Below are 54,951 nucleotides of genomic sequence, written 5' to 3'. Positions count from 1 at the left end.
CGTGCTGCGCGCGTGGGTCAAACGCTTCATCGAGCAGGAAGATACGGGGCTCGTGCTGATGTTCGAGTCCTTTGGCTTTAAACGCGGCGTGCCGCTCGACGCCGATTATGTTTTCGACGTACGCACGCTGCCGAACCCGTACTACGATCATGAATTGCGGCCACTCACGGGCCTCGACCAACCGGTGCGGGATTTTCTCGATGCGCTGCCGGTCGTGCATGAAATGATCGACGACATCGAAAAATTTCTCGCCAAATGGTTGCCGCATTTCCGTGACGACAACCGCAGTTATCTGACGGTCGCGATCGGTTGCACGGGCGGCCAGCACCGCTCTGTATTCATTGCGGAGACGCTCGCCGCGCGTCTCGCAACGTCGGCGAATGTCATTGTGCGGCACCGCGATGCGCCGGTTCATGCCGGCGAATCATCGAAGTTAGTGGCTTAACCGGCCGCATTGCGCGGCCTTAACTCGAAGCGTTGCGCCATGTCTTCTTCTACTGTGCTTGCCGATGTGCCGCTGTTTCCGCTGCATACGGTGCTGTTCCCCGATGGACTGCTGCCGCTGAAAATCTTCGAAGCGCGCTACCTCGATATGGCGCGCGACTGTCTGCGTGAAAAAACGCCGTTCGGTGTGTGTTTGCTGAAAAGCGGTGCAGAGGTGGCGCGCGAAGAAGAGCCTTCGGTGCCCGAAGCAATTGGCTGTCTCGCCGAAATCGAAGAGTGCGATGTCGAAGCCTTCGGCATGCTGCTGATTCGGGCGCGCGGCACGCGGCGGTTTCGCCTGCTGTCGCATCGCGTGGAAAGCAGCGGCTTGCTGGTCGGTATGGCGGAGCCGCTCGGAGAAGACATACCGCTCGAAGGCAATGAGCAGCTGGCGAAATTCGGCGCGTGTGCAGAAGTGCTCGAACGGATCATCGCAACCATCCGCGAACGCGATCCGGACAGCTTGCCGTTCGCGGAGCCGTTCAGGCTGGAAGATCCGTCATGGGTGTCGAACCGGCTTGCGGAAGTGTTGCCCATCGCCCTTCGTGCAAGGCAAAAGTTGATGGAATTGCAGGACGCCGGCGCGCGAATCGACGTGGTTCATCACTATATGCAGCAGCATCAGCTGCTTTGATTTGACGTGCTTTCGGCTCGGGGCTGGCTAGAGCAGCGAGCCGTGCAGACTATCCAGTAGTTTGCGCACCGGCGCGGGCACACCGAACGAATCGAGATCGCTTAACGCGACCCATGCGGTGTCCGCGTCGTTAAGCACAGCCAATGCGCCCACACCGCGGTCCAGATCAGCGATCCGCGGCTCGATATCCAGCTTGAAATGCGTGAAGACGTGCGTAAGCGGCGCGAGCGGAGAGACCGCTCCGTCGCCACCGAAGGCACGCGCGCGCTCGGCGAGCGCGGCTTCGTCAGCAGCTTCGGGCAGGCTCCACAAGCCGCCCCAGATGCCTGACGGCGGACGCTTTTCCAGCATCACGGCGTTACCGTCGCGCAGCACCAGCATCCATGTGCGGCGCGTCGGCACGGCTTTCTTCGGTCGTGCCGTGGGCAGTTCACGCTGACGCCCGCTCACGTTGGCCACGCAGTCCACGGCGAACGGGCAGCGCAGGCAGTCCGGCTTGCCCCGCACACACAACGTTGCGCCGAGGTCCATCAGGCCTTGCGTGTATGCACTGACATCGTCGTCCGATGCGTTGGACGGCAGCAGCGACTCCGCCAGCGTCCACATCGCATTCTCGACTTTCTTTTCACCCGGAAAACCTTCGACGCCGAACACCCGCGCCAACACACGCTTAACGTTGCCGTCGAGAATCGTGGCGCGCGCGCCAAACGCGAAAGAGGCGATCGCCGCCGCCGTTGAGCGACCGATGCCCGGCAATTCAGCAAGCTCGTCGGCCGACGCGGGAAACGCACCGCCATGCTGCTCGACGACCACCTGCGCGCAGCGATGCAGATTGCGTGCGCGCGAGTAATAGCCGAGGCCGGCCCACAACGCCATCACATCGTCTGCCGGCGCGGAGGCGAGCGAGGCAACATCCGGACAACGCGCAAGAAACTTTGCGTAGTACGGAATCACCGTCGATACCTGAGTCTGCTGCAGCATGATTTCCGACAGCCAGATGCGATACGCATCGCGCGTGTTCTGCCAGGGCAGGTCATGACGGCCATGCTGGCGCTGCCACGCAATCAGCCGCGTGGAAAAATCAGACATGGTCGGGAAAGCAGGCGCAGCGGACGGAGCAGACGGACTTAAACGAGAAGGCATCGAAAATTTAGCGCTGGCAGTTGGGACAGAAATACGTAGAACGCTGCCCCTGCACGATCTGTTTGATCGGCGTTCCACACACGCGGCATGGCAGCCCCGCGCGATCATAGACGAAATAGTCGAGCTGGAAGTAACCACTTTCGCCATCGCTGCCGACGAAATCACGCAGCGTGCTGCCACCCTTCTCGATCGCTGCGGCGAGCGTGACGCGCACCGCGTCGGCCAGCAGATCGTAGCGCACGAGCGAGACGCGGCCCGCTGCGGTGGTGGGCCGGATACCGGCACGAAAGAGACTTTCGGATGCGTAGATATTACCCACGCCGACCACGATCTCCCCCGCCAGCAACGCCTGCTTCACCGACACCTTGCGACCACGCGTGAGCCGGTGCATCAACGCGCCGGAGAACGCCGGCGAAAACGGCTCGACACCGAGGCCCGCGAGCAGCGGATGCTCGAGCACGTCGCCGGCTTCGCGCGGGTGCCACAGCACCGCGCCGAAGCGCCGCGGATCGCGATAGCGCAAAATGAATTCGTCAAAAATCCAGTCGATGTGATCGTGTTTCGCTGCGGCCGGTGGACGCGGCACATGGCGCAGCACACGCAGCGTGCCCGTCATGCCCAGATGCACAATGAACCAGCCGGCGTCGATTTCGAACAACAGATACTTGCCCCGCCTCTCGACCTTGCGCACCACGCTGCCACGCAAGGTTTTCGCAAGGTCCGCCGGAATCGGCCAACGCAGCGCGGGCGTACGCACATCGACGCGTTCAACCTTGCGCCCCGACACATACGGTTCGATTCCCCTTCGGGTAACCTCAACTTCTGGCAACTCTGGCATGTCTAACTGGTCTGCAACTTGCGTGAGTGGTTGTGCGCTTATTGTAGCGAGCGCGTTACAATCGTCCGAAACATTGAACGGATTTCCATGAACTTGTCCTTCGTGAAGCTGTTTTCGAAGCGCCCGGCTAGCGCATCCCGCGTGCCGCACGCCGTGTCCGGTCGCCGCATGCTCGGTGCCGCCGCGCTCGCCGTCTGGGCGCTGGCTGCCGTGCCCGCGCACGCGCAGGACCCGTCGCCAGACTCGGATGACACGTCCGTCACCCTGCCAGACCCGCTCGGCCCGGCAACGGCAGAAGACCAGAAGTCTCTGCCGGGCGTGCCTCTGTCCAGCCAGATCGTATTCCAGGTGCTCGCCGCTGAAGTCGCATTGCAACGCGACCAGCCGGCGCCCGCCTACCAGACCTACCTCGCGCTCGCACGCGACACGCACGATCCGCGCATGGCGCAACGCGCCACGGAAATCGCGCTGGCCGCACAAAGCCCGTCGGACGCGTTGGCCGCCGCGCAATTGTGGCAGCAGTATGCGCCAGATTCGGAACGCGCCGCGCAACTCGACGCGTCGCTGCTCGTGCTGTCCGGCAAGCCTGACGACGCCGCGCCGATCCTCGCCCGTGAACTCGCAAGAGTACCGGCCGACAATCGCGGCAGCGCGATTCTGGCGCTGCAGTTGCTGCTCTCGCGCGGCCCGAACCGGATCGGCGGCTTGCATGTGCTGCAGGATCTGCTGAAGAACGACCTGAACCGGCCCGAGGCGCAGCTGGCCATCGCGCGCCAGCAGCTCGTTTCGGACGACGCACCGGGCGCGCGCAAGTCGCTCGAGCAGGCGCTCACGCTCAAGCCGGACTATTTGCCGGCCGCGCTGACGCTGTCGCAGATGGGCCCTGAGGAGCGCAAGGAAGGCATCGCGTCGCTCGAAAAGTACGTGCAGCAGAATCCGAAATCGCACGACGCGCGTCTCGCGCTCGCGCAGATGTATCTAGCGAGCGACCGTCTGGACGACGCGCAGAAGCAGTTCGAGATCATGCACAAGAACAACGCGACTGACCTCACGCCGCTGATGGCGCTCGCGCTGATCAAGATCCAGCAGAAGAATTTCACTGACGCGCAGACCTATCTGACCCAGTACGCACAGCAAGCCGAAAAAACGCCAGGCGCCGATCCGGGCCAGGCGTATATCTATCTTGCGCAACTGTCGCTCGAACAGAAGAACGAAGCTGCGGCAAGCGACTGGCTGAACAAGGTTTCACCAGCGAGCCAGCAATTCGTGCCGGCGCAGATCACGCGCGCACAATTGCTCGCCAAGCAGGGCAAGACTGAAGACGCGCGCAAACTGCTGGCCAATCTGCAGGCGCCCGATCCGCGCGACCAGGCGCTGCTTGCACGCACCGACGCGGCCATTCTGTTCGACGCGAAGCGCTATCCGGAAGCAGAAACACGCCTGCAACAAGCCACCGCGAATTTCCCGGACGATCCCGATCTCACCTACGACTACGCCATGGCCGCCGAAAAGACCGGCCATTACGATGTCATGGAAGCGCAACTGCGCAAGCTGATCCAGACGCAGCCGGACAATCCGCAGGCTTATAACGCGCTCGGCTATTCGCTGGCCGATCGCAATCAGCGCCTGCCGGAAGCGGACAAGCTGGTCGAGAGGGCCTCGGCGCTGGCGCCTAACGACGCGTTCATCATGGACAGCGTCGGCTGGGTCAAGTACCGGATGGGTGATACGTCGGATGCCATCAAGCTGCTGCGCAAAGCGTACGACCTCCAGCCGAACGCCGAAATCGGTGCGCATCTCGGTGAAGTGCTGTGGAAAACCGGTGCGCAGGATCAGGCTCGCGCCGCTTTCCGCGACGCGCGCAAGCTCGAACCGGACAACGACACCCTGGTCAAAACGCTGCAACGTCTTCAGGTGAACGATCTTTGATGCGTCTTTCCCGCTTGATCTCCTATCCCCGGGCGCCGCGTGGCGCGGCGCTCGGATTCGTAACGGCAGCGGTTGTCGCGTTGGCCGGTTGTGCATCGGTCAAGCCGCAGGGGCCGTCCACGTCGAATGCGGCAACCTCCGTCACTGCGCAGACCTCGCGTGCTTATCAAGGCCGTTTCGCGATTCAGTACAACGATCAGAACGGCCAGCAGCGCAATGCCTATGGGAATTTCACCTGGCAGGAAACGGGTGACACGGTCACCCTGCAATTGCGCAATCCGCTTGGGCAGACGCTCGCCATCGTGACTTCGTCGCCGGCTTCGGCCACGCTCGAACTGCCGAATCGTCAACCACTCACCGCCGACAACGTCTCCACGCTGATGCAGAATGCGCTCGGCTTTGCGCTGCCGGTCGAAGGGTTGCGCTACTGGCTACAACCGTCGCCCGCGCCGACTTCGCGCGCGAAAACCGAGAAGGATCCGGAGCAGCCTTCGCACCTGAAGCAGATCACGCAGGACGGCTGGACAATCGATTACCTGGCGTATGCGGACGCGCCGGCCACCGGCGTCAAGCGCGTGAATCTGCGCCGCTCGGAACCGCCGCTCGACATCAAGCTCGTGCTGGATCAGTAGTTCAGTAGCCGCGCCTGTTCGCGTAACCCTTGCCGCTTCTTCGGCGCCGCTATGGCGCATGTAGCCCTGACTCATGATTGAAACGACCGATTCGCTGCGCGATTGCCTCGCGCCAGCGAAACTGAACCTCTTCCTTCACATCACCGGCCGCAGGCCGGACGGCTATCACACGCTGCAAACCGTCTTCCAGTTGCTCGACTGGGGCGACATCCTGCACTTCAAGCTGCGTGACGACGGCCTCATCACGCGCAGCACCGAGATCGCCGACGTGCCGCCGGAGCACGATCTCACCGTGCGCGCAGCAACGCTCCTGAAGGCACATACCGGCTCGCCCGCGGGTGTCGATATCGAAATCGACAAGCGCCTGCCGATGGGCGCGGGCTTGGGCGGCGGCAGCTCCGATGCAGCCACCACGCTGCTCGCGCTGAACCGTCTCTGGAAGCTCGATTTGCCACGGCTGGAGTTGCAGGCGCTGGCGTTGAAACTCGGCGCGGACGTGCCGTTTTTTGTTTTTGGGAAAAATGCGTTCGCACAGGGTGTCGGAGAGACTTTAGACGTTGTACAATTGCCGCCGCGCCATTTCCTGGTGGTGACACCGAGGGTTCACGTTCCAACTGCAGCGATTTTTTCCGAAAAAACGTTGACAAGAGATTCGAAACCTCTCATAATTACGGACTTTCCTGCAGAACTTAGCTGCAACACTGAATGGCCAGAAAGTTTCGGCCGCAATGACATGCAGCAGGTTGTCGTGGGAAAATACGCGGAAGTAGCGCAAGTGCTGCGATGGTTTGAGAACATTGCACCAGCGCGGATGTCTGGATCAGGTGCAAGTGTATTTGCAGCGTTCCGTAGCAAAGCTGAAGCAGAAGCGGCGCAAGCCAAACTGCCCGGCGAATGGAACAGCGCAGTAACTGCAAGTCTCGATCAGCATCCACTCTTTACTTTCGCGTCATAAGTTTTTGCATCGTCGAACGTTCCCTCGTTCGGTGAAGCTCAAAGTTAGTGTAGGGGAGTCGCCAAGTTGGTTAAGGCACCGGATTTTGATTCCGGCATTCGAAGGTTCGACTCCTTCCTCCCCTGCCAAAATTTCTCGCATTTCCCTCGCCCCCAGCCTGAAGTAGGTGCACGATGAGCAGCCATGACGGCCTGATGGTTTTTACTGGCAACGCAAATCCCGCGCTTGCACAGGAAGTCGTCAAAATTCTCGGTATTCCCCTCGGCAAAGCAATGGTTAGCCGTTTCTCGGACGGCGAAATCCAGGTCGAGATTCAGGAAAACGTGCGTGGCAAGGATGTCTTCGTCCTGCAGTCCACCTGCGCGCCGGCGAATGACAATCTGATGGAATTGATGATCATGGTCGATGCGCTCAAGCGCGCATCCGCAGGCCGGATCACCGCAGCCATCCCCTACTTCGGTTATGCCCGTCAAGATCGACGCCCGCGTTCGGCGCGCGTCGCCATCTCGGCGAAGATCGTGGCGAACATGCTGGAAATCGCCGGCGTCGAGCGGATCATTACGATGGATCTGCACGCCGACCAGATTCAAGGCTTCTTCGACATCCCGGTCGACAATATCTACGCTACGCCCGTGCTGCTCGGCGATCTGCGCAAGCAGAACTACGAGAACCTGCTGGTCGTTTCGCCGGACGTCGGCGGCGTGGTGCGTGCCCGTGCATTGGCCAAGCAACTGAATTGCGATCTCGCGATCATCGACAAACGCCGCCCGAAGGCGAACGTTGCCGAAGTGATGAACATCATCGGTGAAGTCGAAGGGCGCACCTGCGTGATCATGGACGACATGGTCGACACCGCAGGCACGCTCTGCAAGGCAGCTCAGGTTTTGAAGGAACGCGGTGCGATGCAGGTGTTCGCTTACGCTACCCATCCGGTTCTGTCGGGCGGTGCAGGCGAGCGTATCGCAGCTTCGGCACTCGACGAACTCGTTGTTACCGATACGATCCCGCTCGGCGAAGAAGCCCGCTCGTGCGCCAAGATCCGTTCGCTGACCAGCGCCGGCCTGCTCGCCGAAACGTTCTCGCGGATTCGCCGCGGCGATTCGGTGATGTCGCTGTTCGCTGAAAGTTAAGTATTTGCGAAGGCGCAGCGCGCATAGCAGTACCGCACGCGGCACTTTTGCACAATTGGCATGAACGAACGAAGGTTCGTGCCATCGCTCTGGGGCCTCAGCCGTAATGGCTTGGAGGCCCCGTTTTTACTGCCTGGTCGCGGGCAGTGCATTGGAGATTCAACATGAAAGTAGTCGCTTTCGAGCGTTCCTTGCAAGGTACGGGTGCGAGCCGCCGCCTGCGTATCTCGGGTAAGACCCCGGGTATCGTATATGGCGCTGGTGCTGAAACGCAATTGGTCGAACTGGACCACAACGCACTCTGGCACGCGCTGAAGAAAGAAGTTTTCCACTCGTCGATCCTCGAGCTGGAAGTGGCAGGCAAGTCGCAACAGGTTCTGCTGCGCGACGTGCAATACCACCCGTTCCGTCAGCTCGTGCTGCACGTGGACTTCCAACGTGTCGACGCGAAGAAGAAGCTGCACACCAAGGTGCCGCTGCACTTCATGAACCAGGAAACCAACCCGGCAGTGAAGCTGTCGAGCGCGGTGATCTCGCACGTCCTCAACGAAATCGAAATCGAGTGCCTGCCGTCGGTACTGCCGGAATTCCTCGAAGTTGACCTGGCGACGATCGAAGCTGGACACTCGCTGCACGCCAAGGACATCGTCCTGCCGGCAGGCGTTGCACTGGTTGCTCACGTTGACGCAGAAAACCCGGTCATCGCATCGGCAACGATCCCGGCTGGCGCAATCGCTGAAGGCGACGCCGCTGCTGCTGCAGGCGAAGGCGAAACGCCGGCTGCCTAAGGGCCTTCCTGGCGCTGAGCAAGCAATCCTCTCGATCCGTTTCAATGAAACGGTCGATGTGACCCGCCGAGGTTCTCCCCGGCGGGTTTTTTTTCGGTTTTTTCGGCTCGGCCGCGCTCGACGCCGAGGCCAGATGGACCTACGCAATCATGATCAAGCTGATCGTCGGGCTCGGCAATCCGGGCGCTGAATACACCGCGACGCGCCACAATGCCGGCTTCTGGCTGGTCGATCAACTGGCGCACGAAGCAGGCACGACGCTACGCGACGAGCGGCGCTTTCACGGTTTCTACGCGAAGGCTCGGCTTCACGGCGAAGAAGTGCATCTGCTGCAACCGCAAACATATATGAACCGCTCGGGGCAGTCAGTTGTGGCTGTCGCGCAGTTCTTCAAGATTCTTCCGGACGAAATTCTGGTCGCGCACGACGAGCTCGATATGCCACCGGGCAGCGTCAAGCTGAAGCTCGGTGGCGGCAGCGGCGGCCATAATGGGCTGAAGGACATCACTGCGCATCTGTCATCGCAACAGTATTGGCGGCTGCGGATCGGCATCGGTCATCCGCGCGACCTGATTCCCGAAAGCGCGCGTGCCGGCGCCAAGCCGGACGTCGCCAATTACGTGCTGAAACCGCCGCGGCGTGAAGAGCAGGACGTAATCGATGCGTCGATCGAACGTGCGTTGGCGGTAATGCCGCAGGTCATCAAAGGCGAGCTCGAGCGGGCGATGATGCAACTGCACCGCAATCCCTAAGCGGGCCCTGCCCGTATCGCCCGTATCGCCATCGACAGGAGAAATCGCTTGAGCCGCTACTGGAGTGACATCGTCCACCGTCTGACGCCGTATGTGCCGGGCGAGCAGCCCGTGGTTGCGCATCCGGTCAAGCTGAACACCAACGAGAATCCCTATCCGCCGTCGCCGCGCGTGCGCGAAGCGATCCGGCAGGAACTGGGCGACGCGGGCGAGTCGCTGCGGCGCTATCCCGACCCGACCGCGCGCAAGTTACGCGAAACGGTAGCCGCATACCACGGCATTCGCCCGGAACAGGTGTTCGCGGGCAACGGCTCGGACGAAGTGCTCGCGCTCACCTTTCAGGCATTGCTGAAGCATGACAAACCGTTGCTGTTTCCGGATATCACATACAGCTTCTACCCGACGTACGCACGGCTGTTTGAAGTCGACTATCGAACCATCGCACTCGACGACAGCTTCGCCATTAATGTCGACGACTACACGGCGCCTAACGGCGGCGTCCTATTCCCGAACCCGAACGCACCGACTGGACGACCGCTGCCGCTCGCCGATATCGAGCGTCTCATGGCAAGAAACACCGATTCGGTCGTGGTGATCGATGAGGCCTATGTCGATTTCGGTGCTGAATCGGCCATCACGCTGATCGACCGCTATCCCAACCTGCTGGTGATACACACGGTATCGAAGTCGCGTTCGCTGGCCGGCATGCGAGTCGGCTTCGCATTGGGCAATCCGGAACTGATCGACGCACTGAACCGCGTTAAGGATAGCTTCAACTCGTATCCGCTCGACCGCCTGGCGCAAGTCGCGGCCGTCGCTGCATATGAGGACGATGCATGGTTCCGCGACACCTGCGCCAAAGTGATTGCGAGCCGTGAGCGGTTGGCAGCCGGTTTGACGGCACTGGGCTTCGAGGTGGTGCCATCGGCAGCGAATCTGCTATTCGCGCGTCACGAAGGCTACGACGCAGCGACGCTCGTGGCACGGCTAAGGGAAAAGGAGATTTTCGTGCGCCACTTCAAGGCGGCGCGAATCGACCAGCATCTGCGAATCTCGGTCGGCACCGACGCCGAATGCGACATTCTGCTGGATGCGCTGCGCGATATTTTCAGCGCTTACGTCGGGTGACGATGGGATAGCGAGCGATCGGGACAAGCTCGCGCGCCACAGACACACTGCGTTGCCGCAAAAGAAAACGGCGAGGCAGACGCCTCGCCGTTTTCCATCAGTCAATTTTCACGCACCCTTCGCAGCCTGCAGCGCGTGATACTTCGCCATCAGACCTTCCGCCGATTCAAGATGCTCGGGATCGCGTGGAATACACTCGACCGGGCACACCTGAATACACTGCGGTTCGTCGAAATGGCCGACACACTCGGTGCATTTCTTCGGGTCGATCACGTAGATTTCCGGGCCCATCGAAATCGCGTCGTTCGGGCACTCAGGCTCGCACACGTCGCAATTGATGCACTCGTCGGTAATCATCAAGGCCATACTTCTCTCACTTCGCGCCGGCCGAAGCCAGCTTTGATCCGTCAACCCGACAGTTTACGCCGGTTACGGTTGTCCCGCCGAGATACCATCATCCGGATCCAGCGCGGCAACCTTCTCCTTCAGCCATTTTTCGACCGACGGGAACACAAACTTGCTGACGTCGCCGCCCAGTTGCGCGATTTCACGCACGATGGTTCCGGAGATGAACTGGTATTGATCGGACGGCGTCATGAACATGGTTTCGACGTCCGGCAGCAGATAGCGGTTCATGCCGGCCATCTGGAACTCATATTCGAAGTCCGAGACGGCACGCAGGCCGCGCACGATCACCCGAGCGTTATTGCTGCGGACAAAGTCTTTCAATAGCCCTTTGAAGCTCATCACCTGAACGTTCGGGTAATGCCCGAGCACTTCATGGGCGATGTCGAGACGCTCTGTCAGCGTAAAGAACGGCTTCTTGTTGCGGCTGTCGGCAACGCCCACCACCAGCGTGTCGAAAATGCTCGACGCGCGTCGAACGAGGTCTTCGTGACCGCGCGTCAGCGGGTCGAACGTGCCCGGGTACACGGCGACTACCATGAGACTTCTCCTCTCTTCAGACAAAAGGGCACGTCAAAGCGTCCACGTGACGCATTTGGCACCGACCGCACGCGTGACGGTAACCGTCCGCAGCTTGTTTTGGAACGCGCATTATTCCTTATTTTCGCGCTGCAGCAAATGAAAGTGGACAGCGCCCGCTTTGCCTTGCCGCACGATTTCCCAACCGGCGAGCGTCTCGTTCCCATCCAGCTCGAGCGCATCGCCTGCTTCCACGTACAGAAAACCTTCCGGGCTCAGCAGCGGCACGGCCAGAGCGAGCGCCTTGTCGAGCAGATCGCCGTCGAACGGCGGATCGAGGAAAACCACCTCGAACGATCCGGGGGCGAGACTCGCCGCGAGGCGCAAGCCGTCAGCTTCCGCGATTTCGATCGTACGCGCCCCCAGGCGTTCCTGGTTCGCGCGCAGCTGGCTGGCGGCCCGTGCATTGCGCTCGACCATCAACACCCGCGCAGCGCCGCGCGAGGCAGCTTCGAAGCCGAGCGCGCCGCTACCGGCGAACAGATCGAGGCAGCGCTGGCCGTCCAACCGTTGGCCAAGCCAGTTGAACAGCGTTTCGCGCACGCGGTCGGGCGTGGGGCGCAGGCCGTCGAGGTCGAGCACGGGTAGCGGCGTGCGCTTCCAGTCGCCGCCGATGATACGGATGGCGTGCGGCTTGCCGCCTTTGGACGAAGCGCCGTGGGCGCGTGAGGGAGCAGTACGGGGCATGCAGTTTCGATTACGTTATAAGGGCGCCCGCGACGCCGATGCGTGCGGACCGGAGCGCCAACGTTACCACAGGGGCGCCTGGCGTCCAGCCTGGCCGTTCGGCCAATACGACGGGTGGCGGCGCGCCTGATAAAATGTGCGGCTTCCAGCGCCTTGCATCCCGCATCGCAACGCTGCCTGCCGCTCCCACGGGCCCGTCCCGGCTGCGCGCATCGGCGCGCGCTCTCACCACGCCAGATCATGTTCAGCTTTTTCAAACGATTCAAGGGTTCGAAAGAGTCCGATAACGCGCCAGAAGAATCGCCGACGGCGCCGGAAACCCCGGCGCCCGAGCCCGCCGTAGAGGTGCCGCAAGCGCCCGTCGCGCCGTCTACGCCACGGCCGGTGGCTCCGGTTCGCGTCGATACGCAGCCGGCTGCCGCGGCGTCCGCCAATGAGCCCGAAGCCGAAGCACCCGCGCTCGAAACCGTCGAAATCGTCCCGCCGCCTATGCAGGACGCGAACGCGAAGCGCTCGTGGCTCACTCGCCTGAAGACCGGTCTGTCGAAAACGAGTTCGAGCCTGACCGGTATTTTCGTCGGCGCGAAGATCGACGAGGATCTGTACGAAGAACTCGAAACGGCGCTGCTGATGTCGGATGCGGGCGTCGAAGCCACCGAATTCCTGCTCGAATCGCTGCGCGAAAAAGTGCGCACCGAACGCCTCACCGATCCTCAGCAGGTGAAAACGGCGCTGCGCACGCTGCTGATCGACCTGCTCAAGCCGCTGGAAAAATCGCTGATGCTTGGCCGCGCGCAACCGCTGGTCATGATGATCGCGGGCGTCAACGGTGCGGGCAAGACCACCAGCATCGGCAAGCTCGCCAAGCATCTGCAAAGCTTCGAACAGTCGGTGCTGCTGGCTGCGGGCGACACCTTCCGCGCCGCCGCGCGCGAGCAGCTCGCAATCTGGGGCCAGCGCAACAACGTGACGGTGGTGTCGCAGGAAAGCGGCGACCCGGCGGCCGTGATTTTCGACGCGGTTGGCGCTGCGCGTGCTCGCAAGATCGACGTCATGATGGCGGACACGGCCGGCCGTCTGCCGACCCAGCTGCATCTGATGGAAGAACTGCGCAAGGTGAAGCGCGTGATCGGCAAGGCGCAAGATGGCGCGCCGCATGAAGTGCTGCTGGTGATCGACGCAAACACCGGCCAGAACGCCCTCGCGCAAGTGAAAGCCTTCGACGACGCGCTTGGCCTCACCGGCCTGATCGTCACCAAACTCGACGGCACGGCGAAGGGCGGCATTCTCGCGGCGATCGCGCGGCAGCGTCCGATTCCGGTGTACTTCATCGGCGTCGGCGAAAAGGTGGAGGACTTGCAGCCGTTCAGCGCGGAAGAGTTTTCGGACGCGTTGTTGGGCGGTTGAACACAGCAACGTTCGTCGCAGAACAAGCAAAAAGGGCGCTCTTCCGAGCGCCCTTTTTCCATTCAAACCATCGCGTCACTCCGCGTCCGGCTGAACACCAGGCGCTGCACGAGCGAACGCGTCGATCTGCATCGCGTGCTCGTAGATGCGTTGAATCGTCGGAAACTTCGCCGTATCCACCTTGAAGCGCTGGGCGTTGAACACCTGTGGAATCAGACAGGCGTCAGCCAGTGTCGGCGTGTCGCCGAAACACAGCTTGCCGGTGCGCGAATCGCCCGCCAGATGGGTATCGAGCGTCGCAAAGCCCGCTTCGACCCAATGCTTGTACCACGCGTCTTTCGCGTCGTCGTCGACACACAGCGTGTGCTTCAGGTATTTCAACACGCGCAGATTGTTCAGCGGATGAATCTCGCATGCCACCTGCAGCGCCACCGAACGCACATACGCGCGCTCGGCCGGCGTGCCGGGCAACAGCGGCGGCTCCGGATGCGTTTCCTCCAGATACTCGATGATCGCTAGCGACTGCGGCATCACTTCGTTGCCGTCGACGAACGTGGGCACGATGCCGTCCACATTCACCTTGCGATACTCGGGCTTCAGTTGCTCGCCGCCGTCGCGCACGAGGTGCACCGGCACATAGTCGTACGGCAAACTCTTCAGGTTCAGCGCGATGCGCACGCGATAGGACGCCGAACTCCGGAAATAGCTGTAGAGCTTCATGTTATGTGTCTCCTCCCACCGCGCTTCAGACGACGCGTACGCTGAGCTCGCCGAGCCCGTCCACGCCACCCTTCATAAGGTCGCCCTGCACCACCGCGCCGACGCCTTCCGGCGTGCCGGTGAAAATCAGATCGCCCGGTTGCAGTTCGAACAGCGTCGACAGATAGGCGATCGTCTCGGCCACCGACCAGATCAGTTGCGACACGTCCGAATTCTGTTTTTCCTCGCCGTTCACCGATAACCAGATCGCGCCCTTGCCGACATGGCCGACTGTCGTGACCGGATGGATCGGACCGAGCGGCGCCGAGTGATCGAAACCCTTCGCGGTATCCCAGGGACGGCCCAGCTTCTTCGCTTCGGCCTGCAGATCACGGCGTGTCATGTCGAGACCGAGCGCGTAACCGTACACGTGGTCGAGTGCGCTTTCGGCCGGAATGTTCTTGCCGCCTTTGCCGATCGCCGCCACCAGCTCCATCTCGAAGTGGACGTTCTTCGATTGCGAGGGATAAGGGAATTCGCCGGTCGCACCCGGCGCGACATACAGCACGGCATCGGCCGGCTTGGCGAAGAAGAACGGCGGTTCGCGGTCAGGATCGTGCCCCATCTCACGCGCGTGCGCCTCGTAGTTGCGGCCCACACAGTAGATGCGACGCACCGCGAACTGCTCGCTGGACCCCACGACCGGCACCGCAACGACCGGTGCGGGTGCAAATACGTAACTCATCCCGTTCTCCGTTTTTTGGATTGTGCCGCGCCCACGCGGCGATAAAACATTGAGTGTAACGCGCGGCAAAGCGCCGCGCAGCGGATCGGCACCGGCACGCGCGGACTGGCTGTCCCGCCGCATCGTCTCGCGGGATCGCCGGTCCGCCGGACCGCCTGGCCGCTATAGATGCGATACTCACACTGGATAGCGTCCTTTGAATTCCCTGGCCGACCGCCCCAAGGCGGCACGCCCTCGTCCCACTGCGCCCGATGACCGACTCCGCCGACACCGCCAATTTTTTCCCCTGCGCCCGCTATATCAAGGAAATCGGCCGTGGCCCGAACGGCGCCCGCGCGCTGACTGCTGAAGATACGCGCACGCTTTACACCGCGATGCTCGACGGCCGCGTGGCCGATCTCGAACTCGGCGCCGTGCTGCTCGCGTATCGCGTGAAAGGCGAAACCGCCGACGAACTCGCCGCCATGCTGGCCGGCGCGCAAGCGTCGTTCGAACCGCTTCATCTGCCGCACGCGGCATTCCGACCCGTGTCGATACCCACCTACAATGGCGCGCGCAAGCAGCCCAACCTGGTGCCGCTGCTCGCGCTGCTGCTGGCACGCGAAGGTGTGCCGGTGCTGGTGCATGGCGTCACGGAAGATCCGGGCCGCGTGACCAGCGCTGAAATCTTCACACATCTGCAGATCCCGCACGCGCGATCGCACGCCGACATCGAAGACGGTCTCGCCGAGCGCCGTCTGGCGTTCGCACCGATCGAAGTGCTCGCGCCGAAGCTCGCGCATCTTCTCTCGCTACGTCGGCGGATGGGCGTGCGCAATTCAACGCACACGCTCGTGAAAATTCTGCAGCCGTTCGCGCCCGCCGGGCTGCGGCTCGTGAACTACACGCATCCGCCGTATCGCGACAGTCTCACCCAACTGTTCAACACGCACCCGGCCGCCGCAGAGGGCGGCGCCCTGCTCGCGCGCGGCACCGAAGGCGAAGCAGTGGCCGACACGCGCCGCCAGGTGCAAGTGGATTGGCTGCACGACGGCATCTGCGAAACGCGTGTACCGCACGAGCGCTCGTCGCCCGATGCGCCTGAAGTCGACTTGCCCGAAGCTCGCGACGCCTCGACCACAGCCGCGTGGATCGACGCCGTGTTGCGCGGCGAAGCACCTGTCCCGAGCGCGATCGAACGGCAAGTGGAGCTGATCGTCGACGTCGCGAAAATGCCCGTGTGACGTGCGCGGCGCGAACGCAACGCGACGCGACGCTTGCGGCATTGCACTCGCACGCCAGGATGACGGCCGCGGGTTGACACGCCGCAGCGAGCCGTCATACATTAGACCCATGCGTTCCCTTCCGAACACCCTCCGAATTACCTCCGGCCGCCTAGCGCGGCCCCTATCGCTACGTCTAGCGTAAGTCAGACGTAGCGCCGCGCGTTGGCAACCTGAATCACCCGGATTAGTTGCCCAAAGCGCGGTCCTCAAAGCAGTTCCCGTTTCACCCCCCGACCGTAGTTCTTCACAACCTGTAGTCGTTTGCGTTCGTCCGTTTACCCTTCGGACGAAGCGCGAGGGTCAATTTCATGTTGCGCAATCCCGCTGAAAAATACCGTCCCTTTCCCGCAGTGCGCCTCACCGGGCGCAAATGGCCGAGCCGCACGATCAACCACGCGCCGATCTGGATGAGCACCGATCTGCGCGACGGCAATCAGGCGCTCATCGAGCCGATGAATGCCGCGCAAAAGCTCGAATTCTTCGAGATGTTGGTGGCGATCGGCTTCAAGGAGATCGAAGTCGGTTTCCCGTCGGCCTCGCAAACCGACTTCGATTTCGTGCGCAAGCTGATCGAAGAAAAACGCATTCCCGACGACGTGATGATCGAAGTGTTCGTGCCCTCACGCGCCGAACTGATTGCGCGCACGTTCGAATCGCTGGAGGGCGCGCCACGCGCCATCGTGCATCTGTACAACGCGATCTGCCCGTCGTTTCGCAAGATCGTCTTCAACCAGTCGAAGGAGCAGATCAAGGCATTGGCAGTGGAAGGCACGCGCCTCATCAAGGAACATGCGCAGGCGCGGCCCGACACGCACTGGACGTTCCAGTATTCGCCCGAAACCTTCAACACGACCGAACTCCCCTACGCGCGCGAAGTATGCGACGCAGTCGCGCAGACATGGCGCCCCACGCGCGACCACAAGATGATCGTCAACCTGCCCGCGAGCGTCGAGGCCGCGACACCCAACGTGTTCGCCGACCAGATCGAATGGATGGACCGCAATCTCAGCTATCGCGACAGCATCGTGCTGTCGGTGCATCCGCATAACGACCGCGGCACCGCCGTGGCCGCTACGGAACTGGCGCTGCTGGCGGGCGCGGATCGCGTCGAAGGATGTCTGTTCGGCAATGGCGAGCGCACCGGCAACATGGACCTCGTTACGCTCGCGATGAACCTTGACGCGCAGGGCGTCGACCCGGGCCTCGATTTTTCAGATATTGATGCGGTGCGGCGCGTGGTCGAGCGCTGCAATCAGATTCCGGTGCATCCGCGGCATCCGTATGCGGGTGATGCCGCAAAGCGGCCGGTGTGGAACGATGAGGATCTGCAGCGCGTAGCTGCCTGAATAACTTGAGACGGGGCGGAGCCGCCCCTCGCGGCTTGGACCGCGTTCGCGGCGGCGCAACCGCATCAAAACCCGCCTGGTCGACCCACCGGGCGGCAAATTCAGCATGAGCGGTGCAACCCGCCTGCTCGTGCCGTTCGAGCGCTCACAAGGCGCTCACCAACTGCGACGGGCGAAACGGAGTGGGCTCAAAAGGCTCACTCGATCGCGCACCGCGTCGCCTGCCAGGCGATTAGACGCCATTGCCCATCTTCCTGTGTGTGAATCGCCGTGTACGCGATCGGAAACAGCAGCGCGCCGTTGTTCGCTTCCATTTCGATCAGCGCGCGCCCGGTGACGATGCAAGTCTCGCGCCCCACCGGCAGCACTTCTTGCGACTGCACCTCGATCTGCCGATAGCGGCGGCGCCCGGCTGTAATGCCGTCGATGAACTGTCGCTTCGTTTCACGCTTGCCGTTCGTATGGACATAGCTCACGTTGTCCGCGAGCAGCCTATCGAGTGACTGCCCGTCGCCGTCGACCATCGCACGGAAACGCTCACGCTCAAGCCCGCGAATCGCTTCGATTATCTTTGCCGCCATTGCTCAGCCCCTTGCACCGGTGAGCCGAACGTGGCCACGGTCGTCAGAAGTTATATTGCAAATATAGCTGGTGGAAATTTATACCAGGATTCGGCTCTTTGATACCGCCATTGGAAATATGCTGGAAGCGGTAGCCCGCCTCGTACTGCTGGTGACTGCCGAATTGCAGGCCGACTCCCGCCGTGGGGGCGAACTGGAACGCTGTCGCGAGCGTGAGGTCAGTAGAGATTCTCGGACTCGACAGAAGACGGATACCGGCGCCCGCCTCGATGTAAGGGCGAATCGCACCCGCTCCGTCGATGAAGCGAATGATCGGCGTCACACCGATCTCGCCGATGTTTTCGTGCACATTCCCTTCGTCGGTATGCCACCAGGCGACGTGCGCTTCGCCGATCAGCGAAAAGTGCCAATCGCCGATCTGCCACCATGTCAGATTCGGATCCCAGACCAGGCCGAGATCGAGTTTTTTAATGTGGTGATCGCCGAGGCCGCCAGCGATCTGCACGCCGAACTGGTCGGCTGCCGCTAGTCCCGAGCCGGCAAGCAGCAAAGCCGCCGAAATACCTTTTAGAGCCAGACCACGCCAAACGTTTTTTTTGTTGTTCATCGAACACCCGACCTGGTCGAACGTTGATTACCTTCGAATTGTTGCGTCTATTCTAAAGACAATCCTGATCAGACGGATTGTCTGAAGAATGTCGAATTTCCGCAATTAGTCACTTCGGTTTTGGAAAAAATCGGTCACTTATAAGACCGAAAGGGATGCGTTAGGTAAATTCTACGGTGCGCACGCGGGAGACAGCCCTGCCATCTCATGGCTATCAAAACCTAAATTTCAATAGGAATTTACGGAACTTGGATGCCCCTACAGCCTCTAAGTATTAGCACTCGACAAATCAGAGTGCTAACATCCAACGCTGGAGTCGTTTTAACTGAACACGCTTTTGTCTGATTCCAAAGGAGTTTCCTACGTGAGCCATGCAATGACCCTTCCGAGTACTTTGAGCCCGTCGTCGGCTAAGGCCGCTTCGGCAGGTGCGCTGGCGCTCTCGCATTCCTCGCTGCTGCCCGGTCAACTGGGCAATATCGACGCCTACATCCAGGCCGTAAATCGGATTCCGATGCTGACGCCGACGGAAGAACGCCAGTTCGCCACCGAATTTCGCGAGCAGGACAACCTTGAGTCCGCACGCCGCCTCGTCCTGTCGCACCTGCGGCTGGTCGTCTCGATCGCGCGCAATTACCTCGGTTATGGACTGCCGCACGCCGACCTGATCCAGGAAGGCAATATCGGCCTGATGAAGGCCGTGAAGCGCTTTGACCCCGAGCAAAACGTGCGTCTCGTGTCGTACGCTATGCACTGGATCAAGGCTGAGATCCACGAATACATTCTGCGCAACTGGCGGATGGTGAAGGTCGCCACCACCAAAGCACAGCGCAAGCTGTTTTTCAACCTGCGCAGCCACAAGCAGGGCCTGGGCGCATTCACGCCGGACGAGATCGAAGGTCTCGCCAAAGAGCTGAACGTGAAGCGTGAAGAAGTGGCTGAGATGGAAACGCGCTTGTCCGGCGGCGATATCGCGCTGGAAGGCCAGGTCGAAGACGGTGAAGAGTCGTACGCTCCGATCGCCTACCTCGCCGATTCGCATAGCGAGCCGACTGCCGTGCTGGCTTCGCGTCAACGCGACAAGCTGCAAAGCGACGGTATCGCGAGCGCGCTGGACGCGCTGGATGCCCGCAGCCGTCGCATCATCGAGGCACGCTGGCTGAAGGTGGAAGACGACGGTTCGGGCGGCTCGACGCTGCACGAACTGGCGGACGAATTCGGCGTGTCGGCCGAACGCATTCGCCAGATCGAGGCGAGCGCAATGAAGAAAATGCGCGGCGCGTTGACTGAATATGCGTAACACTTAAAGCTTGAGTGGTGCCGGCTCGTCTGGCGCGCACTGTTTAGCTGCAAAGCCCTGCCCTCGCAAGAAGGCAGGGCTTTTTTGTGCCCACTCGCCGATGCATGCGCTCAATCGCAAACGCGCTCGCACTCGCTCACTCAAGAACATGCCCGCCAAACACGTGTTTCTTGACGTATCACAACCCGCATAGCAATACTGTCCGCACGGGGCGACGTTCGCGACCCAATGCCGCAGTGCCGAACTTACGCGCGCAAGGTCCTTGCTCCTAGAATCGGGATGCACTCGCCAGACCGCTCAGGCAGCCTGGTTCCAGCCGAACTCACCGGTGTGAAGTTGCCTTCTACCGATCATGACCATAGCCCTGAATCGCAATAGCAACCCTCGCTCGAGCCTGCGCAAACGGCTCGCCGCCTGGGCGCGCGGTCCGACGCTGGCGCGGGATATCGCCATCGTCCTCGCCATCAAATTCGCACTGCTGATGGCGCTCAAGTACGCATTTTTCAATCATCCGCAGGCAGAGCATATGTCGCTGCCGCCTGAACAAGTCGCGCAGGCGCTGCTGTCCGTGCCTGCCTCGCATCCGTCCCAAGGTGGTCAACATGCCCGTTAGCGAAGTCGTAGAATTGTCGCGCCTTCAGTTCGCCATCACGGCGCTTTATCACTTTCTGTTCGTGCCGCTCACGCTCGGTCTGTCCTGGTTGCTGGTCATCATGGAATCCGTCTATGTGATGACCGGCAAGCAGATCTACAAGGACATGACCCAGTTCTGGGGCAAGCTGTTCGGCATCAACTTTGCGATGGGCGTCACCACCGGTCTCACGCTGGAATTCCAGTTCGGCACCAACTGGTCGTACTACTCGCACTATGTCGGCGACATTTTCGGCGTGCCGCTGGCCGTTGAAGGGTTGATGGCGTTCTTCCTCGAGTCGACCTTCGTCGGCCTGTTCTTCTTCGGATGGAAGCGGCTCTCGAGAGTGCAGCACGTAATGGTCACGTTCCTCGTCGCGCTCGGCTCGAACCTGTCGGCGCTGTGGATTCTGGTGGCCAACGGCTGGATGAATAACCCGGTCGGCGCCACCTTCAATTACCAGACCATGCGCATGGAACTCGACAGCATCTTCTCGGTGCTGTTCAATCCGGTCGCGCAGGTGAAGTTCGTGCACACCGTATCGGCCGGTTACGTAACCGCTTCGATGTTCGTGCTCGGTGTGTCGTCGTGGTATCTGCTGAAGCGCCGCGACACCGAATTCGCCTTGCGCTCGTTCGCTATCGCCGCCGGCTTCGGTCTGGCCTCGACACTGTGCGTGATCGTGCTCGGCGACGAATCCGGCTACCGCACCGGCGAGGTTCAGCAGGTCAAGCTGGCCGCCATCGAGTCCGAATGGGAAACGGCGCCCGCCCCCGCGCCCTTTACGATCATCGGCATTCCGAACCAGAAGGAAGAGCGCACCGATTACGCGGTCCGCATTCCGTATGCGCTCGGCCTCATCGCCACGCGCTCGATCGACGAACCGGTGGTGGGTCTGAAAGAACTGATGGCGCAGAACGAAGTGCGCATCAAGAACGGCATGCTCGCCTACGCTGCGCTACAACGGCTTAAACAAGGCGACGCCACGGACGAAGTCAAGGCCGCCTTCGACGCCCACAAGGAGGACCTCGGCTACGGCCTGATGCTCAAACAATTCACCCCGAACGTCATCGACGCCACGCCGGATCAGATCGTGCAGGCCGCCAAGAAGACGATTCCGCCGGTGGCGCCCGTGTTCTTCTCGTTCCGCCTGATGGTCGGCCTCGGCATCCTGTTCCTTGCGACCTTCGTACTGGCGTTCTGGTTTTGCGCGCAGCGCTCCCTGCTGCTGGAAAAACGCCGCTGGTTCCTGCGCTGGGCTGTGTGGGCGATTCCGTTGCCGTGGCTCGCTGCTGAATTCGGCTGGATCGTCGCTGAAGTGGGCCGTCAACCGTGGACCATTGCCGGCATTCTGCCGACCGCATTGTCCGCCTCGAGCCTGACACCGGGCGATCTGTACCTGAGCATTGCCGGCTTCGTCGTGTTCTACACGGTGCTGTTCATCATCGAAATCATGCTGATGTTCAAGTACGCGCGACTCGGGCCTTCATCACTGCACACGGGGCGCTATCACCACGAACAACAACAGCCGCTGGATCAGTCGCTACCGACCAACACGGCCGCATGATTCGCCGCCACTCTGTTCCAAGGGAAAGATCATCATGGATTACGCAACCCTCAAACTGATCTGGTGGGTGTTGATCGGCGTACTGCTGATCGGCTTCGCGCTCACCGACGGCTTCGACATGGGCGCGGCGATTCTGCTGCCGTTCATCGCCAGGACCGACGCCGAGCGGCGCATCGTCGTGAACACGGTCGGCGCGACGTGGGAAGGCAATCAGGTGTGGCTCATCACAGCGGGCGGCGCGATGTTCGCCGCGTGGCCGCTGGTGTACGCCGCGTCGTTCTCCGGTTTCTACTTCGCGATGCTGCTGGTGTTGTTTTCACTATTCTTCCGACCGGTTGGTTTCGACTACCGCAGCAAGCGTGAAGACCCGCGCTGGCGCAGCGCGTGGGATTGGGCATTGTTTGTCGGCGGCTTCGTCCCCGCGCTGGTGTTCGGCGTGGCGTTCGGCAACCTGCTGCAAGGCGTGCCGTTCTCGTTCGACACCGATCTGCGCGTCACCTATCACGGCAGTTTCTTCGCCCTGCTCAACCCGTTCGCCGTACTGTGCGGGCTCGTTAGCGTGTCGATGCTGGCCGCGCACGGCGCAGCCTTCGTGAAGATGAAGGCGGACGACATCGTCGCCGCGCGTGCTTCGCTGGCGCTGCGGATCGCTTCGCTCGCCGCCGTGGTGCTGTTCCTGCTTGCCGGTGCACTGATCGCCACGATGATCGGCGGCTATCAGATCGTCGATGCCGCGCCGCTCGATACCGTTGCCAACCCGTTGCTGAAGAACGTGATCGGCGCGCCCGGCCTGTGGCTCACCAACTACGCAAACTATCCGTGGATGGTGATTGCGCCGGTGGCGGGCCTCGTCGGTGGCGTGCTTGCCTTGTTGCTGGCACGCTCGCGTTTTGAAAAGAGCGCCTTCCTGTCGACCTCGCTGATGATCATCGGCGTGATCCTGACCGCGGGCTTCTCGATGTTCCCGTTCATCATGCCCTCCTCGCTCGACGGCCGCAGCAGCCTGACCGCATGGGATTCGACCTCGAGTCGCATGACGCTGCAGATCATGCTGATCGCCGTGATCATTTTCCTGCCGATCGTCCTGATCTACACGAGCTGGGTGTATCGCGTGATGCGAGGCAAGGTGACCGCCGCGGCGCTCGAAGAAAATCACCATTCAATGTATTGATCAGGAATATGGATAACGGGAGTTTGTGATGTGGTATTTCAGTTGGCTTCTCGGCATTGGCGTGGCGTTGGCGTTCGGCATTATCAACGTGATGTGGCTGGAAACGCGCCGGCCTTTGGAAGCGGGTAAGCAGAACGCACGTTGATGGATCCGTTGCCGGTCGCGCGCCGTTAGGCTCAAGCCGGTAAACGCAAAAGCGGCACCTTGATTCAAGGTGCCGCTTTTCTATTGCTGCGTCATCGGAAGAAACGCGCAGTCATGGAGCGGCGCAGGCCGCTCCTCAACGTTGCATTACGCGGGCTGCGGCGCCGTACCGCCACCCGTATCGGGCGACAGGCGTGTCGCCAGTTGTGCGGCATAGCGCTGCGCCGCGTCGCCAACGACGATGTGGAACGTGTCGGCCGAAACCCACGCCGTATCGAGCGTAGCAAGACGTTGACGATCAACGGCCGACGGATCGCGAACCACGATCCGAAGACGCGTTGCCGCCACAGCATCCAGCGACACGACGTTGCCCGCGCCGCCGAACACGGCGAGCCAACGCAACGGATCCGGGTCGAGCGGACCGCCTTCAGCGCCGCTTGCAGCAACAGCAGGCGCAACTGCAGCCACCGGCTTCACCGCATCGCCACCGCCCTGCGCGATCACCGTGCGAATTTCATCAGCGATGATGTCCGCTTCCGGTCCAATAATCACCTGCACGTTGGTCGAGCCGCGTTTGAGCACGCCACGCGCACCAATCGTCTTCAGTTCGCTTTCCGAGACCTTGTTGGAATCGACCACCGACAGACGCAGACGCGTCGTGCAGGCATCCACCACCGACAGGTTCGACGCGCCACCCAACGCGGCGATATAACGCTGTGCGCGCGGCACGGCGGCGCCCGCCACCGGCGACACAAAACCACCAGCCGCAAACGACTCGATCTGTTCATCTTCGGCAGCAGGTTCGCGACCCGGCGTTGCCATGTTGAACTTGCGGATGAAGAAGCGGAACAAGCCGTAGTACACGACCATGTACACGAGGCCGATCGGAATCGCCCACCAACCCTTGGTCGACAGGCCGTAGTTCAGCACGTAGTCGATAAAGCCAGCCGAGAAGGTGAAGCCGAGATGAATCCCGAGCGCCGAGCAGATCGCCAGCGACAAGCCCGTCAGCACCGCGTGAATCGCATACAGAACCGGCGCGAGGAACATGAAGCTGAATTCGATCGGCTCAGTCACACCCGTCAGGAACGAGGTGAGCGCCATCGACGCCAGCAAGCCGAACACCATCGCGCGACGCTCTTTCGGTGCCTCGTGATACATCGCCAGACACGCGGCCGGCAGGCCGAACATCATGACCGGGAAGAAGCCCGTCATGAACGTGCCCGCGGTCGGGTCGCCCGCGAAGAAGCGATGCAGGTCACCCGTCACCGCCACGCCACCCGGCGGCGTGAAGGTGCCAAACACGAACCACGTCAGCGAATTAAGGATGTGATGCAGCCCCGTGACGAGCAGCAAACGGTTCAGCACGCCGAACACGAACGCGCCGAGCGCACCCGCAGTGGTCAGCCAATGGCCGGCTGTATCGATGACGCCTTGCACCGGCTGCCATACGTAGCCGAACACAATGCCTATCACCAGACAGACCACGCCGGTGACAATCGGCACGAAGCGTTTCCCTCCGAAGAATGCGAGGTAGTCGGGCAGCTTGATGTCTTTGTACTTGTTGTACAGCAAGCCCGCGACGATACCCGCCACGATCCCGGACAACACGCCCATGTTGAGCTTGTCGTTGATGTCCTTCATCACCGCGATTTCGATCAGATAACCGATCGCACCCGCGAGACCTGCCACGCCGTTGTTGTCTTTCGCGAAGCCGACCGCCACACCAATTGCGAACAGCAACGGCAGGTTATCGAAGATCGCGCCGCCAGCGTCGGCGATCATCTTGATGTTGAACACATCGGGCTGGCCCAATCGCAGCAGCAAACCGGCAACCGGCAGCACTGCAATCGGCAGCATCAGCGCGCGTCCCAGGCGCTGAATCTTCAGAAACGGATTCCCATCCATTGACACCTCCAATCCTTGTCTCGTTGTCGACTGTCGTCGTTGAGTTTTGTAGCTATACGTAGTGACTATGCGAAGCTGGTTGCGGACTGTGTGGGGTTCAGTCCAGCGGCCAGGTTTCGCGGCTTACTGCTCTTACCGCCTGCGCCGATTCGAGCGCCAGGGCATCCTGGGCGCGTTGACGGCACAGCTGATAATCGAGGTTGCGCACTCGCGCCTTGATGCCCGGCACCGACACCGGATCCACCGAGAGCTCGGTCACGCCGAGGCCGACGAGCAGCGGCATGGCCAGCGGATCGCCCGCCAGTGCGCCGCATACACCGACCCATTTGCCATGCTTGTTGGCACCCTGCACGGTCGCTGCGATCAGGCGCAGCACCGCCGGATGCAAGCCGTCCGCTTGCGCCGCGAGATCAGCCTGGCAACGGTCCATGGCGAGCGTGTATTGCGTCAGATCGTTGGTGCCGATCGACAGGAAATCCGCGTGTTGCGACAGTTGATCGGCGAGCAAGGCAGCCGATGGCACTTCGATCATCACGCCGACTTCGATCGGTTCGGTCCGGCCCGATTCACGGGCGAATTCGTCGATGCGTTTGCGGATGCGGATCAATTCGCCGACATCCGTGACCATCGGCAGCAGGATACGTACGGCGCCGAGCGGTTGGACCGCGAGCAGGCCGCGCAACTGATCGTCGAGTAGATCCGGGCGCACTTGTGCGAGGCGGATGCCACGCAGGCCGAGCGCCGGGTTTGGTTCGGGCGGCAGCGTCAGGTAATCGACTTCCTTGTCCGCGCCCACGTCCAGCGTGCGAATGATCGCGGTGCGGCCGCTCAACGCTTCGACGATGGCCTGGTAGCTCTGGCGATGTTCGTCGATGGTCGGCGCCGAGGCGCGGTGAATGAACAGCAGTTCGGTGCGCAGCAGGCCGATGGAATCGGCGCCGTTGTCGACGGCGGTTTTCGCGTCGTCGAGCGTGGCGATGTTCGCGGCGACTTCGATCGCGCGGCCATCGGAAGTCACGGCCGCCTGTTGCGACGTACGGCGATTCGCTTCGCGCACGCCGGCGAGGCGGCTGCGCTCAAGACGGGCACGTTCGACGTCGAGCTCAGTCGGCGCGAATTCGAGACGGCCGGTAGTGGCGTTCACCACCACTTGCGTGCCTTCAGGGATCGCGTGCAATGCATCGCCGACTGCGACCAGCGCCGGAATGCCGGCCTGGCGCGCGAGAATCGCCGCATGCGAAGTGGCACCGCCGCGCGCCATCACCAGCGCGGTGACACGCGTACGATCCAGCGACGACAAATCCGACGGCGTGAACTCTTCGGCCGCCAACACAGCCTCTTCCGGTAATGTGCGTGCCGCCGCATTCGTATAACCGAGCGCGCGCAACACGCGCTTTTCGATGTCGCGCAGATCGGCAGCACGTTCCGCGAGCAAGGCGTCTTCGATGTTCGTCAGGATGGCGATCTGTGCGCGGATCGCTTCGCGCCACGCAAAGCCGGCGCTCTTACCGAGGCTGATCAGATCGCGCGCTGCGTCGATCAAGGTCGGGTCTTCAAGCAGCACGCGATGCACCGAGAAAATCCCTGCTTCGCCAACGGCGCCGCGTTGCGATGCGTCACGCACGGTTGTGTCGAGGTCCGCGTCGACGGTAGCAATCGCCTTGTCGAGCAACCGGCTTTCGGCCGCCGACGTGCCGTTCGCCTTTTCCGGCGGATCGATGTCCGCATCGTCCCAACGTACCAGCTTGCCGACCGCGACGCCCGGCGACGCGCACACGCCCGCGAGCATGTTCGGTGCGAGCGCTTCGCCCGCGGCGCGGGCACGTGCTTGCGGCGCCGGCGAACTTTGACGAGCCGGCTTCTCTTCGACTTCGCCGTGCGCTTCACGCGTCAATTCGTGTGCGATCGCTTCGATCGCTGCCTGGGCTTGCGGACCGACGCCGAGCAACTCGACAGTCGCACCTTCGCCCGCGCCGAGGCCGAGCAAACCGACCACGCTCTCGATCGCCGCCTTGCGCCCTTCATAGCGCACTTCGACACGCGCATCGAAACCGCGCGCCGCTTCGCGAGCGCGTGCTGCCGGCCGTGCATGCAGACCGCCCGCGTGGACCAGCGTGACTTGCTGACGGGCTTCTTCGGTCACGTTGGTGGCGCTCGCCTGGCGCGAGGCGTGCGCCGCCTCGCCACCGCGAGCGCGCAGCATCAGCAACGGCGTTTCGCCTGCCTTCAGCATGCCGTCCTGCGCACGCTCGACAATCTCGAACGCATCCGAATTGGCAATCGCGACGACCGAGACGAGGCTCGGCGCATTCAGCGCGACCTGGTCCTGGTCGAACTCGATCAGGATGTCCCCGGTACGCACATGCGCGCCTTGCGCGACCATCGGCGCAAAGCCCTTGCCATTCATCTCGACGGTATCGATGCCGATGTGTAACAGAATCTCCACGCCTTCGGCCGTCGCGAGCGTGACCGCGTGGCCGGTGCGCGCGAGATGGGTGATGGTGCCGTCGCACGGCGCAACGAGTCGCCCCTCGAGCGGATCGATGCCGATGCCGTCGCCGAACATGCCGCCCGAAAACACGGGGTCGGGCACATTCGCCAGCGGCACGACCGGACCGGTCATCGGCGCGAGCAAAACAATATGGCCTTCAGAATGACTCTTCAAGCGGGACTCCTCGACACGTCGCATCTGATTTCTCGTCAGTGAGTTTCGGTGACTTTGTTGAGATGGCGGGGCGCGTCAGGATTGCGCCCGCGTGCGGCGGCAAGGCCGGCAGCCATCACGTAAAAGGACAGGATTGCAGCGATCGGATCGAGCGCCGCATGAGCGGTGGTGGCGAGCGGCAGCGTCGCTTCCGGCACGTCGGCCGGCGCGGCGAGCAGCACGCGGGCGCCGCGCGCCTGCATGTCGCGCGCGAGTTGCAGCAAGCCGGCTTGTTCGGGACCGCGCGGTGCGAAGACCAGCAGCGGGTAGTCGCGATCGATCAGTTCCATCGGACCATGCCGCACTTCCGCGCTCGAAAACGCTTCGGCCTGAATGCCGGAGGTTTCCTTCAATTTCAGCGCGGCTTCCTGCGCGATCGCGAGGCCCAGACCGCGACCGATCACGATCATGCGTTCGACGCCACGCAGTTCGTCCACTGCCTTCGACCAGTCGAGCTTGCCGGCGGCTTGCAAGGCGTCGGGCAGCGTGTTCAGCGCGCCGAGCAACGCTTCGTCTTTCTGCCAGTGAGCGACCAGTTGCGCAGAGATCGACAGCATCGCGATGTAGCTCTTGGTCGCCGCGACGCTCAGTTCCGGACCGGCCACGAGCGGCAGGTGAAATTCGCAAGCGTCTGCCAACGGCGAGTTCGGCGCATTCACTGCGGCCACCGTCAACGCGCCGGCCTTGCGCAACGCTTCCATCGTGCCGACCAGATCCGGGCTCTTGCCCGATTGCGAGAACGCCAGCGCGAGCTGATCGCGCACCTGCAGCGGCGCTTGCTGGAGCGTCGCGACCGACATCGGCAGCGAGGCGACCGGCACACCGAGGCGGCTCATCGTCAGGCTTGCGAAGTAACTCGCCGCATGATCCGAGCTACCGCGCGCGACCGTCAGCGCAACATGGCGCGGTTGCTGGGCGAGCTTCGCCGCCAATGTTTCGACGCGCGAGATGTCCCTGAGCTGCGCGGCGACCGTTTCAGCGGACGCCAGCGCCTCTTTAAGCATATTCGACAATTGATTCTCCTTCGACGTATGTCGCGGTCAACGCCAGTTCACGATCGAACACGACCACATCGGCCCACGCACCGCGCGCGATGCGGCCGCGGTCTTCGATGCCGAGGTAGTCGGCGGCGTAGCGCGACAAACGGTTTGAAACATCGGCGATCGGCAAGCCGATCGATACGAGATTGCGCAGCGCCTGATCCATCGTCAGCGTGCTGCCGGCGAGCGTGCCGTCGGCGAGACGCACGCCGCCGAGGCACTTCGTCACATGCTGGCTGCCGAGGCGGTATTCGCCATCGGGCATGCCGGTAGCCGAGGTGCTGTCCGTCACTACGTAAAGACGCGGGATCGCCCGCAACGCGGCGCGGATCGCGCCCGGATGGACGTGCAGCAGGTCGGGAATGATTTCGGCGAATTCGGCATGCGCGAGCGCGGCGCCGACGAGGCCAGGATTGCGGTGATGCAGCGGCGACATCGCGTTGAACAGATGCGTGAAGCCACATGCGCCATGCTTGAGTGCGGCGACGGCGTCGTCGTAGGTGCCGAGCGAATGGCCGAGCTGCACGCGCACGCCGCGCGCCGCCATCTCGGAGATGATCTCCATGTGGCCGGCGATTTCGGGCGCCAACGTGACCACGCGAATCGGCGCGATCGACAGATACTTCAGCACTTCGTCCATCACCGCGGACACCGCGGCGTCCGGCTGCGCGCCGAGCTTGCCGGGGTTGATGTACGGTCCTTCCAGATGGACGCCGAGCACGCGCGATCCGCCTGGCGTGCGAATGCGCGCGTTGTTGCCCAGCTCCGCGACGACATTCATCAGCTCGTCGCGCGGCGCGGTCATCGTGGTGGCGAGCAGGCTGGTCGTACCGTGACGCGCATGCGTGCGGGTGATGGTTTCGATCGCGTCGCCGCCTTCCATCACGTCGGAGCCGCCGCCGCCATGCACGTGCAGATCGATGAAGCCGGGCAGGATGTACGGCGCGTCATTCTTCGCCGGATCGACGCGTTCGCCGGTCAGTGCCGTGATGCGGCCGTTTTCGTATTCGAGCGTGCCGTAAATCCACCCATCGGTGGTGAGTATGTTTCCGGTCAACATGAGTCTCTCTGGTGAGGCGTAATGCGGGGTGTGACTGAATTGCGCTCGGCTGTGCCGCACATGACGGCGGCCCGCTCAGGCGCGCCAATCAGGTGCGCAATTCAGCGACAAAGTCGTAGTAATCGTCGCGGCAATAGGTGTCAGTCAGTTCGATCGCACGCTGGTCCGCGCTATACCCGATACGGGTAATGACCAGCAGCGCCGAGCGCGGTTCGATATCCATCAACGACGCGATTTCGCTCGAAGCATTGACCGCGCGAAAGTGCTGCAAGGCGCGCACGACGGCAGCGCCACGTTGTTCGAGATAGCTGTATAGCGACACGCCGATGGCCAGCGGATCCGGCACGATCGCCGCGGGCAGCGCCGAATGCTCGACCGCCATCACGATGCCGTCCGCGCGCCGTAGGCGCCGCAGGCTCGTCACCGCCGCACCGGGTGAAAGGCCTAGGTGCACCAGCTCATCACGGTTGGCAGCGCGGATATCGCGCTCAAGCCACACCGAATCCGGCCGGAAACCACGTTGCTGCATCTTCTTCGTGAAACCGGTGAGCCGCGACAGCGGGTCTTCGACACGCGGCGTAATGAAGCTGCCAGCGCCCCGCGCCCGCCGGATCAGGCCTTGTTCGACCAGCAGCTCGATCGCCTTGCGCGCGGTGATGCGCGACACGCCGATCGCATCCGAAAGCGTGCGTTCCGAAGGCAGCGCTTCACCCGCCGACCAAACGCCGCAGTGGATCGCCGTCGCCAGATTGCGCGCGAGCTGCAGATAGAGCGGCGTGACGTTGCGAGCGTCAGGCATCAGTGCGGACCAGCGAGTTTCCATGGGGCTCCGGCGGTCGTCTAGAAGAATGCGGCCTACGAAAATGAGAGCCCATTATATAACCAACATAATACCAGTCAACCAACTGGTCCCATGCTGGTACGAATTAGCGGAAAGCCTTGCTGGCTAAGCGTCAGAGGGCGATTTGAGGGCTTCGGAGAGCGGTTTACGGGGATCGGGATTTACCCGCATTCGGGCTGCCGGAGGGCACCCGGGTGGTCCATATTGGTTCTCTTCCTGGCCGGAGAGACGCCCTAAAATCCGTATCTTTCTGATACCACTTAGGGACGCTCCTTGGCCGCGCGGCTTTTTTAATGGGTTCCGTTCCAATATAGTGATGTGTAGCTAGCCATAAAAATTCCCCCGGGGAGCAGCATTTGACAGATTCCGAGGCGCTGCGGCGTGCTCAGGCCGTCCGCCATTTCAACCGCTTCTATACCCAGCTCATCGGCGCTCTGCACGAGCATCTGGCAAAGAGCGCCTTCTCGCTGACGGAAGTACGTGTTCTGCACGAACTGTCCCGCGGACGCGCGCAGACAGCCTCGGTGCTCGGGCGCAACCTCGGCCTCGACAGTGGCTACCTCAGCCGCCTTCTGACCAGTTTTGAACGACGCAACCTGATTACCCGGCGCCCCTCCGACACGGACGCGCGCCAGTCGCTGATCGCCCTCACCGACAACGGCCACGCGGCCTACGCACCGCTCGATACGGCGGCGATCGACGAAGTATCGGCGCTGCTGAACGGCCTCACCATGCTTTCCCAGGAACACCTGATCGCCGCGATGAAGGTGATCGAACGCTTGCTCGACAGCAAGCCGCAGCACGAACTCGTGAGCCTCCGGCAGCCACGCGCCGGCGAGTGCGGCTGGCTCGTGCATCGGCAGGCGCAGTGGTTCGCCGCGCAATACGGTTGGGATCAATCGTTCGAAGGCTTGCTCGCGCGCGTTGTCGCCGATTACTCGCAGCGCAACGATCCCGTGCGCGAGATGTGCTGGGTTGCCGATCAGGACGGCATGGTGGTCGGCTCGGTGTGCATCGTCGGGATCTCGACGACCGTGGCGGGCGTGCGGCTCTTATGGGTCGAGCCGGACGTGCAGCGCCTTGGCATCGGCACGCAATTGATGAGCGAATGCGTGCGCTTCGCGCGACGCGCGGGCTACACCAAACTCACGCTGACCACGGCTAGCACGCTCAGTGAGCCACGTCGGCTGTGCGAGCGCGCCGGCTTCCAGCTCGTCTGTACGACGACCGAACGGCGCTTCGGCAAGGATCTCATGATCGAGCGATGGGAGTTGGAGTTGTAGGGTCGCCAACGAATGGAATGCGCGACGTACGGACAAAAAAACGCCACGGTTTGTCACCGCGGCGTTTTCGTTTTGCAAAACAGGTTGAAGGATGTCGCTTAGAACGACGGCACCACCGAACCCTTGAACTGCGTCTTGATGAACTGGCGCACGTCTTCCGACTGGTAGGCCGCGACCAGCTTCTTGACCCACGGCTTGTCCTTGTCCTGTGCGCGCACGGCGATCAGGTTCGCGTACGGGCTGTGGATATCTTCGAGCGCGATCGCGTCTTTGGTCGGCTGCAGACCGGCGGCCAGCGCGAAGTTCGTGTTGATCGCGGCAGCGTCGACATCCGACAGCGAACGCGGCAGTTGTGCTGCGTCCAGTTCGAGCAGCTTGATCTTCTTCGGATTCTCGGCGACGTCGAGTGCCGTGGCGTTATTGCCGTTCGTGCCCGCGCCGGCCTTCAGCTTGATCACGCCTTGCGCCTGCAATAGCAGCAGCGCGCGGTTCTCGTTCGACGGATCGTTCGGCACCGCGATCTTCGCGCCTTGCGCCAGATCCTTCAGCGACTTCAGCTTCTTCGAATAGATGCCGAGCGGCGAAATGTACGTCAGGCCCGCATTGACGATCTTGTAGCCACGTTGCTTGACCTGGCTGTCGAGGTACGGCTGGTGCTGAAAGCTGTTGGCGTCGAGGTCGCCGGCGTCGAGCGCGGCGTTCGGCTGCACGTAGTCGTTGAATTCGACGACCTTCACATTCAGGCCTTCACGCTTCGCCACTTTCGTGACGACTTCCCAGATTTGCGCATCCGGGCCGCCGATGGTGCCGACCTTGATGACCTTGTCGTCGGCGTATGCGCCAAAGCTGGTGACGATCGCCGCGCTGGCGATTACTGCCGAGAGGGCTTTGAGGATATTTCTGCGCTGCATGTGATTCTCGCTTGTTCTGATCGATGTCAGATTCGGGTGGAAGCCGGCGGCAGGCATCTTGTGGACGCGCCGCCAACTGGACCGTAAATGGTCTCATACGACCGGCGGGATGGGAAATATCACGATCGCATATGGATATGCCCCTGCAACGGCGCTGTTCATGTGGAACACACTCATCGTAGCCGGAGCGAGGCACTAAGCTTCGTAGCTCGCGCGCAACGAATCGGCTGCTGACAGATAATCGAAGGTCATTGCCCGCAAACCCGTGCGGCCCATTTGTTCGCTTACGAGAACGCTCATGTACGTCATCAACCTCATCTACACCGCACCACTTGAGCGCGTCGACGACGCGCTCGAAGCACATCGCGCGTTTCTGACAGCGCAGTTCGAAGCAGGAGTATTCGTAGCCGCCGGACCGAAGGTGCCACGCGACGGCGGCATTATTCTGGCGGTGCGCATCGAGCGCGATAGACTAGATGAGATTCTCGCCAGCGACCCGTTCGCCGAGCAGAAGCTCGCGCGTTACGAAGTGACGGAGTTCAAGGCGACGCGGCTAGCGCCGGGAATGAATTTACCGATGCCGGCTTGAGGATAACTGCGAAGGAAATTGAATACGGGCGTGCGGCAAACTCGCGCACCCGTCTGCATCAATGCATTAATCGAGCAGCAGCTTGATGTCGTGCACCCACGGCGTAGCGCCCTGGCCGTCACGCGCGAATAGACGCAGCTTGCCGTCCGGGTCGAACACATAGCTCGCCGCCGTGTGGTCCATCGTGTAGCTATCGGCTGTCTTGCCCGGCACCTTCGCGTAGTACACGCGGAAGTCTTTCGTGATCCTGGTGAGCTGCGCCTGGTCCGCCGGACGCAAGCCGACGAACGTCGGATTGAACGCCGGCACGTACTGCGCGAGCAAAGCCGGCGTGTCGCGGTCGGGATCGACAGTGACAAACAGCACCTGCACGCGTTTCGCGTCTTCGGGCCCGAGTTGCTGCAGCGCTTGCGAAAGCTCGGCCATCGTGGTCGGGCAAACGTCCGGGCAATGCGTATAGCCGAAGAACAGCACCACCACCTTGCCCTTGTAATCCGCCATCGTGCGGACCTTGCCGGACGTGTCGGGCAGCGAGAAATTGCTCCCGAATTGCGTGTTGCCGGTGATGTCGAGGTTCTGGAACGCGGGCGGCTGCTTACCGCAGCCGGCCACCAGCAATGCGCCGCCGAGTGCGCAAGCCATTACAGTGACACGCGCGGCGGCACGCGCCGTGCGCACAAAGCGTTGTGTAAGCATGGGTGTTACGCGCCGATCACGACGCGCGCATAGTGGTCGATCAACAGCGCGGCGAAGAGCAGCGACAGATAGACGATCGAGTAACGGAAGGTCTTGCGTGCCAGGTCGTCGGAATAGTCCCGATAGATCCTCCACGCATACGCGAGGAACACGGCGCCAAGCAACACAGCCGCCGCGAGGTACACCACGCCGCTCATGCCGGAGATGAACGGCATCATCGTGACCGCGAACAGGATCACGGTGTACAGCAGAATATGCAGGCGCGTGTACTTTTCGCCGTGCGTGTTCGGCAACATCGGCAGACCGGCGTTTTCGTAGTCTTTGCGGCGATACAGTGCGAGCGCCCAGAAATGCGGCGGCGTCCACACGAAAATGATCAGCACGAGAATCCATGCGTCGCCCGGCACGTGACCGGTGACGGCGGCCCAACCGAGCGCCGGCGGCATCGCGCCAGACGCGCCGCCGATCACGATGTTCTGCGGCGTGGCCGGTTTGAGCAGCAGAGTATAGATAACCGCGTAGCCGACGAAGGTGGCGAGCGTGAGCCACATGGTCAGCGGATTGGCGAACGTGTAGAGCGTCCACATGCCGAGTCCGCCGAGCACGGCCGAAAACAGCAGGATCTGCGGGGTTGTGATTTCGCCGCGCGCGGACGGCCGCCACGACGTGCGACGCATCTTCGCGTCGATCTTCTGTTCCATCAGGCAATTGATGGCGAACGCCGCACCGGCCAGCAGCCAGATGCCGACCGTGCCGCCGATCAGGACGGTCCACGGCACCATGCCGGGCGTCGACAGAAACATGCCGATGACTGCGCAGAACACAGCGAGCTGCGTGACGCGCGGCTTCGTCAGGGCGATGTACTGGGAGACCCGGCTACCGGGCGTTTGGGAGAGAGTTGTGCTGTCCATGTGGGGTCACGCTGGCGCGGCATCGCGCGCAGGCAACACGGCGCGGCCGGGACGGCTATAAGCGATCCGAAAGTTTAACATAACGAGCAGAAGCAGCAGGATCGCGGCTCCCCCGTTATGCGCGACCGCAATGGGCAACGGCCATTGCAGAACGATGTTCGACAGACCGGTGATGAACTGGATCAGCACCACCAGCAACACGCCGTTTGCCGGCCGCCGCAGCGACTCGAAACGGCGCAGTTTCAGCGCAAACCACACCAGATAGGCGACCACGACGATCGCGAACGTGCGGTGGGTCCAGTGAATTGCGACCAGCGCATCTTGCGTGATCATGTCGCCGTCACCGGTCATGCCGAGCGCGCGCCACAGGTGAAAACCGTGCGCGAAATCCATCGGCGGGACCCATTGGCCGTTGCAGGTCGGGAAGTCCGTGCAGGCGAGCACCGCGTAGTTCGTGCTGACCCAGCCGCCCAACGCGATCTGCACGAGCAGCAGCACGAGACCGGCGATCGCCGCCGCGCGCCAGCGCGCGGCTTCGGGCTCAAAAGCTGGTAGCGGCGTTTGGCGCGCGGCCAGCCAGCCGAGCGTGCCGAGCAACGCGAGGCCGAGCAGCAAATGGGTCGTCACGATGATCGGCTGCAACTTCATGGTCACGGTCCACGCGCCGAATGCGCCTTGCACGAGGATCAGCAGCAGCAGCGAAGTCGGCCACCACGGCGACACATGAAGCGGACGGCGCTTGATACGAGCCGTCCACGCAATCAACGTCTGCGCGATGATCAGCACGCCGATCGCCATCGCGAAGTAACGGTGAATCATCTCGATCCAGGCCTTCGTCATGCTGACCGGACCGGTCGGCATCAATTGATGCGCGGCGGTAATCGCGGCGTGCGCGATGAACGGCGACGACGTGCCATAGCAACCAGGCCAGTCCGGGCAGCCGAGACCAGAATCGGTGAGACGCGTAAAGCCGCCGAACATCACCAGGTCCAGCGTCAGGAAAGTCGTAAGCCACACCAGCTTGCGGAATTTGTTGTCGTCGGCCTTGACCCATACATAGGACAACGGCAACAACGCGATACACAAGCCGATCAGGGCCAGTTGCAGTACGAACATCTTTCTTACCCTTGTTGCGGCATCAGCCGATGCTCGACCACTTGAGCAGCTTGGTCACGTCGACCTTGATCTTGCTCGGGTTCGGATCTTTCGGGAAACGCATCATCAGATTGCCGTTCGGATCGACCATATAGATGTGGTCGGTGAGTTGGGTACCGGTGTCGGTCGGCAGCCATGCGGACACCTGCGCCGGATTGGCGATCAGCATGTTGGTGTCGGGGTAGGCCTTTTGTATCACGTCGGACACGTTGCCCGCATCGGTGCGCAGCCACACTTCGACGACGCGCTCGCGTTCCGGGCCCTGAGCTGCGCGGATTTGTCGCATGAAGTACAGCTTGGTGACACAGGCTTTGTCGCATGCGCTGTTGTCGACGGAGATCATCAGCCAGCGGCCGCGCAACGTCGCGAGCTTGAGCGGCTTGCCGTCTTCACCCGTCACGACGAGTGAATCGGGAATTGGCCGCTGCGGTTCGACCAGCGTGCCGTAGCTCGTGCTGCCGCCGGCCGGCTTGACCACGTAGTAAACGAAATACGATACGACGATCGGCGCGGCGCAGATGACCGCCAGCAACAGCAGCATCCAGCGGCCGCGCTTCCACGATCCCTCGCCATTGGGTTGACCAGGCATCACTTTCGGAGCTGCGGGTTTGCCGGCTTGCGGCGAACGGGGAGATTGCGTCGACACTACAGGACCTCTTTCAATGATTGCGCGGCTTCGAGTCCTTGCTCAGGGCACGAAACCGCAGGCGATGCGTTACACGCCCGGGGCGTGCTCTTTCTTCGCGGCGCGGCGCGCGGCGTACAAGCCGAAGACCAGGGCCGCGGCCGCCATGCCCCACCACTGGAACATGTAGCCGTAGTTGGTTTCGACGCCGGTTGTTGGCGCCGGCCAGTCGCGCACCAGCTTGTCGCCGTCGTCGCTCAATTGCTGGATCACGAACGATTGCAACGGCAACCCGGTTTCCGCGGCGTAGGCCGCCGTATCCAGATTCTGGCGGATCTTCTGATGCGCGGCCGATCCGCCCTGTCCCAACTCGAATGCACGCGAGGCATCGGCACGCGCAATGCCTTCGATTTCGATCTCGCCTTGCGGCGTGATGTACGGCGCAATGGTCTCGCGATTGTTCATGTTGCGCGGTAGCCAGCCGCGATTGACCAGCACGTAACCGCCGTCGGCCAGTTTAAAAGGCATCACGACGTAAAAGCCCGGCTGATCGTTATACGGGCGATTATCCAGGTAGACAACTTTGTCCGCGACGAAACTGCCACGCGCCTTCACGCGATGAAATTCGATGTCCTTCAGTTCGACCGGCGTCGCGCTGACAGGCTGCGCGGGCGCATTTTCGAACTGCGTCATGTGCGCCTCGAGCGCTTCCTTCTGATGTGCGCGGTCGCGCTGCCAGAAACCGAGCCGCACCGTCACCACGATCACCAGCAGAATCAGCAGCACGGGAATAAGGCGGAACTTCATCGAACACCCTCCGGCACCACCGCTTGCGACGGCGTCCTGAACGCACGGCAGACGCTGGCGCGCGGTGCGATAATAAACGTCTTGCCTCTGCGCTTCCCGGTTTCAGTTGGTTCCATGCACATTCTCGTTCCCATCGCCTTCGTCCTGATCATCGCCAGCATGGTGTCCGCGCTTTACTTCATGATGCATGACAAGGGCAAAACCAAGCGGATGGTCTGGTCGCTCGCCACGCGGGTGGGTCTGTCGATCTCGCTGTTCCTGTTCATCCTGTTCGCTCACTGGATGGGCTGGATTCAGTCGACCGGCATTCCTTACGGGCGTTGAGCTCGGCGGAAAAAACTCTTCACGCCGCCAAACAAAACGCCGCCCTGACAGGGTCGAGGGCGGCGCTGCATAACTTGCGTACTGCTCGTGCGCCGCGCCTTTGAATGGCGATGCGCGAACGGCCCGCGCACCGTTCCGGAAACCGGTCGGCGCAGGCCAGACTGCGTTACAGCCAGTACACGACGATGTACAGCCCAAGCCACACGACGTCCACAAAGTGCCAGTACCAAGCGGCACCTTCGAATGCGAAGTGATGCTCCGCAGTGAAGTGGCCGCGAATCATCCGCACCAGCACCACGGCCAGCATCGTACCGCCGAGGAACACGTGGAAACCGTGGAAGCCCGTCAGCAGGAAGAACGTCGAACCATACACACCCGAGGACAGCGTCAGGTTCAGTTCGTTATACGCGTGGAAATACTCGAAGCCTTGCAGGAACAGGAAGCAGACGCCGAGCACCAGCGTAGCCGCCAGCCAGATGATCGCCTTCTTGCGATGATCTTCACGCAGTGCGTGATGCGAAACCGTCAACGTAGCGCCGGACGACAGCAGCAGCGCCGTGTTGATGGTCGGCACCGGCCACGGCTGCATCGACTTGAAGGTCGAGACCAGAGCTGCCGGACCATTGTTCGGCCACACCGCCGAGAAATCCGGCCAGATCAGCTTGTAGTCGAGGCTGCCGAGCTGATGCAGCGCGATTTCACGTGCATAGAACAGCGCGCCGAAGAAAGCGCCGAAGAACATCACTTCGGAGAAGATGAACCAGCTCATGCTCCAGCGGTACGACTTGTCGACATTCTTGCCGTACATGCCGCCTTCCGACTCGGCGATCGCGTCGCCGAACCAGTGCCACAAGGTATAGAGCAGCCACAGCAACCCGACGACGACACCGATCGGCGCCAGTTCATGTTCGTTGATCCAGGCCGCAAGCGATCCGAGCATGACCAGCAATCCGACCGCGGCGCTGATCGGATGCCGCGACGGATGCGGTACGAAATAGTACGGGCTCTCGTTTTGACCGCTCATTCTTGATTCTCCACTTCAGTCCAGTTGTTCCGGAATCTCCGGCTGTATCTTCGGCGGCGCGTCGATACCGCACCGCTTCTCTCTAATTCGTGGGCTCTGCTTCGCCCGGTACGACTTGTGTGCCTGCCGGCTCAACCCACTACGGCATGCACGATCAGGATCAACACCCCGATCAGGATAGCTACGCTGATCAGCGCTGCTGCAAGCACATGCAGCGGATTCAACTGCGTTGCGTCCGCTTCCAGATCACGACGCTTGCGCACCCCGAAAAACGACCAGAACACGGCTTTCATCGACTGGCCGAAACTGCTCTTGCGTGGGCTGCCGCGGTTATCGCTCATTAACGTCTTCTTCCTTCGCCTGCGGCCAGTGCCGTCAGGCGGGATTGGCGGTGGTTGCCGCCGTGTTGGCCGTGGGTGCTGCGCTCCCGGCCGTCGCCGCTGCCGGCGTATTCAATTCAAAGAACGTGTACGACAACGTGATCGTTTTCACATCCTTCGGCAACTTCGGGTCGACGACGAACACCACCGGCAACCGCTTCGTCTGGTTCGCAGTCAAAGTCTGCTGCGTAAAGCAAAAACACTCGATCTTCTTGAAGTACTCGGTGGCCTGCTTCGGCGCGTAGCTCGGAATGGCCTGCGCCTGAATCGTGCGCGCCTGTTCGTTGCTGACCTCGTACATCACTGTCGTCACTTCGCCCGGATGCACATCGAGACTACGTTGCTCCGGCTTGAAACCCAGCGGGCCGCGCGCGTTCGCATCGAATTCGATCGAAATCGTACGACTCATGTCGACCTGCGTATTCTTCGCCTCACGCACCGTGGCATCACGCTGCACGAGGTTGTTGATGCCGGTGATCTGGCAGATCGCGCGGTACATCGGCACCAGCGCAAAACCAAAACCGAACATCATCAACGCGACGATGAACAGCTTGATCAGCATCGAACGGTTAAAAGAGCGATCGGCCCGAGCCGGCGGTTGCGTCGACATCTCAATCCTCAACAATCCTGCACACAGACTCGAACTAGCCCGTCAGGTGAACCACTTCTGATGGATGATGACGCTCGCAAAAAAAGCCGCGGCGATGACAAACATCACGATACCGATCCGCCGGTTGCCCGCGCGAACCTGCTCGGGCGTACGTCTTTCTTGAGGATTGCGCGTCATGCTCGACTTTCTGAATACTTTCGTCACTACAAGGTGCCACCACTGCTCGCATGGCTGCCCGGTTCGGGCGGCGACTGACACCACGCCGCCAGAACCGGCAACCTCGCTGAACGCCGATTACTCGACGGTCGGCGGGTTTTCGAACGTGTGGAACGGAGCCGGGCTCGGCACGGTCCATTCAAGGCCCGTTGCGCCGTCCCACGGCTTATCGCCCGCTTTCTCGTGCTCGCCACCGCCACGGTAGGCCGGCAGTGCGACTGCGAACAGGAAGTACACCTGCGCCAGACCGAAGCCGAATGCGCCGATCGAGATGACCTGGTTCCAGTCGGTGAACTGTGCCGGGTAGTCAGCGTAACGACGCGGCATACCTGCGAGACCGACAAAGTGCATCGGCAGGAACGCGAGGTTGAAGAAGAACATCGACGCCCAGAAATGGATCTTGCCGCGCGTTTCGTTGTACATCCAGCCGGTCCACTTCGGCGACCAGTAGTACCACCCGGAGAACAACGCGAAGAGAGAACCCGCCACTAGCACGTAGTGGAAGTGGGCCACCACGAAATAAGTACCGTGATACTGGATGTCGAGCGGCGCCATAGCGAGCATCAGGCCCGACAGACCGCCGAACGTGAACACCAGCAGGAAGCCGACCGCGAACAGCATAGGCGTTTCGAAGGACAGCGAACCGCGCCACATCGTCGCGACCCAGTTGAACACCTTCACACCCGTCGGTACGGCGATCAGCATCGTCGCGTACATGAAGAACAGCTGGCCCGTTACCGGCATGCCGGTCGCGAACATGTGGTGCGCCCAGACCATGAACGACAGAATCGCGATCGACGAGGTTGCGTACACCATCGAGCTATAGCCGAACAGCGGCTTGCGCGAGAACGCCGGGATCACCTGCGACACGATCCCGAACGCCGGCAAGATCATGATGTACACCTCGGGGTGTCCGAAGAACCAGAAGATGTGCTGATACATCACCGGGTCGCCGCCGCCTGCCGCATTGAAGAACGACGTGCCGAAGTGACGATCGAACAGCACCATGGTGATCGCGCCCGCCAGAACCGGCATCACGGCAATCAGCAGGTACGCGGTGATCAGCCATGTCCAGACGAACATCGGCATCTTCATCAGCGTGAGGCCAGGCGCGCGCATGTTCAGGATCGTCACAACGATGTTGATCCCGCCCATGATCGACGAAGCACCCATCAAGTGGACCGCGAAAATTGCGAAGTCCATGCCCGGGCCCATCTGCGTCGATAGCGGTGCGTACAGCGTCCAGCCCGCGGCGGTCGCGCCGCCCGGTGCGAAGAACGAACCGACCAGCAACACTGCAGCCACCGGCAGCAGCCAGAAGCTGAAGTTGTTCATGCGCGCGAAAGCCATGTCCGATGCGCCGATCTGCAGCGGCACCATCCAGTTCGCGAAGCCGACGAAGGCCGGCATGATCGCGCCGAACACCATGATCAGGCCGTGCATGGTGGTCAACTGGTTGAAGAACTCGGGGCGCATGATCTGCAGGCCCGGCTCGAACAGTTCGGCACGGATCATCAGCGCCATCACGCCCCCGGAGAGGAACATGGTGAACGAGAAGATCAGGTACAGCGTACCGATGTCCTTGTGATTGGTTGCGAACAGCCAACGACGCCAGCCATGCGGCGTTTCGTGGGCATGGTCGCCGTGCACGTGCTCGTGGCCCGCGGTTACATCGTGTCCGATGCTAGACATGACAATCTCCTAATGCGAATACTGCGGTGCTGACCATGAACACGTCAGGCAGCCGGGCTGATCTGGACACGCCGGGCTTCTTTCGCGTCGCCGCCGCCCGTGATCGTTTCCGGCTTCTTCAAAATAATGTGGTCTTCGGCAATGCCGGCTGCTTTCAGCGCGTCGCGCACGGCTTCGGCACGGGTCTTCGCGAGCTTCGCGTTGACTTCGGCAGAGCCGGTGGCGTCGGTGAAGCCCGACAGCGTGAACTTGGCGTCCGGGTGTGCTTTCGCGTAGGCCGCGGCCGCGTCGACCGCCGCTTTCGCATCGGCCGGCAGCGTGCTCTTGCCGGTGTCGAAGTAGACGTTTGCCGGGAGAGCTGCCGAGGTGTCCGAGGCAGCCGGAGCGGCTTCTGCGCCGGAGGCAGACGCTGCGCCCGAGGCTGCGGCATCCGCGCCGCTAGCAGCCGCGCCTGCGTCGGCCAGATGATTGCCGCCTTCCGGCAGCTTGCCGTTACGTGCGTCCAGAATCTGCTTCGGCTGGAGAATATCGCCGGTGTGGTTGCCCCACGAATTACGTTCGTACGTGATGACCGAAGCGATTTCGACGTCGTTCAGCGTCGGCGCCCACGAAGGCATCGCGTTCTTGCCCTTCAGCACCAGGCTCACGTGCTCGGCGATCGGGCCGTTGGCGATCTTGCTGCCGTCCAGCGCCGGGAATGCGCCTGCGCCCTTGCCGGTCGGCTGATGGCAGACCGCGCAGTTCGCTGCGTACACCTTACCGCCGCGCTCCATCAGCTCAGCCATGGTGTAGGTCTTGTTCGGATCGTCCTGGCCGGCGGCCATTTTCTTCTTTTGCGTATCGACCCACTTCGCGTAGTCGTCTGCCGACAGCACTTCGACCACCACCGGCATGAAAGCGTGTTCCTTGCCGCACAGTTCCGTACAGAAGCCGCGGAAGGTGCCGGTCTTGTCAGCCTTGAACCACGTGTCGCGCACAAAGCCCGGAATCGCATCCTGCTTCACGCCGAAAGCCGGCACGTACCAGGAGTGGACCACGTCGTTCGCGGTGGTGATGATGCGGATTTTCTTGTCGACCGGGACGACGAGCGGATTGTCGACTTCCTGCAGGTACGTGGTGGAAATCGGCTCGCGGCCATCGGTTTGCGCACGCGGCGTGGCCAGCGTGGACAGGAAGCTGATGCCCTCACCCGGACCCTTTACGTAGTCGTAGCCCCACTTCCACTGGTAGCCCGTGACCTTAATGGTGACGTCGGCGTTCGTGGTGTCCTTCATCGCGACGACGGTCTTGGTGGCGGGGAGCGCCATCAGCACGACGATGACGAACGGCACGATCGTCCAGATGATTTCGACGGTAGTGCTTTCGTGGAAATGGGAAGCCTTATGGCCTTTCGATTTGCGGTGCGCAAACATCGAATAGAACATCACTGCGAACACGCCGACGAAGATCACCGTGCACAGGATCAGCATGAACGTGTGGAGGCTGTAGAGCTCCTCAGCGATTTTGGTCGCCGGCGGCTGGAGATTGATCTCGTTGACGGCAGGGCCGCCCGGAACATCGCCCACTGCCAGGGCCGCCCCGGCGAAAAGCAGTCCGCTCATCGCCAGCACGCCCATGAGGGCTCGCTTGATTGTTTTCATAGCTTCCTTACCCAAAATTTCCATTCAAACCCTCGACCCCGCTGGCAGGCTGTCTCGCGCTCCCCGTGAACGCCGCGCGTCTCAACACATCTAACAGTGTGTGAGCCACATACGCAATTCGCCTGCGAACTGCGCGCGCCGATACTGCGCGAGATGTTGCCCGATCATGATCGTCTGTCCGCGCGAGACCAGTTTGATCTGGTCACGCGGCGTTGCGCCCGGTTCGATCCGCACCCAGCGCGGATTGAATTCGAACTGCGTGAGCCGCTCGGCGCTGACCTGCTCGATCACAAGCCGGTTCTGAAACAGCCGGACGCGCTCGTAATCGACAGCATGACGCGCATATATGGCAAACGCGATGCCCACCGCCAGCAATTCAATACCGGTGAACGGCAACACCAGCCAGGCGCCGACCAGAACCAGCATGAAAGCAATTGCCAACGAGAACAACGCAAGCGACACGTAGAAACACACAAACTGCCGCGGTGATATCGAACAGTTGCGCTTCATCGTCCAGTCTTTGAGAACTGGTTCTGAATCCGCCAGCAGATCTGATGCTTCCATCGCTGCCTCCCGCCGACCGTCTCCAATCACCGCCTGCGGCCATTGCTTGCGACCGCAGAATCCAGCCACTTTAATTACTGCCGCGTCACTTCATGTTGCAGCCCTATGCCTCGGGCCTGCCGCCCCAAATGTGGGAACTCCGGGCGACAAACTGACGCATTATAGGCGCGATCCATGGCATCCACAAGCAAGCCTCAATCGGCTCACAAGCCCGGTGCGACAAGCCTCCGCGCCGTTTTGACGCAGCTTTCGCGCGTCTTTTGAAGCGGTAATTTCAGACATAACAGATGTCCTCTTTACCGCTTCGTTGATTCCTCATCGATTCCGCGACGAGCCTCGTCCGATATCCTCGATCCGCACGATCCCATGCCCTTCGGCCGTGGTGCGCGGCACGGCTTTCCAGGCGTGGCCGTAGATCACTTCGAAGGTGAGCGCGATCGTGCCGTCGGCGCGCCGGCGGGCTTCGAGCGCCGCCAGCAAAGCCTTGTGCAGCCTACGCGCGACGGCATTCGAAGTGGCCTCGCGCTCGAACGGATACGCGCCCCAGCGGCGCACGTCTGCGAGCAGCGACTCGGGCGACTTATACGTAATAGTGAGTGTTTCCTGATCCATCACAGGAATCTCGAAACCGCTCTCGACCAGCATATCCCCAAGGTCATGCATGTCGACAAAGTCGATCACATGCTTGCGCGAGGGGACGCCATGCGCGGCCTCGACCTCGGCGTAGGCGCCGCGCAATTCCTTCAGCGAATCGGGGCCGAGCGTGCTGAACATCAGCAGGCCGCTCACCTTCAGCACGCGTTGCCACTCAGGAAACACGAGGTCGGGCCGCGAGTGCCAGTGGAGAGCAAGATTGGACCAGATGAATTCGAAGGCGCCGGCCGCGAACGGCAGCACCGAGAAGTCGGCCTGCGCAAAACGCGGACCGCGGGCGCCGAGCGCCTTGCCAAGTGTGGCCGGCAGAAAGCGCCGCCAGCTTGTGTCGCCGGAATCGTGATGCAGCGCGCGGCTGAGCATTCCGTGCGCAAGGTCGGTGCCGAACACTGGCGCCTCGGGGAAGCGTTCGCGCAATGCGGGGATGTCTTCGCCCGCACCGCAACCGGCGTCGAGCACGCTCGACGGCGTAACCTTGATGTAGTCGAGGCGCTCGCGCATGCGCTGCGCGATTTCGCGCGGCAGGAACGCGACTTGGTCGAAGGTCGCAGCACGGCGGTCGAAAATCTGCCTGAGGCGCCGGGAATCATAGGCCGGACGGCCAGATTGAGACGTAGTTGGGGGCATGGGTGTCGTACTGGCGTAGAGCACGAAGTATACTCGCTCGCTTCCTCCCCTTCAGCGTGAAAGGCCTTTGCGGGCGGTCCAATCATGCCATTCCGAAAAAAATCCTCGTCTCCTGGCGACTCGACCACACTTTTTGCACGCTTCACGCGCGGCTTATATTCGGCGTGGCCGCATGTGATGCACGCCGCCTTGCCAAACCTCTGCGCGTTGTGCGGCAATTTGTCGCATAAGACGCTGTGTGCCGGTTGTGACGAGGCGTATTGGAACGAAGCAAGGTTGCGTTGCACGGTATGCGCGGTCCCTTTGTCCGGAACGCGCCGGGCGGGCCACGCGCAATATCGCTGTGCGGATTGCATCGGCGAGCCGCCGCCTTTCGAGGCGACCTTCGCTCTCGCCGATTACCGCCAGCCGCTCGACGCCCTGGCGCTCGGGCTGAAATTCCGCGCCCGGCTGATGCTGGCGCGCGAGTTTGCGCAACGCCTTGCGCGCCTCGCAGGGGATTCATGGGTGGACGCGGCTGATAAACCCGATGTGCTCGCGCCCGTGCCGCTGGCCAACAAACGTCTTACCGAGCGCGGCTACAACCAGGCCTGGCAGATTGCGAGGCCCTTGGCCCGCGCGCTGAATGTACGCAGCGACGCCACCTTGCTGCATCGTGTGATCCACACCGCGCCACAATCGCGGCTCGACCTGGACGCGCGCCGCTTGAACGTGGGTCGGGCATTCAAAGTCGCCAAACCAGTGCGAGGTCTGCATGTCGGTATCGTCGACGATGTCATGACGACCGGCGCGACACTCGAAGCGCTGGCGCGTACGCTCAAAGCTGCCGGCGCGCGGCGCGTCACCAACTTCGTCGCGCTGCGTACGCCGAAAAACTAGTCTCTACCTGAAGCCATCATGTTCAATGTCGTTCTCGTCGAACCCGAAATCCCGCCGAACACCGGCAATGTCATCCGCCTGTGCGCCAACACCGGCGCGCGGCTGCATCTGATCGAGCCGCTCGGCTTTCCGCTCGACGACGCCAAGTTGCGCCGCGCCGGTCTCGACTATCACGAGTATGCGCAGATGAACGTGCATGCCGATTGGGCAGCGTTCGTCACCAAGGAAGCGCCCGATCCGGCGCGGATGTTCGCCTTCACCACCCGTGGCTCGGGCCGGTTTCACGAGCATGCCTTTCAATCCGGCGACTGGTTCGTGTTCGGCGCCGAAACGCGCGGCCTGCCTGACGCAGTGGTCGATCAATTCGCCAATGAACAACGCGTGCGCCTGCCGATGCGACCGGGCAACCGCAGCTTGAATCTGTCGAATACGGTCGCCGTGGTCGTCTTCGAAGCGTGGCGTCAGACCGGCTTCGACGGCGGCGCCTGACGGCGTTCCAATTCGGCTTCGTAGCGCGCGAGCATAGCGTCGTCGAAACAGGCGAACACCACGTGCTCGATTTTCGGGGTGCGTGGCAAAGTTTCAAGCACGGCGCCCACAGCGATCTGCACGGCTTCGTTGGCAGGAAAATGGTAGACGCCGCAACTAATCGCGGGGAATGCAATGCTCGTGCAATGCGCTTGATGCGCGACTTCGAGCGAGCGTTGATAGCAGGAGGCAAGCAGGTCCGCCTCGCCGCGCGCACCACCCTGCCAGACTGGGCCGACAGCATGAATCACGTGTTTGGCCCGTAACTGATAGCCTCGGGTGATTTTCGCATCGCCGGTCGCGCAGCCGCCGAGCGTCTCGCACTCACGCAGCAATTCCTTGCCGGCCGCGCGGTGAATCGCGCCGTCCACACCGCCCCCGCCTAGCAACGAAGTATTCGCCGCATTGACGATCGCATCCACGACGAGTGTCGTGATGTCGACCACACGCGCTTCTAGCGTGCAATTGTTAAAACGGAGCATGAGAACCTCGCTGGTCCGAAGCGTCGATAAAACGTGGACAGCGATGGTGGGCAGCCGTTCAGCGCTTTTCGCGCTAAACGGCTGAAAGGCAAGACTTATTCTGCTTTCGAATCGCGCCGCAGCAAGGCGCTGACGGCGTCGCGGGGCGCTACGCCGTCGAACAGCACAGCACAGACCGCCTGCGTGATCGGCATTTCGATCGCATGAGCGCGAGCGATCGCCAACACGGCTTGCGCACAACGCACGCCTTCGGCCACGTGACCGAGGCCGCCGAGGATATCGTCGAGCGTACGGCCCGCGGCGAGCTGCACGCCGACCGTGCGATTGCGCGACAGATCGCCCGTGGCGGTCAGGATCAGATCGCCCAGCCCGGTCAAACCGGTGAACGTCTCGGCCCGTCCGCCAAGCGTCACGCCGAGGCGCGACATTTCAGCGAGGCCACGCGTAATCAGCGCAGCGCGCGCATTCAAACCGAGGCCAAGGCCATCGGCAATACCCGTGGCAATCGCCAGCACGTTCTTCACCGCGCCACCCACTTCCACGCCGACGATATCGTCGCCGGTATAGATGCGCATGGCGCCATGATGGAACGCGGCAACCGTACGCTCCCGGCATGTCTGTGAAGTGCTGGCGATCGTCAACGCGACCGGCAAGCCCTGCCCGACTTCACGAGCGAAACTCGGACCCGACAGCACGCCGTTACTGCCATGCCCCGGCAATTCAGCCGCGACCACCTGATGCGGCAACAACTGCGAGTCCGCTTCGAAACCTTTGCACAACCACACCACATGCGCCGGCACTTTGCCCGCGTCGTGCATCGCCCGGAACAGACCCCGCAGACCGGCGACCGGCGTCGCCACGACGCATAACGCGTCGTCGGCGAGCGCGTGGTCGAGCGCCGCGTTCAGATCAGCTTCATAGCGAAGGGACGCCGGCAACGCAACGCCCGCCAGATAGCGGGCGTTTTCGTGCGAAGCGGAGAGATCGGCGATGAGCGCGGATTCACGCGCCCACAGCACCGTGTCGTGCCGTGCGGCCAGATGGCCGGCGAGGGCTGTGCCCCATGCACCGGCGCCGAGGACAGCAACCTTCATAGCCGGCACCGAACGGACGCGTTAATGCGTGACGCCGTTTTGCGCCGCGCCTTCCTGGCCGCCCATTTGCGCGAGCCGTTGCTCGTACAGCGCCTGGAAGTTGATCTCGGCGAGGTGGATCGGCGGGAAACCTGCGCGGGTGATCGCGTCGGCGATGTTCGACCGCAGGTACGGGAACAGGATCGTCGGGCAGGCAATGCCGACCAGCGGATCGATCTGTTCAGCCGGAATGTTGCGGATGTCGAAAATGCCGGCTTGCTTGGCTTCGATCAGGAACGCAACCTTGTCCGACACCTTGGCCGTGACCGTGCCCGTCACGAGGATTTCGAACACGGTGTCGGCGAGGCGCTCGGCCTTCACGTCGACTTCGACTTCGACCGACGGCATTTCCTGCTCGAGGAAGATGCCCGGCGAATTCGGCTGCTCGAGCGACATGTCCTTCAGGTAGATGCGCTGGATGTTGAAGAACGGCTGGTTATTCTCGTCGGACATGATTGAGTGATTCCCTGATAGGTATGCGTGGCGGCGGCCCATGACTCCACGGGCCGCCAGATCATTGCGGCGCATCGCCAACCCTCGAAGTTGTCCTTGAAGGGCCAGCATGCACCGACTTGTATTTCACCTGCCCCACTCACGCGCCGGCCGGCGCATGAGTCAGGCAGCTTCGTTCAGGCAGGTTCGAGCAGAGGCATCAAACCGCCCGCGCGATCGAGCGCGGACAGATCATCGTACCCGCCGACATGCGTCTCGCCGATGAACACCTGCGGCACTGTACGGCGACCAGTCCGGGTCATCATTTCTTCACGACGGGCCGGGTCTTTGTCGATCAGTACCTTTTCAACGTGCTCGACGCCGCGCGACTTTAAAAGACGTTCGGCCATCTGGCAATACGGGCACACCTGGGTGCTGTACATGATGACTTTGTTCACTTGGCTGCTCCTTGTTTCACAACCGGCATACCGGCTTTCTGCCAGGCGTCGACACCGCCTTCGAGAACATGGACTTCGGCGTATCCCGCATCCTGCACGATACGCGCTGCCTTGTTCGACTGCTGGCCGGTCTGGCATACCAGCAGCACCGGGTTGCTCTTGTTCTTCACGAGTTGCGCGACTTTCGCCTGCAGCTCTGCAAATTCAAGGTGCCGTGCCGCGGGCAGATGGCCCTTGGCAAAGTCGGCGGATGGACGCAGATCGATGACCGCCGCATTGCGCCGGTTGATCAGTTGGGTGGCTTCAGCGGCCGACAGGCCCCCGCGGCCACGCCGGCTGATCGTCGGCCACAGCAGCAACCCACCCGAGATGAGGACGATTGCGATCAGTACAAGGTTTGTGTAATCAGTGAAAAACTTCACGGAAAATCCGCCGAAAAAGAGAGAAATCGAAAAGGGCAATCCACCCATTATAAAATAACCGTCTGACGCGATGGCGGCGCTCCTCTAGAGGACCCTCGCAGCGCTTTACCGCTTCCTTACTACCGACCGGCAATCTCATGTACAAACTCGTTCTCATCCGCCACGGCGAATCGACGTGGAACAAGGAAAACCGCTTCACGGGCTGGGTCGACGTCGACCTCACCGAGCAGGGCAATCGTGAAGCGCAGCAAGCGGGCGTGCTGCTGAAGGAATCGGGCTACACGTTCGATATCGCCTACACGTCGGTGCTCAAGCGCGCGATCCGCACCCTGTGGCACGTGCAGGACCAGATGGATCTGATGTACCTGCCGGTGGTGCATTCGTGGCGCCTGAACGAGCGCCACTACGGCGCGCTGTCGGGTCTGAACAAGGCGGAAACCGCCGCCAAATTCGGCGACGAACAGGTGCTGGTCTGGCGCCGCAGCTACGACACGCCGCCGCCGGCGCTCGATCCGGCGGACGAACGCGCGCCCTACAACGATCCGCGCTACGCCAAGGTGCCGCGCGAGCAATTGCCGCTCACCGAGTGCCTGAAAGACACCGTCGCACGCGTTTTGCCGTTGTGGAACGAGTCGATTGCGCCGGCCATCAAGTCGGGCCGCAAGGTCGTGATCGCCGCGCACGGCAACTCGATCCGCGCCATGGTGAAGTACCTCGACAACATTTCGGACGACGACATCGTCGGCCTGAATATCCCGAACGGCGTGCCGCTCGTCTATGAACTCGACGAAAACCTGAAGCCGATCAAGCACTACTATCTCGGCGACCAGGACGCGATTGCGAAGGCGCAGGCCGCTGTGGCCAAGCAAGGCAAGGCGGGCTAAACCGGGACCACCGGCCGCCGCGGCCCCCGCCTGTAGTGGAAATTTTCAGCGGGGGCCCGGCAAACGGGCCGTCCCATCGGCAAGACCTACCGGCATACGCGGCGCGCCGGCTGTCAATTGCGCCATCGCACTGCCATCTTGCCGTTACCGCACATTACTTCGGCGGCGCGAGCGCCGGCTCACGAACCAGGGCCCGCCGGCGCTGTCGAATCACGATTGCCTGCGCTGCGCCCTGACTGGGCGGGTGTGCAGTTATACTTGTCCGTCCCCATCTCTATCGACGCTGCCACGCGCTCCCGACCGCAACAGACTCTATGCGAAAGAACCTGAAAAATATCGGCCTGATTGCCGCGGGCCTTGCTACCGGCGCATTTGCCACCCTGCAACTCTCCGCCTCGGCCCAGCAACCCGCCAGCGCCGCCTCGAGCGCCGTCGCACCGTTGCCGCTGGACCAGCTCCGGCTCTTTGCCGAAGTCTTCGGGCAAATCAAGCATGAGTACGTCGAACCGGTAGACGATAAAAAGCTCCTCACCGCCGCGATCAAGGGCATGGTGTCGAGCCTCGACCCGCACTCGTCGTATCTCGACAAGACCGATTACGAAGAACTGCAGGAGCAGACCAAGGGTCGCTTCGCGGGCCTCGGCATCGAAATTTCGTCGGAAGACGGCCTGATCAAGGTGATCTCGCCGATTGAAGACACGCCCGCGTTCCGCGCCGGCATCCGTCCGGGCGACCTGATCACCCGCATTAATGACAAGCCGGTGCGCGGCATGACGCTCGACCAGGCCGTCAAGCAGATGCGCGGCGATCCGGGCACCAAGGTCACGCTGACCATCTTCCGCAAGACCGACGACCGTACGTTCCCGCTCACGGTGACGCGCGCGATCATCAAGGTCCAGTCGGTCAAGATGAAGATCCTGGCGCCGGGCTACGCGTATGTCCGCATCACCAGCTTCCAAGAACGCACCACGCCTGATCTGGCCGCCAAGCTGCAAGACATCGCCCGTCAACAGCCGAACCTGAAGGGTCTCGTGCTCGACCTGCGCAACAACGGCGGCGGTCTGCTGCAAAGCGCGGTCGGCGTTGCGGGCGCGTTCCTGCCGTCGAATTCGGTGGTGGTGTCGACCAACGGTCAGATCCCGGATTCGAAGCAGGTCTATCGCGACACATACGATAACTACCGCCTGCAATCGTTCGACAGCGATCCGCTGAAGGACGAAGCGCCGATCTTCAAGACTGTGCCGATGATCGTGCTGACCAACGCCTACTCGGCGTCGGCTTCGGAAATCGTCGCGGGCGCGCTGCAGGATCAGCATCGTGCGCTGATCGTCGGCAAGACCACCTTCGGCAAGGGCTCGGTGCAAACCGTCCGTCCGATGACGGCCGACACGGCACTGCGCCTGACCACGGCGTACTACTACACGCCGAGCGGCCGTTCGATCCAGAATAAGGGCATCCGTCCTGACATCGCGGTCGATCAGTACGCGGAAGGCGATCCGGACGACGCTCTGGTTACCCGCGAAGTCGACTATTCGAACCACCTTGCGAACACGCAGGATCCGAACGAGAAGAAGGAAGCGGACCAGCGCGAACAGGAGCGCATGGACCAACTGCGCCAGCTTGAAGAGCAGAACGACAAGAAGACGCCGGAACAGCGTCAGAAGGATCGTGAGCGCAAGCCGGTCGAGTTCGGTTCGACCGACGACTTCATGCTGACGCAGGCGCTGAACAAGCTGGAAGGCAAGCCGGTGCAGGAATCGAAGTCGCTGACCGAGCGGCGTCTGGCGCAGAACAAGCCGGCAACATCGGCGTCCGCGCCGGTCGCGGTGAAGCCGACGCAACCCGTACCGGGCACGACGGCTCCGGCCTCGGCGCCTGCTACGCAAAGCAACTAAGCAGCAAACCCAACGTGTCTTCGCAGCGGAACATGCTGCGAGGACACGGAGCAGTACAGTTGCAATACCCGGCACCAGCAAGAACACCCGCTCCCCCGCGCGATTAAAATAACGAAACCGCGCATGGCAGGCCACCGGTCCTGCATCTCATTGCGCGACACTCCACGCGCCCCGCCATGAATGACGATCAACTCCTCCGCTATTCCCGCCACATCCTCGTCGATGAAATCGGCATCGAGGCGCAGCAGCGCTTTATCGACGCGCACGCGATCATCGTCGGCGCGGGCGGCCTGGGTTCGCCGGTAGCGATGTATCTGGCGGCCGCAGGTGTCGGCCGTCTGACGCTGGTCGATGCGGATACGGTCGACCTGACCAATTTGCAGCGGCAGATTTTGCATGTGACGGCGTCGGTCGGACGCAAGAAGGTGGAGTCCGGGCGCGACGCGATCGCCCAGATCAATCCTGAGGTGGTGGTGAACGCGGTAGCCGAACGCGTCGACGATGGATGGCTCGATCGGGAGGTGCCGCACGCCACGGTCGTGCTCGATTGCACGGATAACTTCTCGACGCGCCACGCGATCAACCGCGCCTGCGTGAAACATGGTGTGCCGCTAGTGTCCGGTGCGGCGTTGCGCTTTGACGGCCAGATCAGCACCTTCGATTTCCGCGACACGGCGTCGCCCTGCTATGCGTGCGTGTTCCCTGAGGATCAACCGTTCGAGGAAGTCGCGTGCTCGACGATGGGCGTATTCGCGCCCACGGTCGGCATCATCGGTTCGATGCAAGCGGCTGAAGCGCTGAAAGTGATCGGCGAAATCGGCACGCCGCTGGTGGGCCGCCTTACGATGCTCGATTCGCTGCGTATGGAATGGAACACGATGCGCATTGCGCGTCAGCCGGATTGCCCGGTATGTGGGCAACAGCATCAGGTCTGAGCCCACGCAATCAAGACGCCAAATAAAAAACGCCGCACACATGTGCGGCGTTTTTTATTTGAACCCACCACCAATCCGGATTTTCAGTTTCAAGCCAGCACCACGCGCTTGAGCGCCGCCTGCACTTCTTCCGGTTCGAACGAAGCCAGCACGTCGGCCACCGGCTTCTCGAGCGTCTTCAGATGCGAGCGCAGAACTTCCTGCTTGACCACCAGCAACTGGCTCGGGTGCATCGAGAACTCGGTGAGGCCCATGCCGAGCAACAGACGCGTCAACGCCGGGTCGCCCGCCATCTCGCCGCAGACCGACACCGGCACCCCCGCCCGCTTCGCCTCGCGCAGCGTGAAGGCGATCAGATGCAGTACCGCCGGATGCAGCGGGTCGTACAGATGCGCGACCGCGTTATCCGCGCGATCGATCGCCAGCGTGTACTGGATCAGATCGTTCGTGCCGATCGACAGGAAGTCCAGCCGCTTGAGAAACAGCGGCAACGCAATCGCAGCGGCCGGAATCTCGATCATCGCGCCGACCTGCACGTTCAGATCGTAGGCGATACCGGCATCGTCCAGCTGCCGCTTGGCCTCGCGAATCAGATCGAGCGTCTGATCGATCTCCTGCGCATGCGCGAGCATCGGAATCAGAATTTTCACCTTGCCGAACGCCGACGCACGGAGAATCGCGCGCAGTTGCGTCAGGAACATCTGCGGTTCCGAGAGGCTCCAGCGAATCGCTCTGAGCCCCAAGGCGGGGTTCGGTGCGGTTTCGTAGCCGTCGCCACCACTCATCGAATCGAGCGGCTTGTCGGCCCCGACGTCGATCGTACGGATCGTCACCGGCAAGCCGTTCATCAACTCGACCGCGCGACGATAGGCCGCAAACTGCTCCTCCTCTTCCGGCAACTGGTGCTTGTGATTCATGAACAGGAACTCGGTGCGGAACAGGCCCACCCCGGTTGCGCCCGAATCGACGGCCGCGCGCGCATCCTCCGGCAACTCGATGTTCGCGCACAGTTCGATGCGCGTGCCACAAAGTGTTTGCGTGGGCGAAAACTTCAGCCGTTGCAGCTTGCGCTGCTCCAACGCTTTTTCGCTCTGAC

Annotated in this window: 58 protein-coding genes, 1 tRNA gene and 1 pseudogene (2 of these 60 only partly in view); 26 read left to right on the top strand and 34 right to left on the bottom strand. The window is 62.0% G+C overall.

Annotation, left to right across the window (positions count from 1 at the left end):
* Both rapZ and PQQ86_RS01775 read left to right on the top strand, forming a co-directional pair.
* Window positions 1-445 carry the final stretch of an RNase adapter RapZ gene (gene rapZ, locus PQQ86_RS01780; RefSeq protein WP_408264443.1) on the top strand. 449 nt of this gene lie to the left of the window's left edge, so the window shows 445 of its 894 coding nt (coding positions 450-894); its start codon lies beyond the left edge, outside the window; it ends in the stop codon at window positions 443-445.
* Window positions 446-484: 39 nt separating this feature from the next.
* Entirely contained in the window at window positions 485-1,117 is a 633-nt protein-coding gene (locus PQQ86_RS01775; protein WP_097391236.1) for an LON peptidase substrate-binding domain-containing protein, read from the top strand.
* Between the two features lie 27 nt (window positions 1,118-1,144).
* Here the strand turns inward: PQQ86_RS01775 and mutY are convergent, their stop codons facing one another.
* Complete coding sequence (gene mutY, locus PQQ86_RS01770) at window positions 1,145-2,260, bottom strand: A/G-specific adenine glycosylase (protein ID WP_408264440.1); 1,116 nt, start codon at window positions 2,258-2,260, stop codon at window positions 1,145-1,147.
* A gap of 7 nt (window positions 2,261-2,267) precedes the next feature.
* Window positions 2,268-3,098: a bifunctional DNA-formamidopyrimidine glycosylase/DNA-(apurinic or apyrimidinic site) lyase gene (gene mutM / locus PQQ86_RS01765; protein ID WP_408264438.1), complete on the bottom strand. Its 831-nt coding sequence runs from the start codon at window positions 3,096-3,098 to the stop codon at window positions 2,268-2,270.
* Window positions 3,099-3,185: 87 nt separating this feature from the next.
* Between mutM and PQQ86_RS01760 the strand changes: the two genes are divergently transcribed.
* The 8 genes from PQQ86_RS01760 (at window position 3,186) to hisC (ending at window position 10,412) form a co-directional block, all read left to right on the top strand.
* Window positions 3,186-5,027 carry a tetratricopeptide repeat protein gene (locus tag PQQ86_RS01760; RefSeq protein ID WP_408264436.1) on the top strand — a complete coding sequence of 614 codons (1,842 nt, stop codon included), beginning with the start codon at window positions 3,186-3,188 and terminating at the stop codon, window positions 5,025-5,027.
* Entirely contained in the window at window positions 5,027-5,659 is a 633-nt protein-coding gene (gene lolB, locus PQQ86_RS01755) for a lipoprotein insertase outer membrane protein LolB (protein ID WP_408264435.1), read from the top strand. The genes PQQ86_RS01760 and lolB overlap by 1 nt, the downstream gene beginning before the upstream one ends.
* A gap of 73 nt (window positions 5,660-5,732) precedes the next feature.
* A complete protein-coding gene (gene ispE / locus PQQ86_RS01750; protein ID WP_408264433.1) occupies window positions 5,733-6,614 on the top strand; it encodes a 4-(cytidine 5'-diphospho)-2-C-methyl-D-erythritol kinase in 882 nt (293 codons plus the stop codon).
* Window positions 6,615-6,665: 51 nt separating this feature from the next.
* Window positions 6,666-6,742, top strand: a tRNA-Gln gene (locus PQQ86_RS01745).
* A gap of 45 nt (window positions 6,743-6,787) precedes the next feature.
* Window positions 6,788-7,744, top strand: a complete 957-nt coding sequence (locus PQQ86_RS01740) for a ribose-phosphate pyrophosphokinase (RefSeq protein WP_408264432.1) — start codon at window positions 6,788-6,790, stop codon at window positions 7,742-7,744.
* Between the two features lie 164 nt (window positions 7,745-7,908).
* Window positions 7,909-8,532, top strand: coding sequence for a 50S ribosomal protein L25/general stress protein Ctc (locus PQQ86_RS01735; protein ID WP_408264430.1), 624 nt, complete (start codon window positions 7,909-7,911; stop codon window positions 8,530-8,532).
* 149 nt (window positions 8,533-8,681) lie between these two features.
* Complete coding sequence (pth, locus tag PQQ86_RS01730; protein ID WP_408264428.1) at window positions 8,682-9,284, top strand: aminoacyl-tRNA hydrolase; 603 nt, start codon at window positions 8,682-8,684, stop codon at window positions 9,282-9,284.
* 48 nt (window positions 9,285-9,332) lie between these two features.
* Complete coding sequence (hisC, locus tag PQQ86_RS01725; protein ID WP_408264426.1) at window positions 9,333-10,412, top strand: histidinol-phosphate transaminase; 1,080 nt, start codon at window positions 9,333-9,335, stop codon at window positions 10,410-10,412.
* A gap of 108 nt (window positions 10,413-10,520) precedes the next feature.
* Here hisC and PQQ86_RS01720 read toward each other — a convergent pair whose 3' ends face one another.
* The 3 genes from PQQ86_RS01720 to rsmD form a co-directional block, all read right to left on the bottom strand.
* Window positions 10,521-10,778, bottom strand: a complete 258-nt coding sequence (locus tag PQQ86_RS01720) for a YfhL family 4Fe-4S dicluster ferredoxin (RefSeq protein WP_093643699.1) — start codon at window positions 10,776-10,778, stop codon at window positions 10,521-10,523.
* Between the two features lie 63 nt (window positions 10,779-10,841).
* Complete coding sequence (gene coaD / locus PQQ86_RS01715) at window positions 10,842-11,357, bottom strand: pantetheine-phosphate adenylyltransferase (RefSeq protein WP_408264424.1); 516 nt, start codon at window positions 11,355-11,357, stop codon at window positions 10,842-10,844.
* 111 nt (window positions 11,358-11,468) lie between these two features.
* Window positions 11,469-12,083, bottom strand: coding sequence for a 16S rRNA (guanine(966)-N(2))-methyltransferase RsmD (gene rsmD, locus PQQ86_RS01710; RefSeq protein WP_408264422.1), 615 nt, complete (start codon window positions 12,081-12,083; stop codon window positions 11,469-11,471).
* A gap of 240 nt (window positions 12,084-12,323) precedes the next feature.
* Here rsmD and ftsY point away from each other — a divergent pair, with 240 nt between their 5' ends.
* Complete coding sequence (ftsY, locus tag PQQ86_RS01705; RefSeq protein WP_408264420.1) at window positions 12,324-13,490, top strand: signal recognition particle-docking protein FtsY; 1,167 nt, start codon at window positions 12,324-12,326, stop codon at window positions 13,488-13,490.
* 75 nt (window positions 13,491-13,565) lie between these two features.
* Here ftsY and maiA read toward each other — a convergent pair whose 3' ends face one another.
* A complete protein-coding gene (gene maiA / locus PQQ86_RS01700; protein ID WP_408264418.1) occupies window positions 13,566-14,210 on the bottom strand; it encodes a maleylacetoacetate isomerase in 645 nt (214 codons plus the stop codon).
* Window positions 14,211-14,235: 25 nt separating this feature from the next.
* Window positions 14,236-14,934, bottom strand: a complete 699-nt coding sequence (locus tag PQQ86_RS01695) for a fumarylacetoacetate hydrolase family protein (protein WP_159004998.1) — start codon at window positions 14,932-14,934, stop codon at window positions 14,236-14,238.
* 251 nt (window positions 14,935-15,185) lie between these two features.
* Here PQQ86_RS01695 and ybiB point away from each other — a divergent pair, with 251 nt between their 5' ends.
* Both ybiB and PQQ86_RS01685 read left to right on the top strand, forming a co-directional pair.
* Complete coding sequence (ybiB, locus tag PQQ86_RS01690) at window positions 15,186-16,157, top strand: DNA-binding protein YbiB (RefSeq protein ID WP_408264416.1); 972 nt, start codon at window positions 15,186-15,188, stop codon at window positions 16,155-16,157.
* A gap of 350 nt (window positions 16,158-16,507) precedes the next feature.
* Window positions 16,508-17,491, top strand: a pseudogene (locus PQQ86_RS01685) (2-isopropylmalate synthase); the annotation flags it as partial.
* Window positions 17,492-17,742: 251 nt separating this feature from the next.
* On the opposite strand, the gene PQQ86_RS01680 reads toward PQQ86_RS01685, so the two are convergent.
* Together PQQ86_RS01680 and PQQ86_RS01675 are read right to left on the bottom strand one after the other, a co-directional pair.
* Window positions 17,743-18,126 carry a nuclear transport factor 2 family protein gene (locus tag PQQ86_RS01680; RefSeq protein WP_408264414.1) on the bottom strand — a complete coding sequence of 128 codons (384 nt, stop codon included), beginning with the start codon at window positions 18,124-18,126 and terminating at the stop codon, window positions 17,743-17,745.
* 43 nt (window positions 18,127-18,169) lie between these two features.
* Window positions 18,170-18,733, bottom strand: coding sequence for an acyloxyacyl hydrolase (locus PQQ86_RS01675; RefSeq protein ID WP_408264412.1), 564 nt, complete (start codon window positions 18,731-18,733; stop codon window positions 18,170-18,172).
* A 364-nt stretch (window positions 18,734-19,097) separates the two neighbouring features.
* On the opposite strand from PQQ86_RS01675, the gene rpoH reads away from it, so the two are divergent.
* From rpoH to cydX, 5 genes are all read left to right on the top strand, one after another.
* Entirely contained in the window at window positions 19,098-20,033 is a 936-nt protein-coding gene (rpoH, locus tag PQQ86_RS01670; protein WP_408264410.1) for an RNA polymerase sigma factor RpoH, read from the top strand.
* Between the two features lie 352 nt (window positions 20,034-20,385).
* Window positions 20,386-20,646 carry a cytochrome oxidase putative small subunit CydP gene (cydP, locus tag PQQ86_RS01665; RefSeq protein WP_054035787.1) on the top strand — a complete coding sequence of 87 codons (261 nt, stop codon included), beginning with the start codon at window positions 20,386-20,388 and terminating at the stop codon, window positions 20,644-20,646.
* Window positions 20,636-22,231, top strand: a complete 1,596-nt coding sequence (locus tag PQQ86_RS01660) for a cytochrome ubiquinol oxidase subunit I (RefSeq protein ID WP_408264407.1) — start codon at window positions 20,636-20,638, stop codon at window positions 22,229-22,231. Before cydP ends, PQQ86_RS01660 begins: the two co-directional genes overlap by 11 nt.
* Window positions 22,232-22,265: 34 nt before the next feature.
* Entirely contained in the window at window positions 22,266-23,402 is a 1,137-nt protein-coding gene (gene cydB, locus PQQ86_RS01655; protein ID WP_408264405.1) for a cytochrome d ubiquinol oxidase subunit II, read from the top strand.
* 28 nt (window positions 23,403-23,430) lie between these two features.
* Window positions 23,431-23,547 (top strand): cytochrome bd-I oxidase subunit CydX, encoded by a 117-nt coding sequence (gene cydX / locus PQQ86_RS01650; RefSeq protein WP_097391216.1) that lies wholly within the window; start codon window positions 23,431-23,433, stop codon window positions 23,545-23,547.
* 146 nt (window positions 23,548-23,693) lie between these two features.
* On the opposite strand, the gene nagE is transcribed toward cydX, so the two are convergent.
* From nagE to PQQ86_RS01625, 5 genes are all read right to left on the bottom strand, one after another.
* Entirely contained in the window at window positions 23,694-25,454 is a 1,761-nt protein-coding gene (gene nagE / locus PQQ86_RS01645) for an N-acetylglucosamine-specific PTS transporter subunit IIBC (protein WP_408264403.1), read from the bottom strand.
* Window positions 25,455-25,551: 97 nt separating this feature from the next.
* Window positions 25,552-28,143 carry a phosphoenolpyruvate--protein phosphotransferase gene (gene ptsP / locus PQQ86_RS01640; protein ID WP_408264401.1) on the bottom strand — a complete coding sequence of 864 codons (2,592 nt, stop codon included), beginning with the start codon at window positions 28,141-28,143 and terminating at the stop codon, window positions 25,552-25,554.
* A gap of 11 nt (window positions 28,144-28,154) precedes the next feature.
* On the bottom strand, window positions 28,155-29,162 hold the full coding sequence (locus tag PQQ86_RS01635; RefSeq protein ID WP_408270014.1) for an SIS domain-containing protein: 1,008 nt from the start codon (window positions 29,160-29,162) through the stop codon (window positions 28,155-28,157).
* The gene (nagA, locus tag PQQ86_RS01630) at window positions 29,155-30,258 is read right to left on the bottom strand and encodes an N-acetylglucosamine-6-phosphate deacetylase (RefSeq protein WP_408264399.1); all 1,104 of its coding nucleotides are present in this window, start codon (window positions 30,256-30,258) and stop codon (window positions 29,155-29,157) included. Before nagA ends, PQQ86_RS01635 begins: the two co-directional genes overlap by 8 nt.
* An 88-nt stretch (window positions 30,259-30,346) precedes the next feature.
* Entirely contained in the window at window positions 30,347-31,081 is a 735-nt protein-coding gene (locus tag PQQ86_RS01625) for a GntR family transcriptional regulator (RefSeq protein ID WP_054035773.1), read from the bottom strand.
* 374 nt (window positions 31,082-31,455) lie between these two features.
* On the opposite strand from PQQ86_RS01625, the gene PQQ86_RS01620 reads away from it, so the two are divergent.
* On the top strand, window positions 31,456-32,382 hold the full coding sequence (locus PQQ86_RS01620; protein WP_408264396.1) for a bifunctional helix-turn-helix transcriptional regulator/GNAT family N-acetyltransferase: 927 nt from the start codon (window positions 31,456-31,458) through the stop codon (window positions 32,380-32,382).
* A gap of 98 nt (window positions 32,383-32,480) precedes the next feature.
* Here PQQ86_RS01620 and PQQ86_RS01615 read toward each other — a convergent pair whose 3' ends face one another.
* A complete protein-coding gene (locus tag PQQ86_RS01615; protein WP_408264394.1) occupies window positions 32,481-33,293 on the bottom strand; it encodes a MetQ/NlpA family ABC transporter substrate-binding protein in 813 nt (270 codons plus the stop codon).
* Between the two features lie 298 nt (window positions 33,294-33,591).
* On the opposite strand from PQQ86_RS01615, the gene PQQ86_RS01610 reads away from it, so the two are divergent.
* Window positions 33,592-33,882, top strand: a complete 291-nt coding sequence (locus PQQ86_RS01610; protein ID WP_408264392.1) for a YciI family protein — start codon at window positions 33,592-33,594, stop codon at window positions 33,880-33,882.
* A 66-nt stretch (window positions 33,883-33,948) separates the two neighbouring features.
* Here the strand turns inward: PQQ86_RS01610 and PQQ86_RS01605 are convergent, their stop codons facing one another.
* The 5 genes from PQQ86_RS01605 to PQQ86_RS01585 all read right to left on the bottom strand — a co-directional run bounded on the left by PQQ86_RS01605 (window position 33,949) and on the right by PQQ86_RS01585 (window position 38,076).
* Window positions 33,949-34,578: an SCO family protein gene (locus tag PQQ86_RS01605; protein ID WP_408264390.1), complete on the bottom strand. Its 630-nt coding sequence runs from the start codon at window positions 34,576-34,578 to the stop codon at window positions 33,949-33,951.
* Window positions 34,579-34,583: 5 nt separating this feature from the next.
* Window positions 34,584-35,489: a heme o synthase gene (cyoE, locus tag PQQ86_RS01600; RefSeq protein ID WP_408264388.1), complete on the bottom strand. Its 906-nt coding sequence runs from the start codon at window positions 35,487-35,489 to the stop codon at window positions 34,584-34,586.
* Window positions 35,490-35,495: 6 nt separating this feature from the next.
* Window positions 35,496-36,605, bottom strand: coding sequence for a COX15/CtaA family protein (locus PQQ86_RS01595; RefSeq protein ID WP_408264386.1), 1,110 nt, complete (start codon window positions 36,603-36,605; stop codon window positions 35,496-35,498).
* 22 nt (window positions 36,606-36,627) lie between these two features.
* Complete coding sequence (locus PQQ86_RS01590; RefSeq protein WP_408264384.1) at window positions 36,628-37,290, bottom strand: SCO family protein; 663 nt, start codon at window positions 37,288-37,290, stop codon at window positions 36,628-36,630.
* A 69-nt stretch (window positions 37,291-37,359) separates the two neighbouring features.
* Window positions 37,360-38,076 carry an SURF1 family protein gene (locus PQQ86_RS01585; protein WP_408264382.1) on the bottom strand — a complete coding sequence of 239 codons (717 nt, stop codon included), beginning with the start codon at window positions 38,074-38,076 and terminating at the stop codon, window positions 37,360-37,362.
* 114 nt (window positions 38,077-38,190) lie between these two features.
* On the opposite strand from PQQ86_RS01585, the gene PQQ86_RS01580 reads away from it, so the two are divergent.
* The gene (locus PQQ86_RS01580; RefSeq protein ID WP_007179452.1) at window positions 38,191-38,400 is read left to right on the top strand and encodes a twin transmembrane helix small protein; all 210 of its coding nucleotides are present in this window, start codon (window positions 38,191-38,193) and stop codon (window positions 38,398-38,400) included.
* 166 nt (window positions 38,401-38,566) lie between these two features.
* On the opposite strand, the gene PQQ86_RS01575 is transcribed toward PQQ86_RS01580, so the two are convergent.
* The 8 genes from PQQ86_RS01575 to PQQ86_RS01540 form a co-directional block, all read right to left on the bottom strand.
* Window positions 38,567-39,424 (bottom strand): cytochrome c oxidase subunit 3, encoded by an 858-nt coding sequence (locus tag PQQ86_RS01575; RefSeq protein WP_408194492.1) that lies wholly within the window; start codon window positions 39,422-39,424, stop codon window positions 38,567-38,569.
* Window positions 39,425-39,555: 131 nt separating this feature from the next.
* Complete coding sequence (locus PQQ86_RS01570; protein ID WP_054035759.1) at window positions 39,556-39,765, bottom strand: DUF2970 domain-containing protein; 210 nt, start codon at window positions 39,763-39,765, stop codon at window positions 39,556-39,558.
* Window positions 39,766-39,799: 34 nt separating this feature from the next.
* Complete coding sequence (locus tag PQQ86_RS01565; protein ID WP_408264380.1) at window positions 39,800-40,414, bottom strand: cytochrome c oxidase assembly protein; 615 nt, start codon at window positions 40,412-40,414, stop codon at window positions 39,800-39,802.
* 42 nt (window positions 40,415-40,456) lie between these two features.
* On the bottom strand, window positions 40,457-40,591 hold the full coding sequence (locus tag PQQ86_RS01560) for a cytochrome oxidase small assembly protein (RefSeq protein WP_211607278.1): 135 nt from the start codon (window positions 40,589-40,591) through the stop codon (window positions 40,457-40,459).
* A gap of 117 nt (window positions 40,592-40,708) precedes the next feature.
* The gene (gene ctaD, locus PQQ86_RS01555; protein ID WP_169485388.1) at window positions 40,709-42,322 is read right to left on the bottom strand and encodes a cytochrome c oxidase subunit I; all 1,614 of its coding nucleotides are present in this window, start codon (window positions 42,320-42,322) and stop codon (window positions 40,709-40,711) included.
* Window positions 42,323-42,366: 44 nt separating this feature from the next.
* The gene (gene coxB, locus PQQ86_RS01550) at window positions 42,367-43,986 is read right to left on the bottom strand and encodes a cytochrome c oxidase subunit II (protein WP_408264379.1); all 1,620 of its coding nucleotides are present in this window, start codon (window positions 43,984-43,986) and stop codon (window positions 42,367-42,369) included.
* A 66-nt stretch (window positions 43,987-44,052) separates the two neighbouring features.
* The gene (locus PQQ86_RS01545) at window positions 44,053-44,526 is read right to left on the bottom strand and encodes a DUF2244 domain-containing protein (RefSeq protein WP_408264378.1); all 474 of its coding nucleotides are present in this window, start codon (window positions 44,524-44,526) and stop codon (window positions 44,053-44,055) included.
* Window positions 44,527-44,841: 315 nt separating this feature from the next.
* Window positions 44,842-45,807 (bottom strand): methyltransferase domain-containing protein, encoded by a 966-nt coding sequence (locus tag PQQ86_RS01540; RefSeq protein WP_408264376.1) that lies wholly within the window; start codon window positions 45,805-45,807, stop codon window positions 44,842-44,844.
* An 84-nt stretch (window positions 45,808-45,891) separates the two neighbouring features.
* Between PQQ86_RS01540 and PQQ86_RS01535 the strand changes: the two genes are divergently transcribed.
* Entirely contained in the window at window positions 45,892-46,686 is a 795-nt protein-coding gene (locus tag PQQ86_RS01535; RefSeq protein ID WP_408264374.1) for a phosphoribosyltransferase family protein, read from the top strand.
* Window positions 46,687-46,704: 18 nt separating this feature from the next.
* A complete protein-coding gene (gene trmL, locus PQQ86_RS01530; protein WP_408264372.1) occupies window positions 46,705-47,175 on the top strand; it encodes a tRNA (uridine(34)/cytosine(34)/5-carboxymethylaminomethyluridine(34)-2'-O)-methyltransferase TrmL in 471 nt (156 codons plus the stop codon).
* Here trmL and PQQ86_RS01525 read toward each other — a convergent pair.
* The 5 genes from PQQ86_RS01525 to PQQ86_RS01505 all read right to left on the bottom strand — a co-directional run bounded on the left by PQQ86_RS01525 (window position 47,148) and on the right by PQQ86_RS01505 (window position 50,141).
* The gene (locus PQQ86_RS01525) at window positions 47,148-47,696 is read right to left on the bottom strand and encodes an O-acetyl-ADP-ribose deacetylase (RefSeq protein ID WP_408264370.1); all 549 of its coding nucleotides are present in this window, start codon (window positions 47,694-47,696) and stop codon (window positions 47,148-47,150) included. The genes trmL and PQQ86_RS01525 overlap by 28 nt on opposite strands.
* A 95-nt stretch (window positions 47,697-47,791) precedes the next feature.
* Window positions 47,792-48,790, bottom strand: coding sequence for an NAD(P)H-dependent glycerol-3-phosphate dehydrogenase (locus PQQ86_RS01520; RefSeq protein ID WP_408264368.1), 999 nt, complete (start codon window positions 48,788-48,790; stop codon window positions 47,792-47,794).
* Between the two features lie 21 nt (window positions 48,791-48,811).
* The gene (gene secB / locus PQQ86_RS01515; RefSeq protein ID WP_054035743.1) at window positions 48,812-49,282 is read right to left on the bottom strand and encodes a protein-export chaperone SecB; all 471 of its coding nucleotides are present in this window, start codon (window positions 49,280-49,282) and stop codon (window positions 48,812-48,814) included.
* 176 nt (window positions 49,283-49,458) lie between these two features.
* Window positions 49,459-49,719, bottom strand: a complete 261-nt coding sequence (grxC, locus tag PQQ86_RS01510) for a glutaredoxin 3 (RefSeq protein WP_054035740.1) — start codon at window positions 49,717-49,719, stop codon at window positions 49,459-49,461.
* Window positions 49,716-50,141 (bottom strand): rhodanese-like domain-containing protein, encoded by a 426-nt coding sequence (locus PQQ86_RS01505; RefSeq protein WP_054035864.1) that lies wholly within the window; start codon window positions 50,139-50,141, stop codon window positions 49,716-49,718. Before PQQ86_RS01505 ends, grxC begins: the two co-directional genes overlap by 4 nt.
* A 137-nt stretch (window positions 50,142-50,278) precedes the next feature.
* Here PQQ86_RS01505 and gpmA point away from each other — a divergent pair, with 137 nt between their 5' ends.
* The 3 genes from gpmA (at window position 50,279) to PQQ86_RS01490 (ending at window position 53,855) form a co-directional block, all read left to right on the top strand.
* Window positions 50,279-51,025: a 2,3-diphosphoglycerate-dependent phosphoglycerate mutase gene (gpmA, locus tag PQQ86_RS01500; protein ID WP_408264365.1), complete on the top strand. Its 747-nt coding sequence runs from the start codon at window positions 50,279-50,281 to the stop codon at window positions 51,023-51,025.
* A 314-nt stretch (window positions 51,026-51,339) separates the two neighbouring features.
* Window positions 51,340-52,920: a S41 family peptidase gene (locus tag PQQ86_RS01495; protein ID WP_097391194.1), complete on the top strand. Its 1,581-nt coding sequence runs from the start codon at window positions 51,340-51,342 to the stop codon at window positions 52,918-52,920.
* Window positions 52,921-53,096: 176 nt separating this feature from the next.
* Window positions 53,097-53,855, top strand: coding sequence for a HesA/MoeB/ThiF family protein (locus PQQ86_RS01490; protein ID WP_408264362.1), 759 nt, complete (start codon window positions 53,097-53,099; stop codon window positions 53,853-53,855).
* Window positions 53,856-53,944: 89 nt separating this feature from the next.
* Here the strand turns inward: PQQ86_RS01490 and ptsP (PQQ86_RS01485) are convergent, their stop codons facing one another.
* A protein-coding gene (ptsP, locus tag PQQ86_RS01485; RefSeq protein ID WP_408264360.1) for a phosphoenolpyruvate--protein phosphotransferase crosses the window boundary here: on the bottom strand, window positions 53,945-54,951 show its 3' portion. 742 nt of this gene lie beyond the right edge of the window; 1,007 of the gene's 1,749 nt are visible here — the last part of the coding sequence; its start codon lies off the right edge, out of view; its stop codon occupies window positions 53,945-53,947.

The organism is Paraburkholderia sediminicola, assembly GCF_046026675.1.
In the GTDB taxonomy this organism is placed as follows: domain Bacteria; phylum Pseudomonadota; class Gammaproteobacteria; order Burkholderiales; family Burkholderiaceae; genus Paraburkholderia; species Paraburkholderia sediminicola_F.
Note: the sequence above shows the minus strand (reverse complement) of the source record. Positions and strands in the feature narration are given on the sequence as shown.

Excerpts from the sequence above, each read along its gene's own strand:
- PQQ86_RS01775 (WP_097391236.1), top strand. The coding sequence starts at position 485 with ATGTCTTCTTCTACTGTGCTTGCCGATGTGCCGCTGTTTCCGCTGCAT.
- mutY (WP_408264440.1), bottom strand. The coding sequence starts at position 2,260 with ATGCCTTCTCGTTTAAGTCCGTCTGCTCCGTCCGCTGCGCCTGCTTTC.
- mutM (WP_408264438.1), bottom strand. The coding sequence starts at position 3,098 with ATGCCAGAGTTGCCAGAAGTTGAGGTTACCCGAAGGGGAATCGAACCG.
- PQQ86_RS01760 (WP_408264436.1), top strand. The coding sequence starts at position 3,186 with ATGAACTTGTCCTTCGTGAAGCTGTTTTCGAAGCGCCCGGCTAGCGCA.
- lolB (WP_408264435.1), top strand. The coding sequence starts at position 5,027 with ATGCGTCTTTCCCGCTTGATCTCCTATCCCCGGGCGCCGCGTGGCGCG.
- ispE (WP_408264433.1), top strand. The coding sequence starts at position 5,733 with ATGATTGAAACGACCGATTCGCTGCGCGATTGCCTCGCGCCAGCGAAA.
- PQQ86_RS01740 (WP_408264432.1), top strand. The coding sequence starts at position 6,788 with ATGAGCAGCCATGACGGCCTGATGGTTTTTACTGGCAACGCAAATCCC.
- PQQ86_RS01735 (WP_408264430.1), top strand. The coding sequence starts at position 7,909 with ATGAAAGTAGTCGCTTTCGAGCGTTCCTTGCAAGGTACGGGTGCGAGC.
- pth (WP_408264428.1), top strand. The coding sequence starts at position 8,682 with ATGATCAAGCTGATCGTCGGGCTCGGCAATCCGGGCGCTGAATACACC.
- PQQ86_RS01720 (WP_093643699.1), bottom strand. The coding sequence starts at position 10,778 with ATGGCCTTGATGATTACCGACGAGTGCATCAATTGCGACGTGTGCGAG.
- coaD (WP_408264424.1), bottom strand. The coding sequence starts at position 11,357 with ATGGTAGTCGCCGTGTACCCGGGCACGTTCGACCCGCTGACGCGCGGT.
- rsmD (WP_408264422.1), bottom strand. The coding sequence starts at position 12,083 with ATGCCCCGTACTGCTCCCTCACGCGCCCACGGCGCTTCGTCCAAAGGC.
- ftsY (WP_408264420.1), top strand. The coding sequence starts at position 12,324 with ATGTTCAGCTTTTTCAAACGATTCAAGGGTTCGAAAGAGTCCGATAAC.
- maiA (WP_408264418.1), bottom strand. The coding sequence starts at position 14,210 with ATGAAGCTCTACAGCTATTTCCGGAGTTCGGCGTCCTATCGCGTGCGC.
- PQQ86_RS01695 (WP_159004998.1), bottom strand. The coding sequence starts at position 14,934 with ATGAGTTACGTATTTGCACCCGCACCGGTCGTTGCGGTGCCGGTCGTG.
- ybiB (WP_408264416.1), top strand. The coding sequence starts at position 15,186 with ATGACCGACTCCGCCGACACCGCCAATTTTTTCCCCTGCGCCCGCTAT.
- PQQ86_RS01680 (WP_408264414.1), bottom strand. The coding sequence starts at position 18,126 with ATGGCGGCAAAGATAATCGAAGCGATTCGCGGGCTTGAGCGTGAGCGT.
- PQQ86_RS01675 (WP_408264412.1), bottom strand. The coding sequence starts at position 18,733 with ATGAACAACAAAAAAAACGTTTGGCGTGGTCTGGCTCTAAAAGGTATT.
- cydP (WP_054035787.1), top strand. The coding sequence starts at position 20,386 with ATGACCATAGCCCTGAATCGCAATAGCAACCCTCGCTCGAGCCTGCGC.
- PQQ86_RS01660 (WP_408264407.1), top strand. The coding sequence starts at position 20,636 with ATGCCCGTTAGCGAAGTCGTAGAATTGTCGCGCCTTCAGTTCGCCATC.
- cydB (WP_408264405.1), top strand. The coding sequence starts at position 22,266 with ATGGATTACGCAACCCTCAAACTGATCTGGTGGGTGTTGATCGGCGTA.
- cydX (WP_097391216.1), top strand. The coding sequence starts at position 23,431 with ATGTGGTATTTCAGTTGGCTTCTCGGCATTGGCGTGGCGTTGGCGTTC.
- nagE (WP_408264403.1), bottom strand. The coding sequence starts at position 25,454 with ATGGATGGGAATCCGTTTCTGAAGATTCAGCGCCTGGGACGCGCGCTG.
- ptsP (WP_408264401.1), bottom strand. The coding sequence starts at position 28,143 with ATGCGACGTGTCGAGGAGTCCCGCTTGAAGAGTCATTCTGAAGGCCAT.
- PQQ86_RS01635 (WP_408270014.1), bottom strand. The coding sequence starts at position 29,162 with ATGCTTAAAGAGGCGCTGGCGTCCGCTGAAACGGTCGCCGCGCAGCTC.
- nagA (WP_408264399.1), bottom strand. The coding sequence starts at position 30,258 with ATGTTGACCGGAAACATACTCACCACCGATGGGTGGATTTACGGCACG.
- PQQ86_RS01625 (WP_054035773.1), bottom strand. The coding sequence starts at position 31,081 with ATGGAAACTCGCTGGTCCGCACTGATGCCTGACGCTCGCAACGTCACG.
- PQQ86_RS01615 (WP_408264394.1), bottom strand. The coding sequence starts at position 33,293 with ATGCAGCGCAGAAATATCCTCAAAGCCCTCTCGGCAGTAATCGCCAGC.
- PQQ86_RS01610 (WP_408264392.1), top strand. The coding sequence starts at position 33,592 with ATGTACGTCATCAACCTCATCTACACCGCACCACTTGAGCGCGTCGAC.
- PQQ86_RS01605 (WP_408264390.1), bottom strand. The coding sequence starts at position 34,578 with ATGCTTACACAACGCTTTGTGCGCACGGCGCGTGCCGCCGCGCGTGTC.
- cyoE (WP_408264388.1), bottom strand. The coding sequence starts at position 35,489 with ATGGACAGCACAACTCTCTCCCAAACGCCCGGTAGCCGGGTCTCCCAG.
- PQQ86_RS01595 (WP_408264386.1), bottom strand. The coding sequence starts at position 36,605 with ATGTTCGTACTGCAACTGGCCCTGATCGGCTTGTGTATCGCGTTGTTG.
- PQQ86_RS01585 (WP_408264382.1), bottom strand. The coding sequence starts at position 38,076 with ATGAAGTTCCGCCTTATTCCCGTGCTGCTGATTCTGCTGGTGATCGTG.
- PQQ86_RS01580 (WP_007179452.1), top strand. The coding sequence starts at position 38,191 with ATGCACATTCTCGTTCCCATCGCCTTCGTCCTGATCATCGCCAGCATG.
- PQQ86_RS01575 (WP_408194492.1), bottom strand. The coding sequence starts at position 39,424 with ATGAGCGGTCAAAACGAGAGCCCGTACTATTTCGTACCGCATCCGTCG.
- PQQ86_RS01570 (WP_054035759.1), bottom strand. The coding sequence starts at position 39,765 with ATGAGCGATAACCGCGGCAGCCCACGCAAGAGCAGTTTCGGCCAGTCG.
- PQQ86_RS01565 (WP_408264380.1), bottom strand. The coding sequence starts at position 40,414 with ATGTCGACGCAACCGCCGGCTCGGGCCGATCGCTCTTTTAACCGTTCG.
- PQQ86_RS01560 (WP_211607278.1), bottom strand. The coding sequence starts at position 40,591 with ATGACGCGCAATCCTCAAGAAAGACGTACGCCCGAGCAGGTTCGCGCG.
- ctaD (WP_169485388.1), bottom strand. The coding sequence starts at position 42,322 with ATGTCTAGCATCGGACACGATGTAACCGCGGGCCACGAGCACGTGCAC.
- coxB (WP_408264379.1), bottom strand. The coding sequence starts at position 43,986 with ATGGAAATTTTGGGTAAGGAAGCTATGAAAACAATCAAGCGAGCCCTC.
- PQQ86_RS01545 (WP_408264378.1), bottom strand. The coding sequence starts at position 44,526 with ATGGAAGCATCAGATCTGCTGGCGGATTCAGAACCAGTTCTCAAAGAC.
- PQQ86_RS01540 (WP_408264376.1), bottom strand. The coding sequence starts at position 45,807 with ATGCCCCCAACTACGTCTCAATCTGGCCGTCCGGCCTATGATTCCCGG.
- PQQ86_RS01535 (WP_408264374.1), top strand. The coding sequence starts at position 45,892 with ATGCCATTCCGAAAAAAATCCTCGTCTCCTGGCGACTCGACCACACTT.
- trmL (WP_408264372.1), top strand. The coding sequence starts at position 46,705 with ATGTTCAATGTCGTTCTCGTCGAACCCGAAATCCCGCCGAACACCGGC.
- PQQ86_RS01525 (WP_408264370.1), bottom strand. The coding sequence starts at position 47,696 with ATGCTCCGTTTTAACAATTGCACGCTAGAAGCGCGTGTGGTCGACATC.
- PQQ86_RS01520 (WP_408264368.1), bottom strand. The coding sequence starts at position 48,790 with ATGAAGGTTGCTGTCCTCGGCGCCGGTGCATGGGGCACAGCCCTCGCC.
- secB (WP_054035743.1), bottom strand. The coding sequence starts at position 49,282 with ATGTCCGACGAGAATAACCAGCCGTTCTTCAACATCCAGCGCATCTAC.
- gpmA (WP_408264365.1), top strand. The coding sequence starts at position 50,279 with ATGTACAAACTCGTTCTCATCCGCCACGGCGAATCGACGTGGAACAAG.
- PQQ86_RS01495 (WP_097391194.1), top strand. The coding sequence starts at position 51,340 with ATGCGAAAGAACCTGAAAAATATCGGCCTGATTGCCGCGGGCCTTGCT.
- PQQ86_RS01490 (WP_408264362.1), top strand. The coding sequence starts at position 53,097 with ATGAATGACGATCAACTCCTCCGCTATTCCCGCCACATCCTCGTCGAT.